The organism is Pontimicrobium sp. MEBiC06410, from assembly GCF_053601615.1.
Map to the genome: position 1 here is coordinate 57672 of NZ_JBSHNT010000154.1, position 46064 is coordinate 103735.

General features: G+C 31.5%; 45 protein-coding genes and 1 tRNA gene. 25 read left to right on the forward strand and 21 right to left on the reverse strand.

All coding sequences use genetic code 11. From position 1 onward, the window contains the following. Positions 1–112 precede the first annotated feature (112 nt). Positions 113–2071 carry a DNA primase gene (gene dnaG, locus ACVC08_RS10845; protein ID WP_452602050.1) on the forward strand — a complete coding sequence of 653 codons (1959 nt, stop codon included), beginning with the start codon at positions 113–115 and terminating at the stop codon, positions 2069–2071. Here dnaG and ACVC08_RS10850 read toward each other — a convergent pair. After that, positions 2054–2692, reverse strand: coding sequence for a response regulator (locus ACVC08_RS10850; protein ID WP_452597224.1), 639 nt, complete (start codon positions 2690–2692; stop codon positions 2054–2056). The genes dnaG and ACVC08_RS10850 overlap by 18 nt on opposite strands. Before the next feature lie 100 nt (positions 2693–2792). Further along, positions 2793–3581: an NAD(+) synthase gene (gene nadE, locus ACVC08_RS10855; RefSeq protein WP_452597225.1), complete on the reverse strand. Its 789-nt coding sequence runs from the start codon at positions 3579–3581 to the stop codon at positions 2793–2795. A gap of 62 nt (positions 3582–3643) precedes the next feature. On the opposite strand from nadE, the gene gldB reads away from it, so the two are divergent. Both gldB and gldC read left to right on the forward strand, forming a co-directional pair. Next, positions 3644–4606 (forward strand): gliding motility lipoprotein GldB, encoded by a 963-nt coding sequence (gene gldB / locus ACVC08_RS10860; protein WP_452602051.1) that lies wholly within the window; start codon positions 3644–3646, stop codon positions 4604–4606. After that, a complete protein-coding gene (gene gldC, locus ACVC08_RS10865) occupies positions 4606–4938 on the forward strand; it encodes a gliding motility protein GldC (protein WP_452597227.1) in 333 nt (110 codons plus the stop codon). Before gldB ends, gldC begins: the two co-directional genes overlap by 1 nt. Positions 4939–4942: 4 nt before the next feature. Here the strand turns inward: gldC and ACVC08_RS10870 are convergent, their stop codons facing one another. The 8 genes from ACVC08_RS10870 to purH form a co-directional block, all read right to left on the reverse strand. Beyond that, entirely contained in the window at positions 4943–5551 is a 609-nt protein-coding gene (locus ACVC08_RS10870) for a hypothetical protein (RefSeq protein WP_452602052.1), read from the reverse strand. A 96-nt stretch (positions 5552–5647) separates the two neighbouring features. Then, positions 5648–6391 carry an alpha/beta hydrolase gene (locus ACVC08_RS10875; protein ID WP_452602053.1) on the reverse strand — a complete coding sequence of 248 codons (744 nt, stop codon included), beginning with the start codon at positions 6389–6391 and terminating at the stop codon, positions 5648–5650. Between the two features lie 26 nt (positions 6392–6417). Beyond that, positions 6418–7689: a rod shape-determining protein RodA gene (gene rodA / locus ACVC08_RS10880; protein ID WP_452602054.1), complete on the reverse strand. Its 1272-nt coding sequence runs from the start codon at positions 7687–7689 to the stop codon at positions 6418–6420. Next, on the reverse strand, positions 7673–9577 hold the full coding sequence (mrdA, locus tag ACVC08_RS10885) for a penicillin-binding protein 2 (protein ID WP_452597231.1): 1905 nt from the start codon (positions 9575–9577) through the stop codon (positions 7673–7675). Before mrdA ends, rodA begins: the two co-directional genes overlap by 17 nt. Further along, positions 9574–10086, reverse strand: coding sequence for a rod shape-determining protein MreD (gene mreD / locus ACVC08_RS10890; protein WP_452602055.1), 513 nt, complete (start codon positions 10084–10086; stop codon positions 9574–9576). Before mreD ends, mrdA begins: the two co-directional genes overlap by 4 nt. Further along, positions 10079–10900 carry a rod shape-determining protein MreC gene (mreC, locus tag ACVC08_RS10895; RefSeq protein WP_452602056.1) on the reverse strand — a complete coding sequence of 274 codons (822 nt, stop codon included), beginning with the start codon at positions 10898–10900 and terminating at the stop codon, positions 10079–10081. Before mreC ends, mreD begins: the two co-directional genes overlap by 8 nt. 14 nt (positions 10901–10914) lie before the next feature. Beyond that, entirely contained in the window at positions 10915–11943 is a 1029-nt protein-coding gene (locus ACVC08_RS10900) for a rod shape-determining protein (protein ID WP_452597234.1), read from the reverse strand. A 338-nt stretch (positions 11944–12281) separates the two neighbouring features. Then, a complete protein-coding gene (purH, locus tag ACVC08_RS10905) occupies positions 12282–13814 on the reverse strand; it encodes a bifunctional phosphoribosylaminoimidazolecarboxamide formyltransferase/IMP cyclohydrolase (protein ID WP_452602057.1) in 1533 nt (510 codons plus the stop codon). A 131-nt stretch (positions 13815–13945) separates the two neighbouring features. Here purH and ACVC08_RS10910 point away from each other — a divergent pair, with 131 nt between their 5' ends. After that, positions 13946–14203 carry a hypothetical protein gene (locus ACVC08_RS10910; RefSeq protein WP_452602058.1) on the forward strand — a complete coding sequence of 86 codons (258 nt, stop codon included), beginning with the start codon at positions 13946–13948 and terminating at the stop codon, positions 14201–14203. 154 nt (positions 14204–14357) lie between these two features. Here the strand turns inward: ACVC08_RS10910 and ACVC08_RS10915 are convergent, their stop codons facing one another. Further along, positions 14358–14816: a GAF domain-containing protein gene (locus tag ACVC08_RS10915; RefSeq protein WP_452602059.1), complete on the reverse strand. Its 459-nt coding sequence runs from the start codon at positions 14814–14816 to the stop codon at positions 14358–14360. A 91-nt stretch (positions 14817–14907) separates the two neighbouring features. On the opposite strand from ACVC08_RS10915, the gene xrtF reads away from it, so the two are divergent. From xrtF to ACVC08_RS10945, 6 genes are all read left to right on the forward strand, one after another. Continuing rightward, a complete protein-coding gene (xrtF, locus tag ACVC08_RS10920; RefSeq protein ID WP_452597238.1) occupies positions 14908–15459 on the forward strand; it encodes an exosortase family protein XrtF in 552 nt (183 codons plus the stop codon). Beyond that, on the forward strand, positions 15452–15880 hold the full coding sequence (locus tag ACVC08_RS10925) for an exosortase F system-associated membrane protein (RefSeq protein ID WP_452597239.1): 429 nt from the start codon (positions 15452–15454) through the stop codon (positions 15878–15880). Before xrtF ends, ACVC08_RS10925 begins: the two co-directional genes overlap by 8 nt. A 72-nt stretch (positions 15881–15952) precedes the next feature. After that, positions 15953–16366 (forward strand): HYC_CC_PP family protein, encoded by a 414-nt coding sequence (locus tag ACVC08_RS10930; protein WP_452597248.1) that lies wholly within the window; start codon positions 15953–15955, stop codon positions 16364–16366. A 79-nt stretch (positions 16367–16445) separates the two neighbouring features. Beyond that, the gene (locus tag ACVC08_RS10935; RefSeq protein ID WP_452602060.1) at positions 16446–17174 is read left to right on the forward strand and encodes a heavy-metal-associated domain-containing protein; all 729 of its coding nucleotides are present in this window, start codon (positions 16446–16448) and stop codon (positions 17172–17174) included. A gap of 67 nt (positions 17175–17241) precedes the next feature. After that, positions 17242–19482, forward strand: a complete 2241-nt coding sequence (locus tag ACVC08_RS10940; protein ID WP_452602061.1) for a TonB-dependent receptor — start codon at positions 17242–17244, stop codon at positions 19480–19482. A 97-nt stretch (positions 19483–19579) separates the two neighbouring features. After that, positions 19580–19948, forward strand: a complete 369-nt coding sequence (locus ACVC08_RS10945) for a heavy-metal-associated domain-containing protein (protein ID WP_452597242.1) — start codon at positions 19580–19582, stop codon at positions 19946–19948. Between the two features lie 119 nt (positions 19949–20067). Here ACVC08_RS10945 and ACVC08_RS10950 read toward each other — a convergent pair whose 3' ends face one another. From ACVC08_RS10950 to miaB, 9 genes are all read right to left on the reverse strand, one after another. Beyond that, positions 20068–21057 carry a hypothetical protein gene (locus ACVC08_RS10950; protein WP_452602062.1) on the reverse strand — a complete coding sequence of 330 codons (990 nt, stop codon included), beginning with the start codon at positions 21055–21057 and terminating at the stop codon, positions 20068–20070. Positions 21058–21162: 105 nt separating this feature from the next. Beyond that, positions 21163–22800, reverse strand: coding sequence for a chaperonin GroEL (gene groL / locus ACVC08_RS10955; protein WP_452602063.1), 1638 nt, complete (start codon positions 22798–22800; stop codon positions 21163–21165). 107 nt (positions 22801–22907) lie between these two features. Further along, the gene (locus ACVC08_RS10960; protein ID WP_452597245.1) at positions 22908–23186 is read right to left on the reverse strand and encodes a co-chaperone GroES; all 279 of its coding nucleotides are present in this window, start codon (positions 23184–23186) and stop codon (positions 22908–22910) included. Positions 23187–23368: 182 nt separating this feature from the next. After that, on the reverse strand, positions 23369–23719 hold the full coding sequence (secG, locus tag ACVC08_RS10965) for a preprotein translocase subunit SecG (RefSeq protein ID WP_452597246.1): 351 nt from the start codon (positions 23717–23719) through the stop codon (positions 23369–23371). After that, complete coding sequence (locus ACVC08_RS10970; RefSeq protein ID WP_452602064.1) at positions 23719–24675, reverse strand: hypothetical protein; 957 nt, start codon at positions 24673–24675, stop codon at positions 23719–23721. The genes secG and ACVC08_RS10970 overlap by 1 nt, the downstream gene beginning before the upstream one ends. After that, complete coding sequence (locus ACVC08_RS10975) at positions 24675–25178, reverse strand: LptE family protein (RefSeq protein ID WP_452602065.1); 504 nt, start codon at positions 25176–25178, stop codon at positions 24675–24677. Before ACVC08_RS10975 ends, ACVC08_RS10970 begins: the two co-directional genes overlap by 1 nt. A 94-nt stretch (positions 25179–25272) precedes the next feature. Continuing rightward, a complete protein-coding gene (locus tag ACVC08_RS10980) occupies positions 25273–26538 on the reverse strand; it encodes a sigma-54 interaction domain-containing protein (RefSeq protein ID WP_452597198.1) in 1266 nt (421 codons plus the stop codon). A 32-nt stretch (positions 26539–26570) separates the two neighbouring features. Continuing rightward, complete coding sequence (locus ACVC08_RS10985) at positions 26571–27527, reverse strand: hypothetical protein (protein ID WP_452602066.1); 957 nt, start codon at positions 27525–27527, stop codon at positions 26571–26573. A gap of 12 nt (positions 27528–27539) precedes the next feature. Next, on the reverse strand, positions 27540–28985 hold the full coding sequence (gene miaB / locus ACVC08_RS10990) for a tRNA (N6-isopentenyl adenosine(37)-C2)-methylthiotransferase MiaB (protein ID WP_452597196.1): 1446 nt from the start codon (positions 28983–28985) through the stop codon (positions 27540–27542). Positions 28986–29123: 138 nt separating this feature from the next. Here miaB and ACVC08_RS10995 point away from each other — a divergent pair, with 138 nt between their 5' ends. From ACVC08_RS10995 to ACVC08_RS11040, 10 genes are all read left to right on the forward strand, one after another. Next, positions 29124–29888 (forward strand): hypothetical protein, encoded by a 765-nt coding sequence (locus tag ACVC08_RS10995; protein WP_452602067.1) that lies wholly within the window; start codon positions 29124–29126, stop codon positions 29886–29888. 28 nt (positions 29889–29916) lie between these two features. Further along, entirely contained in the window at positions 29917–30690 is a 774-nt protein-coding gene (locus ACVC08_RS11000; RefSeq protein ID WP_452602068.1) for a hypothetical protein, read from the forward strand. Positions 30691–30699: 9 nt separating this feature from the next. Then, the gene (locus ACVC08_RS11005) at positions 30700–31611 is read left to right on the forward strand and encodes a lipid A-modifier LpxR family protein (RefSeq protein ID WP_452602069.1); all 912 of its coding nucleotides are present in this window, start codon (positions 30700–30702) and stop codon (positions 31609–31611) included. A gap of 116 nt (positions 31612–31727) precedes the next feature. Beyond that, positions 31728–34235 (forward strand): type I DNA topoisomerase, encoded by a 2508-nt coding sequence (gene topA, locus ACVC08_RS11010; RefSeq protein WP_452602070.1) that lies wholly within the window; start codon positions 31728–31730, stop codon positions 34233–34235. A gap of 3 nt (positions 34236–34238) precedes the next feature. Further along, on the forward strand, positions 34239–35405 hold the full coding sequence (locus tag ACVC08_RS11015; protein ID WP_452597939.1) for a formimidoylglutamase: 1167 nt from the start codon (positions 34239–34241) through the stop codon (positions 35403–35405). Positions 35406–35576: 171 nt separating this feature from the next. Continuing rightward, a complete protein-coding gene (gene porK, locus ACVC08_RS11020) occupies positions 35577–36941 on the forward strand; it encodes a type IX secretion system lipoprotein PorK/GldK (RefSeq protein WP_452602071.1) in 1365 nt (454 codons plus the stop codon). 67 nt (positions 36942–37008) lie between these two features. Next, on the forward strand, positions 37009–37641 hold the full coding sequence (gene porL, locus ACVC08_RS11025; protein WP_452598475.1) for a type IX secretion system motor protein PorL/GldL: 633 nt from the start codon (positions 37009–37011) through the stop codon (positions 37639–37641). 46 nt (positions 37642–37687) lie between these two features. Next, complete coding sequence (gene porM, locus ACVC08_RS11030; protein WP_452598474.1) at positions 37688–39253, forward strand: type IX secretion system motor protein PorM/GldM; 1566 nt, start codon at positions 37688–37690, stop codon at positions 39251–39253. 35 nt (positions 39254–39288) lie between these two features. Beyond that, complete coding sequence (porN, locus tag ACVC08_RS11035; RefSeq protein WP_452598473.1) at positions 39289–40188, forward strand: type IX secretion system ring protein PorN/GldN; 900 nt, start codon at positions 39289–39291, stop codon at positions 40186–40188. A gap of 100 nt (positions 40189–40288) precedes the next feature. Next, the gene (locus tag ACVC08_RS11040) at positions 40289–41347 is read left to right on the forward strand and encodes an NAD(P)/FAD-dependent oxidoreductase (protein ID WP_452602072.1); all 1059 of its coding nucleotides are present in this window, start codon (positions 40289–40291) and stop codon (positions 41345–41347) included. 9 nt (positions 41348–41356) lie between these two features. Here the strand turns inward: ACVC08_RS11040 and ACVC08_RS11045 are convergent, their stop codons facing one another. Continuing rightward, positions 41357–41737 (reverse strand): DUF983 domain-containing protein, encoded by a 381-nt coding sequence (locus ACVC08_RS11045; RefSeq protein ID WP_452598471.1) that lies wholly within the window; start codon positions 41735–41737, stop codon positions 41357–41359. Between the two features lie 132 nt (positions 41738–41869). Here ACVC08_RS11045 and ACVC08_RS11050 point away from each other — a divergent pair, with 132 nt between their 5' ends. From ACVC08_RS11050 to ACVC08_RS11070, 5 genes are all read left to right on the forward strand, one after another. Next, positions 41870–43777: an ATP-binding cassette domain-containing protein gene (locus ACVC08_RS11050; protein ID WP_452598470.1), complete on the forward strand. Its 1908-nt coding sequence runs from the start codon at positions 41870–41872 to the stop codon at positions 43775–43777. Positions 43778–43985: 208 nt separating this feature from the next. Continuing rightward, positions 43986–44804: a leucine-rich repeat domain-containing protein gene (locus ACVC08_RS11055; RefSeq protein WP_452602073.1), complete on the forward strand. Its 819-nt coding sequence runs from the start codon at positions 43986–43988 to the stop codon at positions 44802–44804. 105 nt (positions 44805–44909) lie between these two features. Continuing rightward, positions 44910–45050, forward strand: a complete 141-nt coding sequence (locus ACVC08_RS11060; RefSeq protein ID WP_452602075.1) for a CPXCG motif-containing cysteine-rich protein — start codon at positions 44910–44912, stop codon at positions 45048–45050. 118 nt (positions 45051–45168) lie between these two features. Then, positions 45169–45241, forward strand: a tRNA-Met gene (locus ACVC08_RS11065). A gap of 126 nt (positions 45242–45367) precedes the next feature. Further along, the gene (locus ACVC08_RS11070; protein WP_452602074.1) at positions 45368–45871 is read left to right on the forward strand and encodes a JAB domain-containing protein; all 504 of its coding nucleotides are present in this window, start codon (positions 45368–45370) and stop codon (positions 45869–45871) included. Positions 45872–46064 lie beyond the last annotated feature (193 nt).

Below are 46064 nucleotides of genomic sequence, written 5' to 3' on the forward strand. Positions count from 1 at the left end.
AGATAGAGGTTTTTTTAAGATTTTTAAGAGATATTTAATTGTAGTATTTTTACACCACTGTATAATATACTCATCTTTAATACTAATTGTTGTACATTAAATTTTTTAAATATTGATATCAAAATCCACCATAGACCAAGTATTTGAAACCTCTCGTTTAGAAGAAGTTATAGGAGATTTTGTGCAATTAAAAAAATCAGGAAGTAGCTTTAAAGGGTTAAGTCCTTTTAGTGAAGAGCGTACACCTAGTTTTATGGTATCTCCTGTAAAACAAATATGGAAAGATTTTTCAACGGGTAAAGGCGGTAATGTTATTGCTTTTTTAATGGAACATGAACACTTTACTTATCCAGAAGCAATAAAATATCTAGCTAAAAAGTATAATATTGAGATTGAAGAAACAGAACAATCTAACGAGCAAAAAGAAGCTGCAGACAAACGTGAGAGTTTATACTTAGTTAGTGAATATGCAAACACATACTTTCAAAATGTAATGCATAAAACAGATCAAGGTAAATCTATAGGATTAAGCTATTTTAAAGAACGTGGCTTTACAGAAGAAACAATAAAGAAATTTGATTTAGGGTACTCTCTAGATGAATGGACAGCCTTTACAGATGAAGCTTTAAAAAAAGGATATAAATTAGACTATTTAGAAGGAACTGGCCTAACTATTGTAAAAGGAGAAAAACATTTTGACCGCTTTAAAGGTCGTGTAATGTTTCCTATAAAAAGTATGAGTGGCCGTGTGTTAGGTTTTGGAGGGCGTATTTTAACTAACGATAAAAAAGCTGCAAAATATTTAAACTCTCCTGAAAGCGAAATTTACTATAAAAGTAAAGTACTTTATGGAATTTATCATGCTAAGCAAAGCATAGCAAAAGACGATAATTGTTTTTTAGTAGAAGGTTATACAGACGTTATTCAGTTTCATCAAACAGGGGTTCACAATGTTGTATCTTCATCAGGAACAGCCTTAACGAGCGATCAGATTCGTTTAATTAATAGGTTGACTAAAAACATTACAGTACTTTTTGATGGCGATGCAGCAGGAATGAGAGCGTCTTTAAGAGGAATAGATTTAATTCTGGAACAAGGAATGAATGTTAAAGTTTGTACTTTCCCAGAAGGCGAAGACCCCGATAGTTTTGCAAAACAAAATACATTAGAAGAGTTAAAAGTTTATTTAGAACAAAACTCTAAAGATTTTATTCAGTTTAAAGCTTCTGTTTTATACGAAGAGTCTAAAAATGATCCCATAAAAAAAGCAGATACCATTAGAGATATTATAAATAGTATCTCAAAAATTCCAGATCGTATAAAAAAGGAAATATACATTCAGGAATGTGCACGAATAATGGATATAAGTGAAGCTGTATTATTCACTACTATGGCGCAGATAAATAAAAAAGAAACTGCAGAAACTGCTAAAGAAACTCAAAAACAACAAAAAGCTTTTGAGGTTATAAAGCATCAAGAACCTGTTGCCAAGGTAGATATCCAGTATGTGTTAGAACGAAAAATAATAGAAGTTCTGCTATTATATGGAAACCAAACACAAGATTTTGAAGACCTTGTGTTAAAAGAAAATGATGATGGAGAATTGGTATTAGAACCCGTAATTCATCAAGCTAAAGTTTTCGAGAAAGTATTCTTAGATCTTCAGGATGATGAAATGGAATTTTCCAACCCTAAATTTAAGAATATCTACTATAAAATAATAGATATTCTTAATCAAAATCCAGATTTTAAATTAGACAACCTAATCAACGTTATAGATCAAGATATGGCACACGAAGTCACTTCCATATTAATGGACGATGAACGTTATAGCTTATCTGATTGGGAACGAAAAAACATTTTTCCTAAAGCAAAACAAGAAACTATAGCACAATTAGTAAGCGAAACCATTTTAAGTTTAAGATGCCATCTTATAGACCAAAAGGTAATTGGTTTTAAAGAACAAACCTTAGAACGAAAAAATGAGGTTAATAGAACTATTCTAGAAGAAGTAATTGATTATAATAAACTTAAAAATTTACTTTCTAGAAAATTAAAGCGCGTCCTGTAATTCTAATTGATTTGCTTGATTTACTAAATCAACTAAATTAGTAACATTTAGTTTTTTCATTAAACGAGCTCTATAAGTGCTTACTGTTTTCTCATTAATGTTTAATTCTTCAGCAATTTCCTTATTACGTTTACCCGAAGATAATAGCTTTAATACTTCAACTTCTCTTGTAGATAATCTTTTATAAAACGGGCTCGTTTTATTTGCTTTATTTCTTAAGGCTAAACGTTGAGTTAATTCGTGGCTTAAGTAAACATCTCCATTTGTAACTTTAACAATGGCATCTTTTAAGGTTAAAATATCGGCAGTTTTTGGTACAAAACCAGCAGCACCTGCTTTAATAGCACTCACAGCGTAAACATATTCTGGCTGTCCGCTGTAGATAATAACTTTTGTTCTTGGAAATTCTTTTTTTAATCGTCTTAATGCAGTAATACCGTTAAGTTTTGGAAGGTCAATTTCTGTTACGATGACATCTACTGGGGTCTTTTTTATAAAGTCGAAAATGGCTTCTCCATCGCTTACACTTCCCATAAATTTTATGTCTTGCGATACATCAAATACCAATTCTAACCCCTTCCTAACAATGGGATGTTCATCAACTACTAATAGTTTGATCATAATTAATAAGTTTTTTAAGATATGCCTGCTTCAATACAGCCATAAATAGATAAATTAAATAGCTTTGTAAAGTTAGCAAATTTGGCAATATATTCAACTATTACTTATAATCTTTAGGAATCTCGCAAATTGGTATTGGAATCATCTTATGCTTATTTGAGTTATTGTAGCGTTTAAATATTTTAAAAACCTCTTTCTTTCTGTCTGAAAAATCTGTTTCTACATGCCCTTTTTCATCCATTTGCATAGCCCATTCTAATTCTGGGTACGAGGCTCCAATTTGGTCCTCATCACTTCTTGCATCTCCAAACAAACCATCACTTGGAGCGGCTTGCATAATGGAGTTAGGGACATTTAAATGCTTCCCAATGGCATAAACTTCAGATTTTAGTAAATCTGCAATAGGGCTTAAATCTACACCTCCATCTCCATATTTAGTATAAAACCCTACACCAAAATCTTCAACTTTATTTCCAGTTCCTGCTACTAGTAAACCTTTTAAGCCTGCATAATAATATAAAGTAGTCATGCGTAAACGCGCTCTGGTATTTGCTAGCGCCATATCTACAACAGCTTGTTTACCCTCTAAGGATACTTCTGTTTTAAATTCTTCAAAAACAGGAGTAAGGTCTGTTCTTGTATCTGTAACATTATTAAAGCGGTCTTTTAATTGCTTTATGTGCTCATGTGCTCTAGATACATGACTTTCAGCTTGGTGAATAGGCATTTCTATACATAAAACATCTAGTCCAGTTTTTGCACACAATGTTGAGGTCACAGCAGAATCAATTCCTCCAGAGATTCCAACAACAAAACCATTAACTTTTGCGTTAATAGCGTAATCTTTTAACCAATTTACAATATGATTGATAACTTTTTCTGTTTGCATTTTATAAAGAATTTAACACAAAGAATAGTACCTTTGCTTAACAAAAATAATAAATATAGTAGATGAAGTCTTACATTATTTACATTTTAATAGCGCTTACAATTTTCTCATGTAAAGATGAAGATAAAGTTGAAGCTGAAATTGCCAAGTTAGATGTTAATGTAACTATAGAGCGGTTTGATAAAGCTTTTGTAGAAACACCAATTAGCGAATTGCCAAAATTGAAAAAAGCATTTCCTTTTATGTTTCCTAAAAAATATAAAGACACATTTTGGATTGTACAAAAACAGGATACTTTACAAATAGAACTGCATAAAGAAACAAACAAGGCATTTAACACGCTAGCTAAAGAGACGTTAGAAATAGAAGCCCTTTTTAAGCACTTAAAGTACTATTTTAAGGGGTTTAAAGAACCAAGAGTAGTGACAACAACCTCTTCTGTAGATTACATAAATAAAGTTATAGTTACAGATACCATTACACTAATTTCTTTAGATACCTACTTAGGAGAAAAACATCATTTTTATGAAGGCATTCAAAGCTACATTAGAGCTAATATGAAACCGGATCAAATTGTTGTGGATTTGGCAGAAAAGTATGCGAAAAAATACATATATCAAGCAAAACGAAAAACGTTATTAGACGAGTTTATTTATGCAGGGAAGATTTTGTATTTTAAAGATAAAATGATTCCGTTTAAAACCGATGCAGAAAAAATTGGTTATACAGAGGCGCAATTAGACTGGGCAAGAGTTAATGAAGAGTATATATGGCGTTATTTTGTAGATAGAGAATTACTATATAGTACAGACTCTAAATTACCAAACAGATTTATAAACCCTGCACCGTTTTCTAAATTTTATTTAGAAGAAATAGACGGTGAATCTCCTGGTAGGATAGGACAATATATAGGTTGGCAAATTGTAAGGGCATTTATGAAAAATAATGATGTAACATTACAAGAAATGCTAAATGAAACCCCTGAAAATATTTTTAATAAAGCAAAGTTTAAACCAAGAAGGTAATGCAAAATATAAAATCTAAAATAGTACTTGATATAGAATTAGACGAAAACAGAGTGCCCGAAAAACTAGCTTGGACAGCTAAAGATGGTGGCATTGAAAATGAAGAAGCAAAAGCAATGTTACTTTCTGTATGGGACTCCAAGAAGCAAGAATCTCTTAGAATAGATTTATGGACTAAGGATATGCCTGTAGATGAAATGAAAGTGTTTTTTCATCAAACCTTGGTTGCTATGAGTGATACCTTTAATAGAGCAACACAAGATGAAAGAATGACAGCAACAATGAAGGATTTCTGTGATTATTTTGCAGAAAAACTGGAGCTTAAAAAATAGACATCTATTTCTCTGCAATTAAAATGTTAATGTGCTCAATTGTAGCTTCATACTCTTTTATTAAGTTATACTGGCTGCCAAAATAATCTTGCATTATTTGCCACATTAACGTTTTAACTTCTTCGTTAGTAGACCCAGTATCTGCAAAAGTGATTCTTTGTGAGAACTTGTAGTGCTGGTCTTCTATGTTATATTGGAGGTTATAAGCTTTTGTAATCTGTTTAAGCAATTCAATTTCAAAACTTGAAAGAATGTTACTGTATTTTGTTGCTTCAAACATAGCATCATCTAGTTTAGCTCTACCAAGCTCAGGAAATTTTGGGAACTTTTCAATATCACCAACGTAAGATTGTTTTAAAAATGTACTATCAGCATTCCAAAGAGCACTTAAACTGTCTAGGGATTTAAAAAAAGGTTCAATGTCTTTAGATTTTCTAGACTTAAGATAGTTTACATTACTCTGTATTTCAGTTTTTAAACCGTTTAAAAGATTTAATTTGTTTTGATTAAAGTTGTTTTCACTATTCCAATCTGAAGCTAACATGCCTAAAAACACGCCTAAAATAACCATAACCAGCTGTAAAAAATAATCGATACGTTTTTCTTTATTCATAATTTAAATAAAATAAGCAGAAGTTTTATAAAAAACATTTAGCGAAAAATAGTGTTATATACTATTATAAAAATAGAACAATTTTTATTTATGTGGCTATAATGTTTTTTTAAACCATTTTAAAATTTCTGATTGTATATTGGGGTTTTCTCTAAGAATAAAAGAACCATGTTTATCTCCATCTGCAATTATTATTTTTTTATGCCCAGAAGTTTTAGAAAATAATTCGTTTGCCCATTTGGCGCGCATTCCATCTTGTTCTTTTTTTGAAGCAATATAAAAGGCGTTTTTAAGCATTAGTACTTCTTTAGAGCCACTTAAGTTTTTTGCAGCTTTAGTTTTAGCAGATAAAGCAACTATAGATTTTATGTTATAATCATTTGAAGCAGCCGCAACACATGCTAAATTAGCTCCTATGGAAGCTCCAATAATACCAATTTGGTTAGTATCTATTTGGTTTTCATTTTTCAAAAAATTAATAGCAGCTAAAAGATCTAAAGGTGCACGATTTGGGTTGTTAAATAAGTCGTAGATATCACCATTGTCTTTTCCAGAAGTACCATGAATTCTAATATCGTATGCTAAAATAGCGTAGCCCTCAGCCAATAAGTCATTCCAAAGCGATAATGCTTGCCATTCCTTTCTTGTAGAGCCGCCTTGGTGAATTAAAATTAAAGCAGGGCCTTTTTTACTGGTTACTTTGGGGGTAGCAAAAGTAGCATTAATAGTTATGCTATCTTTTGTTAAAAATGAGACTTCTTTAGAAGTAGTTTTATTTTGAGCATTGCCAATTTTTGGTAAAATTAAAAGACATAGAAAAAGACCTATTAGTGTTTTCATAATTATTTATTTTTTAAGTAATAAAATTACCATTCATTAATTCTATTAGAATCTAATTTTATAAAAATAAATAATAAAATAGTAAAACCCCAAAGGCCAGAACCACCATAACTAAAAAAGGGTAAAGGAATCCCTATGGTAGGAATTAGCCCCATAACCATACCAATATTAATCATAAAGTGTAAAAAGAATATTGAGGCAACAGAATAGCCATAAACTCGACTAAATTGAGATTTTTGAAGTTCTGCCAAATGTAATACACGAAGTATAAGTGCAATAAAAACGATTACAACCATAAAGCTACCTAAAAAGCCCCATTCCTCTCCAACAGTACTAAAAATATAATCAGTATGTTGCTCTGGAACAAATTTACCAGTAGTTCTAGTGCCTTCTAAAAACCCTTTTCCTTTTAACCCTCCGGCGCTAATTGCTTTTTCAGATTCATTAAGGTTATAAGCCGCTCGTTTTTTCATGCGTTCTAACTTAATAGGGTCTTTTTCAAGACTTAACCATATAGTAATACGCTCTTTTTGGTGAGAAGGTAAGTGGTTAAACGTATACTTTACTCCAAAAGAAATAATTAAAACTGTAATAAAAATTAGAACAGGTTGTAAAAAAGAGGGTTTTTTACGTTTAGTAAAGTGATGTATTGGTATTGCAATTAAAGCCACAATGCCTGTTACTAAAACACCAAATTTAAGAGATACTATAGATATTAAAAGAATTAGAAAACCAATAATTAAATATATTTTTGGAAGCCCTTCTCTATACAATACAAAGAAAAAAGACGCATATACTAAAGTACTTCCAGCATCTTTTTGTAATAAAATTAAAAGTGCAGGAATGGTAATAATAACAAATAATTTTATCTGGTCTTCAAAACGTTTAATATCAGTTTGTAAATCGCTTATATATTTTGCAACAGCTAAAGCAGTTGCAGCTTTTGCAAATTCGCTAGGTTGTATAGTCATAGGGCCTATAGCATACCATGAGGTAGCTCCATTAATATTTTTTCCAAAAAGAAATAAACCTACAAGAGATAGTAGGGAGGCTAAATACATTATACTAGAAAAGCGTTCATAAAATTTAGAATCTATAGAAAGTATTAGTACAATTAAAAAAAGGGTTAAACCTATAAAAATTAGTTGCTTACTGTATGGATCAGAAAATCCAAAGTAATTTATAGTTTCTCCTGTTTGTGAGGCCGATAGTATATTTAGCCACCCAAAAATGACTAAGGCGAAAAATAATAAAATGGTAACCCAATCGAATTTAAAGTGTCTATCTGTCTGTCTCATCTGCCGGCATTGGTATAACTTGTAACTCTGTCTCTCCGTTTATTTTAAAAGGTTGTCCCGAATAGGGTTTTGCATATTCATTTTCTAAACTGTGAGTGAGAAGCCAACGCTCTAAGTCTGTTCTGCTAATAGTACCTTTTATATACTTTTCTATCATTAAACTTGCTACTTTTCCAGCAAATCGATTTCCCCAATAGCCATTTTCAACAAATACTGCGATAGCAATTTTAGGGTTGTCTTTAGGTGCGAATGCTACAAATATTGAGTGGTCTGTTAGTTGTGTGCGTACGCTATCTATTTTTATAAAGTTTTCTACGGTTCCAGTTTTTCCAACAATATCAATACCTTCAACTTGTAATGACTTAGCTGTACCTTTTTTATAAACATCTAACATACCGTTAATTACTGGTTCAAAGTGTTTTTTGTCTATAGTGGTATGTTTTGGAGTAGTAAACTTTTCAGGTAATGTTTCTCCTTCTATAGATTTAATAATATGCGGTGTGTAGTAGTAGCCTCTATTAGCAATTGCAGCAATCATGTTAGCTAATTGTATAGGTGTTGTTGCTACTTCTCCTTGACCAATTGCATTAGAAATAGTATAGGTAGAATAAAAACGTTTGGGATAAAGCCTCTTATAATATTCTCTATCTGGAATTCTACCTGGCTGACCTACTGATAAATCATTATCTAAATAATCCCCTAAGCCAAAACTTTTGGCATGTTTACTCCAATTATTTATACCATCTGTAGCCGATCCTGTTTTATCTAAAATACGTCTATATACTGTTGCAAAATAGGCATTACAAGATTTTTCAATACCTCGAGACATATCGTTTTTGGAGCCAGGAACACAATGGCATTTCATAAATCTGTTCCCATATTTATAACCAGCATAACATGTAATTTTTTCTGAAGTGTTGATTACATTTTCTTGCAAACCAATTAAAGCATTCATTAGTTTAAAAGGGGAGCCTGGTTCGTACACACCTTGAATACTTCTATTAAAAAGAGGTTTAGCGATTGAGTCATTAAATAATTTTGAGAAGTTTTTTGAGCGCTTTCTTCCTACTAAATCATTTGGGTTATATGTTGGCGCTGCAACCATAGCTAAAATTTCTCCACTACTAGGTTCTATTGCTATAACACCACCACGTTTATTTTGCATTAATTTTTCGCCATAAGCTTGTAGTTGCGCATCTATAGTAATTTTTATGTCCTTTCCGGCTTTAGGTAATGTATCGTAATCTCCATTTTTATAAGGGCCAATATCACGGTTAAACCTATCTTTTTGAATAAATTTAATCCCTTTTCTCCCTCTTAATGTTTTCTCATAGGAAACTTCTACCCCTTGTTTACCTATTAAGTCACCTATTTTATAATAGGCATCTCTTTTTAAATCTTTATTATTAACCTCTCCAATATCTCCTAAAACATTTGCGCCAATAGTGGTTTCATATTGTCGTAATGAACGCTTCTGAATATAAAAACCATCATATTTTCTCATTTTTTCCTGTAATACAGCATAGTCTTCTTTAGATAGATGAGAAACAAAAACATAAGGCAATCTAGGCGAATAGTGTTTAGCTTTTTTATACTTTTCTATAAACTGATCTTTAGTAATTTTTAAAAGAGAACAAAACTCTAAGGTATCTAGGGGTTCAACTTCTCTAGGAATTACCATGACATCGTATGATGGTTGGTTGGCAACTAAAAGTTTATCGTTTCTATCGTAAACAAAACCGCGTTTAGGATAGGTATATACTTTTCTAATGGCATTATCATCGAATATGCTTTCTATTCTATTAGAAAAAACTTGTAAGTAGAGTAGTCTTGCAGTAAATGCTAAACCTACAAATATAACACAAAGGAATAATAATATTTTTCTCATTTTTTATTATTGGTACTACTAAAAATTATAGAAACTAAAACACATAATAGTATAGTGAATATGCTAGAGAATAACGTGTTTTTAAGGATTAAAAGTATTTTAGAAAAGTTAAAAATATCTAGCGAGAATAAAATAAAATGATGAATAACAGTTAGAATAGTAATATACGTTAGTCGCTGTCCAAAATCTATAGCTCCAAACTTTATTGTTTGGTGATCATATACAGAACCAAAGCTAAATTTTAAAGCTACTGGTCTTATATAAGCAATAGTAAGCGAAGCCGCTGCATGCATTCCTCCAGAATCTAAAAACATGTCTACAGACAAGCCTAATAAAAATGCAAGAAAAATAAATAACATTCTATTGTTTTTTATAGGATACAGAAGGATAAATAATAAGTATAAATAGGGGTTTATATAACCTAAAAAATTAATATGGCTTAATAATAAAACCTGAATTAGTACTAAGATTATAAACCTAACGGTATGTATAGAAAAAAGACTATTCATTGGCTCTTTCTATAAGTTTTTTAATTGTTTTAGCGTCTTTATTTTCAATGATGTAAACATGTTCAATATTAGTCATGTCATTAAATAAGGTCACCTCTATATCGTAGTAATTCTCAGATTCATCTAATTTAAAATCTTTAACAATACCAATAGGAATCCCCTTAGGGAAAATGTCTGATCTTCCAGAAGTTATTATAGTATCTCCTTTAGCTACTGGAGCCACTTCGGGAATTTCTGTAAGTTGGATGTTTTTTTCAGAGACTCCATTCCAGTGTAAGCTACCAAAATGGTTTGTTTTTTTTAATTGGGCACTAATACTACTAGTTGTGTTTAAAATAGATAAAACTGTAGCGTAATCTGCACTTGTATTATCTATTATACCTAGAAGCCCTTTAGAGGTAATAACTCCTAAATCTAAATGGATACTATCGTTAGTTCCTTTATTTATAGTTAGCACATTGTTCTTTTGAGAATAACTATTTTTAATAACTTGTGCTGTACTAAACTTATATTTTCCATTGAAAGAAATACTATCTATGTAGGTAGAATCTAGTCCTTTTTCTGTATTAAAAAGAATAGATTTAAGCCTATTGTTTTCTTCCTGTAAAATTTTGTTTTGTTCTTTTAAATCAAAATAATCGCTAATACTATTTGAAGCATTATAAACACCTCCACTTAAAAAATTAGCAGAATTTATAAACTTACTTTTATGGTAAGTGTGCGATTGAATAGTAAAACCAATAGAAACAGAAAATAGTAATAGAAACAATAGGAATACTTTGTTTCGTATAATGAAGTTTACTATTTGTTGCATATTATTTTAGGGTGCTACTTTATCAATACACTTTTGTATTTAGGAATATTTTTTAGTGTAATACCTGTACCACGAACAACAGCACGTAAAGGGTCTTCTGCAATATATACAGGTAAATCTGTTTTTTGCGATAGACGTTTGTCTAGACCTCGTAACATAGATCCTCCACCAGCAAGATAAATCCCCGTATTATAAATATCGGCAGCTAATTCTGGAGGCGTCTGCGATAAGGTTTCCATAACAGCATCTTCAATTCTAAGAATAGATTTATCTAACGCTTTAGCAATCTCTCTATAAGAGATTTGTACTTGCTTAGGTTTTCCTGTTAATAGATCACGACCTTGAACGCTCATATCTTCTGGAGGAAGATCTAAATCCTCAGTTGCGGCACCTATCTGTATTTTAATTTTTTCTGCAGTACGCTCACCAACATATAAGTTGTGTTGCGTTCTCATATAATAAATAATATCGTTTGTAAATACATCTCCAGCAATTTTTACAGATTTATCACAAACAATACCTCCTAAAGCAATCACAGCAATTTCTGTAGTACCACCACCTATATCTACAATCATGTTTCCTTTAGGCTGCATAATATCTACACCAATACCAATGGCAGCAGCCATAGGTTCGTGTATTAAGTATACCTCTTTACCATTAACACGCTCGGCACTCTCTTTTACCGCACGCATCTCTACTTCTGTAATTCCAGATGGGATACAAATAACCATACGTAAAGAAGGGGTAAATAATTTCTTTTTTAACGCAGGAATATTTTTAATAAATAAACTTATCATTTGCTCAGAAGCATCAAAATCTGCAATTACACCATCTTTAAGAGGTCTAATTGTTTTAATGTTTTCATGCGTTTTTCCTTGCATCATATTGGCTTCTTGACCAACAGCGGTTATTTTACCAGAAATGCGGTCTCTGGCAACTATAGAAGGTGCATCTACTACAACTTTATCATTGTGAATAATAAGTGTATTCGCCGTACCTAAATCGATTGCGATTTCTTCGGTTAGGAAGTCAAAAAATCCCATATTTGTGTGTAATTATAGAGAGTTATTAATAAGAGTGTGTAAAAATAATAAATCTAACGAAAAAAAAGGAGTTAATTGCATTTAGTTATAGTATAATTTTTTAGTGCTGAATTATTTACGGTTTTTAACCCTATTTTGGATGTTTTTATTGAAAATTAGGCATAAAAAAAGCTTCAGAATGTAAACTGAAGCTTTTAAGATTTTTAGAATGATATTTTAACTTTTTAAAAGACCCGTTAGGTTTTTAAAACCTGACGAGTCTGAGCTAATAAATATGATGGACTAATATTATATAATTCTAATCATAGTATGAGATTCCTGCCTACTCAGGAATATGTTTAATGTTTAAAGTGACGCGTACCTGTAAATACCATTGCTACACCATTATCATTACAGTAATCAATGCTTAATTGGTCTTTAATAGAACCTCCTGGTTGAATTACCGCCGAAACACCTGCTTTATTTGCAATTTCAACACAATCTGGGAAAGGGAAAAAAGCGTCGCTAGCCATTACACTTCCTTTTAAATCGAAATTAAAAGAACCAGCTTTATGTATAGCTTGGTTTAAAGCATCTACACGACTTGTTTGTCCTGTACCGCTAGCACATAATTGCTTGCCTTTTACCAAAACTATAGTGTTAGATTTTGTATGCTTACAAATTTTTGAAGCAAAGATTAAATCATCTAACTCAGCATCTGTAGGGGCTGTTTTTGTTGCATTAGTTACAGCATCTTTACTGTCTGTTATATTGTTTCTATCTTGTACTAAAACACCATTTAAACAGGTTCTAACGATAGTTTGCGCTAATTCTACATCGTTTAAAACTAAAAGAATTCTGTTTTTCTTTCCTTTTAAAACGTTTAAAGCGTCATCTGAAAAAGAAGGAGCAATAACAACTTCACAGAATAATTTGTGTATTTCGTTAGCGGTTTCTAAATCAATTTCTGTATTAGAAATTAAAACGCCACCAAAAGCAGAAACTGGGTCTCCAGCTAATGCATCTACATAGGCTTGGTGTAATGTATCGCGTTGTGCTAAGCCACAAGCGTTATTATGTTTTAAAATAGCAAATGTTGGTGCGTCGTTTTTAAACTCATCCATTAAATTTACAGCAGCATCAACATCTAATAAGTTATTATAACTTAAATCTTTACCATGTAGTTTTGTGAAGATTTCATCAAAATTTCCAAAGAAAAATCCTTTTTGATGTGGATTTTCACCATAACGTAAAACTTTTCCATTAGTTTCAGAAACCTTTAAAGCAGCAATGTTATTGTCTTGGTTAAAGTAATTAAAGATAGCAGAATCGTAATGAGACGATACATTAAATGCTTTAGCTGCAAACGCTTTTCTATCTTCTTCAGATAAGTTTCCTTTTTTCTCTGTTATTAATTCTAAAAACTCTGCATAATCGTTTACAGATGATACACAAATAACATCTGCATAATTTTTTGCAGCTGCACGAATTAAAGAAATACCACCAATGTCAATTTTTTCAATAATATCTTGGTTAGGAGCACCAGAAGCTACTGTTTTTTCAAAAGGATATAAATCGACAATAACGACATCTATTTGCGGAATGTCGTATTCTGACATTTCTGCAACATCTCCATCATGATTTTGTCTGTTTAAAATACCACCAAATACTTTTGGGTGTAATGTTTTTACACGCCCACCTAAAATAGAAGGGTAAGAGGTTACATCCTCTACAGGAACGACATCTATATCTAAGTCTTTAATGAATTTTTCGGTTCCACCAGTAGAATAAATAGTGACACCCTGCGCGTTTAATTCTTGTACAATTGGTTCTAAACCATCTTTACTAAATACAGAAATTAATGCAGATTTAATTGTTTTGTTGTTGCTCATTAGTAGTTGTTTTAATAAGCCATCAAATGTAATAAATTGCTGAATTTTTATTAGCTAATTCATAGTCATTTTTTCAACTAAATTTTAGAGTTATCAACAATAACGCTGTAGTGGTTTTGTATATTAGCAGAATGAAGACAAAATTAAGTTTTTGGAAGTTATATATAATAACAGCAATCGTGTTAATTATTACGTTTATTATATACTTTTTAACGACAGATAAAACTTATGGAGTAAATAAAACTGTAGGCTGGGCTTGGGATATTACTAATATTCAGTTTTGGAAAGGGTTAATTCCACCAACGGTTATTATATTAATAATTATTATGCTCATTACTATTATTGTTAGGTTTATACTTTCAGTTTTTAAAAGAGAGCAAAACAATTAAATGTAGAAAAGAGTATTATTTTTATTCGAAACCTTTCAGGTTTTAAAACCTGAAAGGTCTTTATATATTAATTGTTTTCTTTTAAAATAGATATAAATAGTTAGTTTTTAAAAACCTGAAAGGTCTAAATTACATACTATTTCTCATAGAGAATTTAAACTAATAACCCAGCAACCTTTTCGCAAACAAACTCTAAAAAACGCTCATCTGCTTCTGTAAAAGGGTCAGGCGTATTAGAATCGATATCTATTTGCCCCATATTTTCACCATTAACAAAAATAGGAATTACAATTTCTGCCTTTACAGTAATACTGCAAGCAATGTAATTATCTTGTGCTGCTACATCTGGTACTACAAAATTTTCATTACTTACTGCTACTTGTCCGCAAATACCTTTTCCAAAAGGGATAATAGTATGGTCTGTAGGTTCACCAACGTAAGGCCCTAACTTTAATTCATTTTTATCACCATTTTTAAAATAAAACCCTACCCAATTATAGTATTCAATGTTAGCTTCAAGTAATTCGCATATTTGTAATAAGCTGTCATCTAGAGTATTATTGGCATTGGAAATGATAGTTTCTATTTGCGGTTTTAATGTTTCAAAAATCATAGGTATAAAAATTTTGGCAAAAGTATTTAAAAAGACGTAATTTCAACGTTTTAATTTGTATAAATTTAACACCAATAAGTTAAAATTAATATTGAAAGCACTTCTTATAAAATATAAGTCTGTAATAAAGTTTATCCTTACATTTTTATTGGTGTATGGTGTATTGTCTTTTGGGTATAAATTATATTTAGATGCCTCTAAAGATTTTAATTATTATCCTGATTATATAACTAATCTTGTTGCAGACCAAACACAAGCTATATTAAACACTATAGGCTATGCTTCTAAAGTTGTACCACACCCAGATGAGCCTTCAATGAAGTTAATTGTTAGAGAAAAATACTTAGCAAGGGTAATAGAGGGTTGTAATTCGGTTAGTATAATTATACTTTTTATTTCATTTGTTATTGCATTTTCTGGAAAACGAAAAACAACAATTCTATTTGTATTAATTGGAGCTATAGCTATTTATATTGTTAATTTATTTCGAATTGTTATTTTGTCCATAGGGTTATACCATTATCCTTGGCGAAGCGAAGTTTTACATTCAGTTGTTTTTCCTGCTATTATATACGGTATGGTATTTTTACTATGGATGTTATGGGTAAACAAATTTTCTAATATTGGAAAAAACAATGGATAAATACAAAAAATACATTTGGCTGTTTATACTATTTGGAATATTAGCTTTAATTCGCTTATTTGAAAATGAGCTGTTTTACGACCCTTATTTAACCTTTTTTCAAAGTGATTATTTGTATCTAGATTCTCCTCGTCAAGAAACATTTAAACTAACGCTATTTACTAGCTTACGGTATCTTTTAAATACAGTCGTTTCATTAGCGATACTCTTTGTTTTTTTTAAAGATATTAGTATCGTTAAGTTTTCGTTATTACTATATATTGTTGCTTACTGTATTTTAATTGCATGCTTTCTATATTTTGTAACTAACCCTAAACAAGAGGAGTATTATCTGTTTTTTAATATTCGACGTTTTTTAATACAACCTTTACTCTTATTACTTTTATTACCAGCATTTTATTATCACAGAAAAGGAGTGTGATGTAAAAAATAATAACAGTGTTAATCCTGTTTTAAACTTAATATTATAACTTCAAATTTTGTAAGTTTGTATGTGGTTAAACAAATTGCATATAAATTATTTTCTTTAAGTTTAGCGCTACTGGTGTTACTTTCAACGGTATCTTTAAAAGTTGAAAAGCATTATTGTGGTAATAAACTAATAGACATATCTATTTTTGATGTAGTACAGAAGTGCGGCATGGAAACCTCTAACCTGCAACAAGAAGTTATTACAACAAAAAAATGTTGTAAAGATGTTGTTGAAGTTGTTGAAGGGCAAGACGAATTAAGAATTAACGATTTTGATGATGTAGAGAAGTCTTTACAAGGCTTTGCTGCTATACTTACTTATTCTTTTGAGTCTATATATACAAAGCTTCCCAAGAAAATAATACCACATGAGCATTATGCTCCACCCAATTTGGTCTACAATATTCAACTATTAGACAGCGTATTTTTAATTTGATTTATTGCTTTTTTATGCTCTACTATTTATATAATATAGTAAGTATGACTAAATAGTTAATAACTCAAATTAAAAGCAAATGAAATATACATATACAGTTACAGGAATGACCTGTAATGGCTGTAGAAATTCTGTAGAAACAAAATTAAGCGCATTAGAATATGTAAATAATGTCTCTGTAAATTTAAGACAAGAGGAAGCCGTTTTAGAATCTTCCAAGCATATTTCGCTTAAAGTACTTCAAGACGCTCTGCCAGAAAAATTTCTGATTTCTAAGAAATATGATAATAATGCAAATAGTGAAGAAAAGCATACTCCAATTCATGAAAGTGAATTAAAACAGTTAAAGCCTTTATTTTTAATTTTCACATATATTTTATTAATAGCAATAGGGTTGCATTATAAAAATTGGGATTGGTCTGGTTTTATGCTCGATTTTATGGGGATATTTTATATCGTCTTTAGCTTTTTTAAATTATTAGATTTAAAAGGGTTTCCAGAATCTTTTAAAATGTACGACCCTTTAGCTAAAGCGATTCCAAGTTATGCTGTTGTTTATCCTTTTATAGAAATAGCACTAGGTGTCTTGTTTTTATTTCGTATTCAAATTTCATTGGCATTAATCCTTACTATAATTATTTTAGGAATAACTACAATTGGTGTAACACAGTCTTTACTAAGCAAAAGAGCGATAAAATGTGCTTGTTTGGGCACTGCTTTGAAATTACCAATGACTAAGGCAACTTTTATTGAAAATACAATAATGATAGTTATGGCAGTTATTATGTTAATTAAACAGTTTTTGTAGTAGAACAGACATTGTTAAAGCAAACAAATTAATTAAAAATACGCTCACATAAAATGATACAAAACAAGTGAAATATATATTATATATAATAATACTATTCCCTTTACTATTATGGTCTCAAGAAACTGCTAATGGTACAATATGGGAAGCAAATACAAATAATGAAAAACTAGGATTACCAGGTGCTAATGTGTATTGGTTAAATACTAAAGTAGGTACGGTTACAGATTTTGAAGGGAATTTTAATTTACCTTATAAAAAAGAGTACAAACAATTAGTAGTTAGTTATGTTGGTTTTAAAACAGATACTATAACCGTTACCAGTCCTAAAAATATAACACATTGGTTGCAATCTACAAGTACCTTAAAGGAAGTAACAGTAACAGCAAGAAAACAAGCAACTGCTAAATCCTATTTAAAGTCGCAAAACATTATAACCGTTAGTAGCGATGAGTTATTAAAAGCTGCATGTTGTAATCTGTCTGAAAGCTTTGAAACCAACCCATCTATAGACGTTAATTTTTCTGATGCTGTAACAGGAACACGCCAAATTAAAATGTTAGGCTTAACGAGTCCTTATATTTTAATAGCAACAGAAAATATTCCATCTATTCGTGGTGCTTCTCAGGCTTTTGGATTAAGTTTTATTCCAGGAACATGGGTGCAAAGTATACAAATAACTAAAGGAGCTGGTAGTGTTGTTAATGGCTACGAAAGCATTGCGGGGCAAATTAATGCAGAACTAGTAAAACCTACAACAGATAACAAGTTTTTTGTAAATGCATATGGAGCCGTAAATGGGAGACTAGAACTAAACACGCATGTAAACACAAGGGTTAATGATAAATGGAGTACAGGAGTCTATTTACATGGTAACTCTAGAAGTGAAACGTTCGATAAAAATAATGATACCTTTCTAGACTTGCCATTAGCTAAGCAAGTAAATTTAATGAACCGTTGGCAATATACTAATCCAGAAAAAGGATTTGTAAGCTTTATTAATTTAAAGTATTTAAACGACGAAAAACAAGCGGGACAAGTAAACTTTAATCCAGATACAGATAAGTTTACAACTAATGCTTGGGGGAGTGAGATAGATACAAGGCGCTATGAAGTCTCTGCAAAATTAGGATATGTAAATCCAGAAATACCATACCAGAGTATAGGCGTTCAAGGGGCGTATAGTAACCATAAACAAGACTCTTATTTTGGGTTTAATGTGTATAATATTTTGCACAATAGTGCATACGCTAATGTTATGTATAATTCTATAATTAGCGATTCTAGGCATAAAGTAAAAACAGGCATAAGCTATACTTACGATAATTATAAAGAAGATGTAAATACATTAAATATTGAAAGAACAGAAAGTGGTGTTGGTGCTTTTTTTGAATATAATTATGACGATTTAGGAAAGTTGAATTTAACGGCAGGTTTACGTGTAGATACGCATAGTGCATTAGGTACTTTTGTAACGCCAAGACTACATTTACGTTATACTCCTTGGGAGAAATCTGCATTAAGATTCTCTGTAGGAGGAGGCAAACGAGCTGCTAATATTTTTGCAGAAAACCAGAAATTATTTTCAACCTCTAGAGTTATTAATATAGAAAATAATGAAGGTGAAATTTATGGGTTGAAGCCAGAAATAGCATGGAATTATGGAGTGTCTTTTCTACAAGGGTTTAATTTATTTGGTAGAAAGGCAGACATTACTTTAGATTTTTATAAAACTGATTTTCAAGACCAAGTTGTTGTAGATTATGAAAACCCTAATGAGGTACGTTTTTACAACTTAAAAGGGGCGAGTTATGCAAATAGCTTTCAGTTTGAATTTAACTATAATGTCTTTGAGCATTTTAATTTACGTACGGCGTATAAATACTACGATATAAAAACACAATATAACTCAGGAAAACTAGATAAGCCATTAACTCCAAAACATAGAATATTTGCAAATGCTTCCTATGAAACAGCTGTTAGTGAGGGTGATGCATCGCAATGGAAATTTGATGTAACATATAATTGGCTAGGAGAACAGCGTTTTTCGTCTACGTTAAGTAATTTACCTCAATACCAATTACCAACACATTCACCAAGTGTAGAAACACTAAATGCACAAATAACCAGAGTATTTTCCTCTAAGTTAGAAGTCTATTTAGGAGGAGAAAACATAACCAATACAAGGCAGAAAACTCCAATTTTAGGGGCTGATGCTCCTTTTGGTTCAAATTTTGATACTACTTTTGTATATGGCCCTATATTTGGGAGTAGTTATTATGTAGGTTTACGTTATAAAATAAATTAAAAACGATTATAAAATAAACTATAACAAATTTTAATACCAACAGAACTATTTAATAGTGAATTGTAGTTAACTAATAAAAACAATAAAATTTAAACAAATGAAACAGTATATTATAATGATTGCCTTTTTAGTAAGCACAGTAACTTTTGCACAAAATAAAAATGCAAGAGCTTCCATAGAGGTTGATGGTGTGTGTATGATGTGTAAGCAACGTATTGAAAAAGCAAGTTTAAAAACAAAGGGTGTGAAATCTGCAGTTTGGAATGTTAAAACACACGAGCTAAAATTAATTTTCGATGAACGAAAAACAGATTTAGAAACTATTCAAAAGAAAATAGCATCTGTGGGTCACGATACTAAAACCATAAAAGCAACAGACGAAGCCTATGCTTCTGTTCATCCTTGTTGTAAATATAGAGATGAAGAAGTAATAGATGACCATAAGGACGAAAAAAAGGAAAATTAAGTAGGGCGAACTTTACTTAATATATAATGTTAGGTTGAGTATAGTTAATTTCTGTTAGGAGATTAGTTGTATTTAATCTAACATTTTTTTAATATGTAATTAAGAACATTGTTTAAAGATTAAGCTATGGTATATGTGAAGATTGGTGCGGGTTCAAGAACATACTTTAAAGTAATTTTTTTTGGCTTTGTTTCTCTTGTATCAAATAAAAAGTGAGGGATAGTTAAACCGCTTTCATTGTAGCTAATATTAATATTATCTACAACTTCAATTTTTGTTAAGATTGCTAAAGTAGAGTAGTCTTTATCGTTATTTTCTTGGAGTACTATGTTTTTTTCTAACGAATAATCAGTTGCACAATTATTTTTTAAATAGTTATAGACGTGAGATTGGTTAAAATTTAAAATAGAAGCAATTGTTTTATATTGTTTTTCAACACCTTTTAAATCGAAATCAACTTTACGTTTTACGTAGCCTAATGTTAATTCTATATTTTTAGGGATAATTATAGTGTTTTTATCTACTTGAGAAATAAGGTTAAGCATAATAGGAACCTGTTGCTCTTTAAGAAGACTATTTTGCATTGTTTCGCTCAATATAATATCTGGCTGCTCTTTAATTTTATATTTAGTAGCATCTGTACAGGCAATACTTTTTACATAATTTTTTAATTCAAAATAGTTTATAACACTTCTAAGGTTTTTAATACTCTTAGGGTTAATATCTAATAGTGTAACCTGTATTTGTTCTGGATTGTATTGTGATAAAATGGGTAGTATTAAAGTTGCAAAAGGACCAGTACCAGCATATAATATACGTATTGTTTCTTTTTTAGTTTTTTTTATGTCTTCTATGCTGTGTTGTATACCTTTTATAAACTGTTTTGTTCTTACAAAATCATCTATACAAGCTGCTGCCCATGTTGTGCCTATGGCAATACCATTGTGAGAGTGAATGTCTTGTTTATGCTCTTCGGATTCTAAATCTATATCTGTAGCTTTTAATAAAAGTGCTTTATAGGATTTTAAAGTTTCTACCAATTGTAATGGCGTAGTGTCTTGATTAACAATTGTATTAAAAATCGTTTTTAATTGAGTTGTTGGTAGCATTTAGTAGGGATTAAAAGCTAAAAATATATAATTTTGATGTTATAAAAAAAGCCTACTTCTTAAATGAATAAGAAATAGGCTTGTTTTGTTGTTTATATAATGATATTACATCATACCTGGCATTCCACCACCCATTGGAGGCATTCCACCACCAGCAGGCGCATCTTCTTTAATATCTATTAAAGCACACTCTGTAGTTAAAATCATTCCAGAAACAGATGCTGCATTTTCTAATGCAATACGTGTTACTTTTTTAGGATCGATAATTCCAGCTTTAAGCATGTCTACATAAGCTTCAGATTTAGCATCGTAACCAAAATCTTTTTTACCTTCAATTATTTTAGACACTACAACACTTCCTTCTCCTCCTGCATTTTCTACAATAGTACGAATAGGTGCTTCTATAGCACGAGCTACAATTTGTATTCCTGTAGTTTCGTCTAGGTTTTCTGTTGTAATTTTTTCTAAAACAGATTTTGCTCTTATTAAGGCTACACCACCTCCTGCAACAATACCTTCTTCTACAGCTGCACGCGTAGCATGTAAGGCATCATCCACACGGTCTTTTTTCTCTTTCATTTCTACTTCACTAGCAGCACCTACATAAAGTACAGCAACACCTCCAGCTAATTTAGCTAAACGTTCTTGTAGTTTTTCTTTATCGTAATCACTAGTAGTCGCTTCTATTTGAGATTTAATTTGATTAACTCTATTTTTAATCATATCCTTATCTCCAGAGCCATTTACAACAGTTGTATTATCCTTGTCTATAGTAATACGTTCTGCAGTACCTAACATTTCTAGTGTAGCATTTTCTAAAGTAAATCCTCTTTCTTCAGAAATAACAGTACCTCCTGTTAAAATTGCAATATCTTCTAGCATTGCTTTACGTCTGTCTCCAAAACCTGGTGCTTTTACAGCTGCTATTTTTAAAGAACCACGTAATTTATTTACTACTAAAGTTGCTAATGCTTCACCATCAACATCTTCTGCTATAATTAATAATGGTTTTCCTGTTTGTGCAACTGGCTCTAAAACTGGAAGTAAATCTTTCATTGTAGATACTTTTTTATCGTACAATAAAACATAAGGGTTTTCTAAATCTGTAATCATTTTTTCGCTATCGGTAACAAAATATGGAGATAGGTAACCTCTGTCAAACTGCATACCTTCTACAACATCTACATAAGTATCTGTTCCTTTAGCTTCTTCTACTGTTATAACGCCCTCTTTTCCTACTTTTCCAAAAGCATTAGCGATTAAATCTCCAATAATTTCATCATTATTTGCAGAGATTGAAGCAACTTGCTTTATTTTTTCTGAAGAACTTCCTACTTCTTTAGCTTGCTTTCCTAAATCTTCTACTATTGCAGAAACAGCTTTGTCTATACCGCGTTTTAAATCCATTGGATTTGCACCTGCAGCAACATTTTTTAAACCTTCTTTTACAATTGCTTGCGCAAGTACTGTTGCAGTTGTGGTACCATCTCCTGCTAAATCATTAGTTTTAGAAGCAACTTCTTTTACCATTTGAGCGCCCATGTTTTCTAATGGGTTTTCTAACTCTACTTCTTTTGCTACAGAAACACCATCTTTTGTTACTTGTGGTGCTCCAAACGAGCGACTAATAATTACATTACGTCCTTTAGGTCCTAATGTTACTTTTACTGCATTTGCTAAAGCGTCTACACCACGTTTTAATCCGTCACGTGCTTCTATATCGAATTTTATATCTTTTGCCATTTTTTTACTTAATTTTTAGCTATTTGCCATTGGCTTTTAGCTAGAGTATATTATTTAGTTTTTATTATGTTTTGCTAAAGGCAAATTGCCAGAAGCCAAAAGCTATTTTAGATAATTGCAAGAATATCTTCTTCTCTCATCATTAAATAATCATTACCATCTAATTTTAATTCTGAACCAGAATATTTACCGTATAGTACTGTATCTCCAATTTTTACGGTTAATGGTTCGTCTTTTTTACCTGTTCCTATTGCTACAACAGTTCCTTTATGTTGTTTTTCTTGTGCAGAATCTGGAATGTATAAGCCCGATGCTGTTTTAGTTTCTGCTGGTAAAGGCTCTACAAGAACACGATCTGCTAGTGGTTTAATGTTTACTTTACTCATTTTAAATGTATGTTTTAATTAATTAAATTTTTATTTACGTGTTAAGCTAAGCTAAAAATGTGCCAATAGGAGGGTACTGACAAAGTTTCAGATGTCTTACTGTTTCTATGAAAAGAACAAGATTAATAAACAAAAAAAGCCAACTGTAAAGTTGGCTTAAATATATTGTATATGTAATATTATTAGTTCGTTGAGTCTGCAGCTTTTGTTGCTGTTTCATCTATTACAGGTGTTTGCACAGGCTCTACTTGTTGAATATTATCTGGGTCTAAAGCTTTAGAGTCTTGAATTCTAGAACCATTATCTATTGCTAAATTAGAAGCAAGAATTAATGCTATTAAGATAGTTGCTAATATCCAAGTACTTTTGTCTAAGAAATCGGTAGTTTTCTTTACACCTCCTAATTGCTGTGTTCCACCACCTCCAAAAGAAGAAGATAAACCTCCACCTTTAGGGTTTTGCACCATAATTACTACAACTAGTAGAAATGCTACTACTACCATTAGTGCTAAAAATATTGTAAACGTACTCATTATTTTGTGTTATTTTGTTCTTGTAATTGTTTAACTGCCTTAATTTGGTCTGCAAAGAAACCACTTTTTTCTGGATATTTCAAACTTAAAATTTTATAAGATTGAATTGCCTTTTTATAGTTCTTTTGTTCTACATATATCCTTGCTAAAGTTTCTGTCATTAATGCTTCGGGTTGAATCATCTGAGCTTTAGCTATATTGTGGTGTGAGCTTCCTTTTTTAGGCGCTTCTAGTTTTGGGTTTTTACTTATAAACTGCTCTATAAGTTCAAACTTTTTATGCCGTGTTAATGTGGTGTTTTCTGTTTTATTGTCTTCTACTGCCTCTTTATCGTTTTTACTTTCTTTTACATTTTCTCTTTTAATAGGTTTTAAACTTGTTAGGTTTAACCATTCGTTAAAAGAGTGTGTTTCTGTTTTATTAAACTCTAGAGGTTTTCCTAAATTTAATATTTCGCTAGGTGTAGGAGTTTCTGTTTTTAAACGCTTTTCTTCAGCTTTTATAATCGAGGTAGTTTCAAGAGTTGAATCTTGATTTTCTTCTGTTTTAGGTTGAAATAAACTTGGGTCGAAGATAATATCTTTAGTGTCTTCAAACTGTTGTTTTAAATCGCTGTCTAGTGTTATTGTGTTATTTACAGAAATATCTTGTACTGTAACATCTATATCTTTTAAATGCGATGTGTTTTGTTTTATAAATTGCGATATTTCATTTTGTTTAAAAGCATCTGAAGTAATAAAGTCGAATAAGATACTTCTATCTGTAGTGTAAGCAGCTGTTATTTTTAATGTTTGATTATATTTAAAGCTTTCTGAATTTTTTAAGCCTTTTAAATAAACGGCACGGGCAGATTGAAAATATGGAAAACTATTAATTATAGTTTTTAAATCTTCGGTTTGTGTTTTTGTAACCGTTTGCGGTTGTTGCAATATGTTAGTAAGCTCTGCTTGATTCATTACCAATCTGCTAAAGAAGCATTAAAAATATCTTGTGTTAAACGCTCAAAAATCTCATCGAATGCGGTTGCTTTTGTATTTCCAGAAAGCTGTGCGCTACCTGCAAAATCATAAAAGAAAGAAAAGCTTTTGTCAAAATTATTTTCTTCTTTTGTTTTATTTACAAAACTTACTTTAACCGTTATTGTTAATCTGTTTTGTGCTGCTGTATTATTTGCTGTAGCTGTTGTTGGCGCTATTCTATAATCTGTAATTTCACCTTCGTAAACTAAATCTCCGTTAGAGGTAACTAACTCTAAGTTAGTTTGGTTTAATATTAAGTCCTGTAATGCAAGAGTAAAATCTCTATCTAACCCAGGCTCTACTAAAATAGCATTATTTTGAAAGTAGTTAACTTGATATGTTTTTGCTTCCCCTGTGTTTGCTCCAGATAATGAATAGAAACCACAACTAATACATAGTATTGCAGTTAAAAATAAGATGATATGTTTTGTTATTTTCATGTTTTTTATTGTGAAAATAGAACTATTTTCTTTCTAGTTTTTTATTTTAAGAACGGTTTAACTTAACATAATATTATTTCTGCTAAAATTCACCTTATAAGTCGAATTGTTTTATTTTTCGATATAATGTTCTTTCGCTTATACCTAACTCTTCTGCGGCTAATTTGCGTTTTCCGTTATGGCGTTCTAAAGATTTTTTAATGAGTTCTAATTCTTTATCATGTAAAGACAGTGTTTCTTCTTCTTCAATTTCTTCGGCAAAATCATAATTGTCACTAACAGTATTATAATTTTCGCTAGTTTTAGCTGTTTGGGGTATAGAAAGTACTTGTAAGTTGTCGGAACTTTCCTCGTAACTAGAGGTTTCGTTATCGTTACCGTAGATTTTCTGAATTAAACTTTCGTTGTCTTTTTGGACATCTTTAGAGTTTCCAGTTTTCATAAGTTCCATTGTAAGCTTCTTTAAATCATTTAAATCTGCTTTCATGTCAAATAAAACCTTATACAATATTTCGCGCTCACTACTAAAATCGCCTTCTGCTTTCGATGTTTTAATTACTGCGGGTAAATTATCTCCAGTACTAGGTAAATAACTACGTAATGCATCTGCCGAAATAGTTCTGTTTTGCTCTAAAACAGAAATTTGTTCTGCAACATTTCGTAATTGTCTAATGTTTCCGCTCCAACGAAATTTTAATAATATATTTATAGCATCTTCACTTAACTTTATAGTAGGCATTTTGTACTTTAAAGCAAAGTCGCTCGCAAATTTTCTAAATAATAAATGGATGTCTTCTTGACGTTCTCTTAAAGGTGGTAGGTTAATGTCTACAGTACTTAACCTATAATATAAATCTTCTCTAAACTTTTCTTTTTTAATAGCCTCAAACATATGTACGTTTGTGGCTGCTACTATCCTTACATTGGTTTTTTGAACCTTACTAGAGCCTACTTTTATAAACTCTCCATTTTCTAATACACGTAATAACCTTACTTGCGTCGTTAGTGGTAACTCTCCCACTTCATCTAAGAAAATAGTACCGCCATCTGCAACTTCAAAGTAACCACTTCTTGTTTGTGTGGCTCCTGTAAAAGCTCCTTTCTCATGTCCAAATAATTCACTGTCTATTGTACCTTCGGGTATTGCACCACAGTTAACAGCAATATATTTACCATGTTTTCTGTGAGATAGAGAGTGGATTATTTTAGGAATACTTTCTTTACCAACACCACTTTCTCCAGTAACTAATACAGAAATATCTGTTGGTGCTACTTGAATCGCTTTTTCTATAGCACGATTAAGTCCTGCACTATTTCCAATAATTCCGAAACGTTGTTTTGTAGCTTGAATGGATTCCATTAATTTATAAGAAAAATATTAAATGTTATTGTTTAGTTTACGTAGTTGAAAACTTCTGAGAATTCAAAAGATAAATCGCTTCCAAAATTGTATGCAATTGTTCTACTAGAAATTCTGTTTGCCGAATTATATTGTAAATTGAAATTATAAGCTGTTCCGTCTATATTTACACCATTCCAGTTTTTAGAAGAATGAAAATGTGCTAAAACAGATCCGATTTCGTCTTCGTATTCGTCTCCAAAAAATGATAAAAGATACTGCTCATCATAAACCACTTTTAATGGGCTGTTATTACTGTCGTAGGTATAAGTAGAGTTGGTGTTAGTTTCTCCTGCTCTTACACTGCTAGAGCAGTTGCCATCTGCATTGTAAGTTACTGTCTCTACTTGAATAGATGTTGTACCGTCAAAAGATTCTTTTTTTATTAATCTATTGCTAGCATCTGTTGTGAAAACTGTAGAAATATTAGAGCCTACTTCGGTTCTTGTTGCAGTATTTCCGCTGTATGTAAAATTGTAAACAAAATCATCATCGTCATCTTCAAAATAATCATAAGTTATTTGAGAAATTTTTCCATCTGTATAGGTTATAATATATTCGTTAGTTGTTACTCCGTCTGAGTTAACCGAAATATCACTAATAATTTGTCCTTCGCTATTTCTTGTATAAGTTTGCGTTTCTGTTTCTGCTGGAGCAGGTGGGACAGATACTTCAACAGTACTACTAGTTAAAATATTGTTTGCAATATTTAAATCAGATCGTGTAATGGTTTGTATAGGTGTGCCAAATAAACTAAATGTTACGTCTGTGTCTAGTTCGTAAAGGGATAGCGTTAAATCGCCACTTTCTGAGCCTCCGCCACCTCCGGTACCACCACCTGTGCCACCTCCGCCGATTGGATCAGCCTCAAAAAAGCCGCCATCTAAAGGTTCATTTTCACATGCTGTAAATAAAGATAGCGAAACGAATAATAAGAGTATTTTTTTCATAGTTATTATTGATTAATTGTTTTTTGATAACCCAATAGCTTCACCAATTAGTGTAGCTTTTGTGCAATCTGTTACTTTTACATTTACAAAATCGCCAATATTATAGTTTCCTTTTGGGAAAACAGCGACTATATTTTGGGCGCTTCTACCAGACCAATGCTCGCTAGATTTTTTTGAAGCACGTTCTATTAAAACTTCTACCGTTGTATTTAAATATTGTTTAGTCCTAAATTCACTATGTTTAAGTTGAAGTGCAATAATTTCGCTAAGTCTTCTACTTTTAACCGTTTCAGGAACATCATCTTCTAATTTACGTTCTGCTAATGTACCTGGTCTTTCTGAATAAGTAAACATGTAGCCGAAGTTATATTTTACATACTCTAATAAAGATAAGGTGTCTTTATGGTCTTCTTCTGTTTCTGTTGGAAAACCAGCAATAATATCTTGACTTATAGCGCAATTAGGTATAATTTTACGAATATTATCTATAAGTTCAAAATATTCTTCTCTAGTATGTAAACGATTCATGGCTTTTAAAATACGATTACTTCCACTTTGCACAGGTAAATGTATATGGTTACATATATTATCGTATTTAGCCATAGTTTTAATAACATCTAAAGACATGTCTTGTGGGTTAGATGTCGAAAAACGAATACGCATTTTTGGTTGTGCTTCTGCACAAATAGATAATAGTTTAGCAAAGTCTATAGCTGTAGCCTTTTGCATTTCTGTAGCTTTTGCAAAATCTTTTTTTAAGCCGCCACCATACCAAAGGTAGCTATCTACGTTTTGCCCCAAAAGGGTTATTTCTTTATAGCCTTTATTCCATAAGTCGTTTACTTCTTCTATAATGCTTTGTGGATCTCTACTGCGTTCTCTACCTCTAGTAAAAGGCACTACACAAAAGGTACACATATTATCACAACCTCTGGTAATAGAAACTAATGCAGTTACACCATTAGTGTTTATACGTACAGGTGAAATATCTCCATAAGTTTCATCTTTAGATAAAACAACGTTTATAGCGTCTCTACCATCTTCAACTTCTGCTAAAAGGTTGGGCAAATCTTTATAAGCATCTGGCCCTACAACAAGGTCTACTATTTTTTCTTCTTCTAAAAATTTACTCTTTAAACGTTCTGCCATACAACCTAATACGCCCACTTTCATTTTTGGGTTAGTACGTTTTACAGCATTGTACTTTTCTAAACGCTTTCTTACCGTTTGTTCAGCTTTATCTCTAATAGAGCAGGTGTTAACTAATACTAAATCTGCATCATCAAGACTTTTTGTAGTATTAAAACCTTCATTTTGTAATATGGAAGCAACAATTTCACTGTCGCTAAAATTCATAGCACAGCCATAGCTTTCTATAAAAAGCTTTTTAGTGTTTCCTTCCTTTTGTTTTAAAACAAGAGCGTCTCCTTGTTTGTTTTCGTCTATAATTTTTTCCATACTAAGTACCGATGCTACTATCAGTCAATAAGTGTGCAAAGATATAACTATTTTAAACATTATGACAAAGTGACATAGTGGTATATATGTTAAAAAGAATAATTACATTTGAAATACTAACTATTTAACAGATATAAAATGACATTTGAACAATTGCGCTCAAAAATACAGAATGCTCAACCTTTAGATTTTGGAACTATCTTCGATAGTTCAATAAACCTATACAAACAATTATGGTTACAGGGGTTTTTAACCATATTAATAGGTGCGTTAATAACACTACCAATAGCCTTTATGTACAGTTTGTTTTTAGGAATGTTTGGTTTGGATGTTGTTAATCCTATAGAAGTGGGAGATTTCAAGATAGATGGGTTGTTTAATTTTTATAGTGCAAGTGCTATATATAATATTCCAGTTACAATAATTTCGACAACTATAACTTTAGCGCTAACTTCAGCCTTTTACAGAATTTGTTTACAAAAAGAACAAGGCGAATCTGTGTCTGAGGACTATTTTTATTTTTTTAAAGGAGGACATTTAAGTAAAATACTAATACTTGCATTGGCCTATTCAGTAATAGCGGTAATTGCTCAGGCTTTATGTTTTATCCCCTATATATATGTATGTGTCCCTCTAATGTTTTTTTCTGTGATATTCGCATTTAATTCGGAGAAAAGCGTAGAAGAAATTGTAAAACTAAGTTTTGATATAGGAAACAAAAAGTGGTTAATATCTTTTGGGCTTCTAATAGTTACTGGTATTATTGCCTGTTTAGGTCTTTTAGCATGTATTATTGGTATGCTTTTTACGTTGCCATTGGTTTACTTTCCAGCATATTTTATTTATAAAGAAGTTGTTGGATTTAATGATAACGATGATATTATGAAAATAGGTCAAGAATAAAAACTAATAATGTAAATACTAATCAATAATGTTTTCAGAAATACAACTTAAAATACAAAATGCTAAAGAATTAGATTTTGGAGCCATTTTTAACCAATCTATAGAATTGTTTAAGAAAATATGGGTACAAGGTTTGGTTACTGAGTTGTTAAAATATGTTTTAATGATTCCTTTGATGTTTGTACTTTATATTCCTTTAATTTTATTCGGAATTATTGGAGGAGAAATGATGGATCCACAATCTATAGAGGAGGGCTTGCAAGCAGAGGGGATTGCTTTTATAGTGTTCTTTTATATAATGATGCTTGTAATTATGTTTTTTGCCGTTATTATTGTTTTTGGTATGCAAGCTAGTTTTTATAGAATGTCTAAAGCTAAAGATTATAATGAGGTAATTGGGGATGATTACTTCTATTTTTTTAAAAAACCTTATTTAGGTAAAACGATAAAGATAGGGGCCGCAGGAGCGGGGATTTATGTGTTAGCAATGTTGCTTTGCGTTTTCCCTGTGTTTTATGTTATGGTTCCTGTGGCATTAATAAGCGTGATTTATGCATTTAATCCAGAACTAACCGTGTCTAATATTATTAAACTAGCATTTGATTTAGGCAATAAAAAATGGTTAATTACTTTTGGTTTAATAATCGTATCTTCTTTGTTAGCTCAAATAGTAGGGATGTTTATGTGCTTTGTAGGAGTTTATGTAACTATCTCATTCGCTTACCTACCACAGTACTTTATTTATAAAGAAATTGTTGGTTTTGATGATAAAGACGACATATTAAAAATAGGAAACGAATAATATTTATTTTTGAAAATAACCATACTCTCTTTTTTAACCTTAATTAGTGTTTGCTTTTCGTATACTCAAGATGTTAATGAAGCTTTAGGTTTTGTTGTAGAAAATGATAAAATGGTTTTGTTAGACCGCTATTATACTAGTGGCCTATTTGTAAATTATAAAAGAAATCTTGAAAATAATTTTTTATTTAAAAAAGATTCAAGTAATACACTACAGCTAAATGTAACAATAGGAAATGAAACCTACACCCCTAAAAATTTGCGTAGTTTTAATACACAATTATTTGATCGTCCGTATGCAGGATGGTTATTTTTAAAAACAGAACTAGTTAAAGTAAAACGAGCTAATATGCTGTCTTTAGGAGTAGAAATGGGTATTACAGGAGAAGAGTCTTTAGCCGGAAAGCTACAGACTTGGTTTCATGAGTTTTTAAACATAAACGATAACCCAACTTGGCATCAAGAAATAGAATTTAAGTTTTTACTAAACCTTAATGCAAAATATATTTTAAATACACAGATAAGTAATAAACAAAGCTTACAATATATAGGAAGCGCAAGCATAGGAACTAAGGATATATATATGGAGTATGGTGTAGATTATTTTGTAGGTAAATTTAATGCGTTACAAAATACGTCACGCCTAGAACTAATAGATAAAACTAAACAAAACGAATTTTTTGGATATTTAGGGTTAGCGTATAGATATGTCGCACACAATACTTTAATACAAGGAAGTTTAGATTATGAGGATGCACTTTTTACCTCAAGAATAAAACATCACTTGTTAAAATTTAAAGTAGGCACAGTTTTGAAAATAAGGAACAGTACTTTTAAATTGGGGTACAATTTTAATACAAGAGAAACACCAAAAGCAGCAACCCATGCATATGGGACATTAAGTTTTTATCAGAGTTTTTAATATAAAAATGGGCAAATGAAATAAAATAAAATGTATTAAAAATGAAGCTTTAAGAACTTTTAATTAGGTTCGTATATTTTTTTTCACATACATTTGTACATTCAAAAAAATGAAGAATGGCGAAGAATTTAGTTATAGTTGAGTCACCTGCTAAAGCAAAAACTATAGAGAAGTTTTTAGGAAAAGACTTTAAAGTAGAATCTAGTTACGGACATATATCCGACTTACCCTCAAAAGAACTAGGTGTTGACGTAGATGGCGATTTTAATCCAAAATATGAAGTATCATCAGATAAAAAATCTGTTGTAAAAAAACTTAAAGAATTAGCAAAAAAAGCAGAAACGGTTTGGTTAGCTAGTGATGAAGATCGAGAAGGAGAAGCTATTGCATGGCATTTAGCAGAATCTTTAAAATTAGATAAAGAAAAAACAAAGCGAATTGTATTTCATGAAATTACAAAATCTGCAATCCAAAAAGCGGTAGAAAATCCAAGAAGTATAGATTACGATTTAGTAGATGCACAGCAAGCACGTCGTGTATTAGATAGAATAGTAGGTTACGAGTTATCACCTGTGCTTTGGCGAAAAGTAAAAGGAGGGCTATCTGCAGGAAGAGTGCAATCTGTATCTGTAAGATTAATTGTAGAAAGAGAACGAGAAATTCAAGACTTTAAAACGGAAGCCTCTTATAGAGTAGATGCTGAGTTTTCTAACGAAGCTGGACAATCTTTTAAAGCAAAGCTACCTAAGGCTATTAAAACAAAAGAAGAAGCAATAGCTTTTTTAGAAGCAAACACAAATACGATATTTAAAGTAGAAGGGTTAGAGAAAAAACCCGCTAAAAAAGCACCTGCGGCACCATTTACAACATCTACCTTACAACAAGAAGCCTCTAGGAAATTATACTTTTCAGTAAGTAAAACTATGACTATGGCGCAACGGTTATACGAAGCCGGTTTAATTACTTATATGAGAACAGATAGTGTTAATCTATCTGATGAGGCAAGAAAAGGCGCGCAAGAAGAAATAGTAAAAGCTTACGGGAAAGAATATAGTAAAGAAAGAAACTATAAAGGGAAAGCAAAAGGAGCGCAAGAAGCTCACGAAGCTATACGTCCAACAAATTTTGCAGCACATTCTGCAGGTTTGGATTATGACCAAACACGTTTGTATGAGTTAATATGGAAACGTGCCATTGCATCGCAAATGAGTGAAGCACAATTAGAGAGAACTAATGTTAAAATTAGTGCAGCTTCTCATAATGATACATTTACAGCAAATGGAGAAGTTATTAAGTTTGATGGATTCTTAAAAGTATATTTAGAAGGAACCGATGATGATGATACAGAACAAGATGGAATGTTACCAGCATTAAAGGTAAACGAAACATTACTTAATAATCATATAACGGCAACACAACGTTTTACAAGACCGCCATATCGCTTTACAGAAGCATCGCTTGTTAAAAAATTAGAAGAGCTTGGTATAGGGCGTCCATCTACATACGCACCAACCATTTCAACAATACAAAATAGAAAATATGTTGAAAAAGGTACAGTTGAAGGTGTAGAGCGCGATTACACGCAATTAGTAATGAAAAATAATGCTGTTAATGAAAAATTATTGACAGAAAAAGTAGGGTCAGACAAGGGTAAACTTGTTCCTACTGATATTGGAATGATTGTAACCGATTTTTTAGTAAATCATTTTGAGACTATTTTAGATTACAGTTTTACAGCAAATGTAGAAGACCAATTTGATGATATTGCAGAAGGTAAAGCAGATTGGAAAAAAGTAATGAAATCTTTTTATAAAGATTTTCATCCTAAAGTAGTAGATGTTCAGGAAAATGCAGAAAGAGAATCAGGCGAGCGAATATTAGGAGAAGACCCTAAAACAGGAAAACGAGTAAGCGTACGTTTAGGTAAGTTTGGGCCAATGGTGCAAATGGGAACTGTAGATGATGAAGATAAACCAACTTTTGCTAGTTTAGGGCCAGACCAACAATTAGGGAGCATTACCTTTGAAGAAGCTATGGATTTATTTCAGCTTCCAAAAAAACTAGGAACCTATGAAGATGAGGAAGTTGTGGTCAACAATGGGCGCTTTGGTCCTTATGTAAAACATGGCAAAGCTTATATTTCTTTACCTAAAGGAAAAGATCCTTTAACAGTAGAATTAGATGAAGCTATTGTATTAATAAAAGAGAAGCAAAAAGCAGACGCTCCTATTTATATATATAAAGAGTTGCCTGTTCAAAAAGGAAAAGGACGTTTTGGACCATTTATTAAATGGAACAACATGTTTATTAATGTAAATAAAAAGTACGATTGGGATAACCTTTCAGAAAAAGACATTATTGAATTAATAGAAACAAAGATCCAAAAGGAAATTGATAAAGTTGTTCATAATTGGGAAGAAGAAGGTATTAGAGTAGAGAAGGCAAGATGGGGAAGGCATAATATCATTCAAGGTAAAGTAAAGATTGAGCTGCCTAAAACAGTAGAAGCAGCAAAACTTACTTTAACAGAGGTAAAAGCAATAATAGAGAAAAACGCTCCCAAGAAAAAAACAACAGCTAAAAGAAAAACGGCAACAAAGAAGAAAACAGCAAAGAAAAAATAGTAAATGAATTTTAATTTTTTATCTCCTGTATCAGATATAGTATTAGCTCATAACGAGCTTTTATCTATGCAAGCTATTGGAAGAAAATTAAGAGTACATTCACAGCAAGATGGAATTCCAGATTTAGAAAACGTTTCAATAGCCATACTAGGAGTTTTAGAAAATAGAAACGATGTAAACTATATAGGAGAATCATTTGAGTTAAACGAAGTAAGAAAATCGTTTTACGCATTATTTCCAGGAAGTTGGAATACGCATATTGCAGATTTAGGAAATATTAATGCTGGTGAATCTGTAGAAGATACCTACTTTGCATTAAAAACGACAGTAAGTATACTAATACAAAAAAATATTATTCCAGTTATATTGGGTGGGAGTCAAGACTTAACTTATGCAGTATATCGCGCATACGATAATCTAGTTCCAATGGTAAATATTGTAAATGTTGATTCTAAGTTTGATCTAGGAGACTCAGCTAAGCCAATAAAAAATACAAGTTTTGTTGGGAAGATTATTTTAGATCAGCCATATAATCTATTTAATTATGCAACATTAGGATATCAAACCTATTTTAATTCGCAAGAAGAAATAGATCTTATGGAAGCTCTATATTTTGAATCCTATAGATTAGGAGAAGTTTCAAACGATATAACAATCGTAGAGCCTGTAATGCGAGATGCAAATGTTGTTAGTATAGATTTAGGATCTGTTAAAGCCTCAGAAGTAAGCTTAAAGCAAAGACTATCCCCTAATGGATTAAATGGAAAAGAAATATGTGCGGTTGCGCGTTATGCAGGAATAAGTAATAAGGTAACAGCATTTGGTATATATGAGTATAAACCATCTTATGACGATGAAGTAACAGCAATGCTTATAGCACAAATGTTATGGTATTTTATTGAAGGTGTTAACTATAGAGTGAAAGATGATGATTTTGTAAGTGGAAATAATCATCAAAAATTCATTACATTAGCAGACTCTCAGGAATTAGTGTTTTATAAAAGCACAAAAACTGGGAGATGGTGGATAGAAATACCTTTTTTATCAAATGTTAATAATAAATTAAAAAAGCATACGTTATTACCATGTACACATCAAGATTATATAGATGCGTGTAATGGCAAGATACCAGATAGATGGTATAAGGCGTATCAAAAAAATAGCGTTTAAGTAAAAAAGTTAAATGTTAAAGAAATTAAGACAACTATCGTTAAAGAGTTTGTTTTTAACGATTAAATGTATTTTTTTTTACAAAAAAAGTTGTTTTTTAAAAAATATATAAATATGTTTACGCTCTTAAAAAATTAAGAGTAATTAATTAACCTCGAGTTTTCTATGAATATGAAGAAGTTTGTATTATTAACGGCAGTTTTGGCACTTTTAGCAAGTTGCGGCTCTAAAGATAAGGGTCAGTTAGTAGGTGTTAAAGGAAAAAAATGGCATCCAGAAAAACCCTACGGGATGACTTTAGTGCCTGGAGGGGCATTTATAATGGGTAAGGCTGATGATGATTTAGCTGGTATTCAAGATGCGCCGGCTAAGACGGTTACTGTTGCCTCATTCTACATGGATGAAACAGAAATAACTAATAGCGAGTACCGTCAGTTCGTAGAGTGGGTTAGAGATTCTACTATTAGAACAAAATTAGCAATATTAGCAGATGAAGTTGGTGAGACAGATCCAGACTCAGATGGTATTGGGCAATTTGCATTTAAAGATGCAGATACAACAGATATGACTCCTTATGAAAAGTATATGATAGACAACTATAGTGGTCTAGGAGAAACAGGTTACGAAGGAAGAAAGTTAAACCATGATGTGGATTTAATTTTTGATACTGCTGAATATCCAGACGAATACTATGTTGAAGTAATGGATACTATGTATATTCCTTTAGAAGAATCATATAATGGTCAACGTACTTGGGATGTTACTAAATTTAAGTTTCAATACACTTATATGGATATTCAAAAAGCGGCTAACGACAGAAGTCTAAGACGTAAAGATGTTATCATAAAAGAAGAAGTTGAAATTTATCCAGACACAACAGCTTGGATTAGAGATTTTGCATACTCATATAACGAACCGATGCATAATGATTACTTCTGGCATGATGCCTACAGTGATTACCCTGTAGTAGGAGTAACTTGGAAACAAGCTAAAGCATTTTGCGAGTGGAGAACATTATATCACAATGCATACAGAAAACAAAAGAAAATACATAATGTAAGCCGTTACAGGTTACCTTCAGAAGCACAATGGGAATATGCTGCTAGAGGAGGTCTGCAAGCTGCTACTTTCCCATGGGGAGGGCCTTATGCTAAAAACGATAGAGGTTGCTTTATGGCAAACTTTAAACCATTACGTGGAGATTATGCAGCAGATCAAGCATTATATACAGTAGAAGCAGATGCATACGAGCCAAACGATTTTAACCTATACAACATGGCTGGTAACGTTGCAGAATGGGTGGACTCTTCTTACGATCCATCATCATACGAATTCGCATCTACTATAAATCCAAGTGTTAACGATAAAAACAACCACCGTAAAGTTGTAAGAGGCGGATCGTGGAAAGACGTTGCATACTTCTTACAAGTAAGTTCAAGAGATTACGAATACGCTGATTCAGCCAGAAGTTACATCGGATTTAGAACAATTCAAGATTACATGGGAACAGATGTAACAGCTAATGCTAGACGATAATACATTGTAAATATATTACCTACTTAAATAACAAAAATTAAAATTAACTACTTAAAAATTAGAAATTATGGCACAAAAAGGGAAAATCTCGTCAATGAATATGGTCTATGGACTAGGAGCGGCAATCGTTATTATCGGAGCACTTTTTAAAATCCAACACTGGCCTTATGGATCACTTATCTTAACGATAGGGATGATTGTTGAAGCAGTCGTATTTACAATATCTGCATTCGAAAGACAAGCAGGAGATTTAGATTGGTCTTTAGTTTACCCAGAATTAGCTGGAGGCGTTGCAACTAAAAAAGGAAAAAAAGAAGAGCCTAAAGATGCAGAAGGTTTATTATCTAAAAAATTAGACAACTTATTAAAAGAAGCAAAAATAGATGGAGAATTAATGGCTAGCTTGGGAACTAGTATTAAAAACTTCGAAGGAGCTGCAAAAGGAATATCTCCTACTGTAGACTCTATCGCTGCAACTAAAAAATATGGTGAAGAAATGTCTTTAGCTGCTGCACAAATGGAATCTTTAAACAGTTTATATAAAGTACAAATGGAAAGCGCTAATCGTCAAGCGGCTATTAATGAAGAAGCAGTAGAAAATGCAGCTAAATTAAAAGAGCAAATGCAATCATTAGCATCTAACCTATCATCTTTAAATGGTGTTTACGGAGGAATGTTATCTGCAATGAACAAAAACTAATTAGAAGTTAGTATAAATTATTAATAACTAAAAAAACTAATTAGAAATGGCAGGAGGAAAACAGTCCGCAAGGCAGAAAATGATTAACCTGATGTACTTGGTATTCATTGCAATGATTGCAATGACAATGTCAAAAGAAGTATTATCTGCATTCGGGTTAATGAACGCTAAATTTGGCACAGCTAATGAATTAGCTGCAGCTACAAATAATGGAATCCTTGAACAATTAAAAGGAAAAGCAGAAGAAAAACCACAAGAATTTGCAGTAGTAGCTAGTAAAGCACAGCAAATAAGTAAAGTATCTGATGATTTTTATAAGTTTTTAGAAACTGTAAAAGAAGAAGATATTATTAAAAAAGGTGGTTACGAAAGAGACGAGAAAGGTGTTTTACCATACGAGTCTATGGATAAAGGTGATAAACTTAACGAGTTATGGTTTACTGGAGATCGTTTAACAAAACGAGGAGAAGAAATCATGGCTGCTATTAATAAGTATAAAGCCGATATTAAAGGTATTGTTGGTGAAGACGTTAAATGGACTAAAGTAATAGAAAGCTTTGAAAATCGTTTTGATTTAAGTGATGTTACTGATGGTGAGGGAGTAAAGAAAAAATGGTTAGATTATCATTTCCAAGGATTCCCAGCTATTGCTTCTTACACGAAATTAACAGCAATGCAAAACGATATTAAAGCTACAGAAACTAACATGTATAATGGATTCTTAGGAAACCTTGTTACAGAAGCTGTATCTTTAAAGAACTATAAAGCAATTATTTTAGCTGATAAATCTGCATTCTTTGCTGGAGAAAAATTCCAAGGTAGAGTTGTATTAGGTAAATATGCTAATGTAACACCAACTAAATTAATGGTTCAAGGAAAAGAAATTGACTTAGCTACAGCTATCGATTCTACAGGAGCAGCTACATTAGATTTTAATGTAGGTAATGTTGGAGAGCATGATGTTGAAGGTAAATTTACATTCTTAGAAGACGGTAAACCATTAGATATTCCTATTGTTGGAAACTATGTTGTAGTACCAAGACCTAATTCTGCTACAATATCTGCAGATAAAATGAATGTTGTATATCGTGGTGTAAATAACCCAATGACTATTTCTTTCGCTGGAGTACCAGATAATAAAGTATCTGCAAGTGCTTCTGGATTAAAAAGAGCAGGAAAAGCAGGACAATATGTAATGGTTCCAACTTCAGGTAGAGAAGTTACTATTAATGTTAGTGCTACTTTAGATGACGGATCTAAAGCTTCAGATAAAAAGACTTTTAGAATTAAAGATATTCCAGTACCAAGCGGAGTAATAGCAGGACAACACGGATCTTTCAAATTACCAAGAAACAATGTTGAAATAGGTAAAGTAGAAGCTAAACTTTTAGATTTCGATTTCGATTTACCATTAAGAGTAACATCTTTCAAATTTAAAGTGCCTGGTCAACCAAGTGTTACAGTACAAGGAAACAGATTAAACGGACAAGCTAAAGGCGCTTTACGTAAAGCTAAGCGTGGATCTACAGTTCAGATTTTCGATATTAAATCTAAATCTTCTGGACCAAAAATCAAGCCAGCAAATCCAATTATTATAGAGTTATCAAACTAAACTTTATAATTGTTAAAAATTAAAATTATTTTAGAATGAATTGTAAATCATTATTATCAGTTGTTTTTGGATTATGCTTAGCCTCTGGCGCATTTGCACAAGCTAACATATTAAATGCTAAAAGTCCTGATGAAATAGGAGTAAAGACAGAAGCGCAAAAGGCTATAGATAACGATAACCCGTTAGAATATGGTTATGTTGGTGATAGAGATATTATGTTCGCTAAAATGACTTGGGAGAAAATAGTTCTTGATGAGCGTGTTAATTTTCCTTTGTACTATCCTGTAGATACTAATAATATTGGATCTAACAGACGCTCTCTATACGATGTTTTAACAAAAGCAATTAGAGATGGTAAAATAGAAAAAGTGTATAACGATTCTTATTTTACTGGATTACGTACTAAAGAAGAATTAAGAGACATTACCACTAAGATTGATACATTACCTGTAGGTTACGATCAATTTAATGCAGATGGTCGTGTAGATCCTGAGTATATTACAAAAAGAACAATTGCATCATATGATGTTAGTGCTTATTTAATTAAAGGACTATGGTATTTTGATAAGCGTCAAGGAGAGTTAAAGTATAGATTATTAGGGATAGCACCAGCTGCTCCAGATGTTAACTTTATTGATTCTAACGACGAAGCAAACAAAGAGCCAAATCCATTATTTTGGGTGTTTTTCCCAGATGCTAGAGATGTACTGCACCAAGCGAAATCATTTAACTCTAAAAATAGTGCTGTACCATTTTCTTTCGATCACATTTTAAACGCTAGACGCTTTAATAGTGTAATTTTCAAAGAAGAAAATGTATATGGAGATAGAGAAGTAAATGAATACATTGCAGAAAACGCATTAATGCAATTGTTAGAATCTGATAGAATTAAAGACAAAATCAGAAACTTCGAATTAGACATGTGGTCTTACTAATCACATTTGCTATATAATTTAAAAGCGCTCACTGAAAAGTGAGCGCTTTTTGTTTTATTTAATTTGACCTTTAATAGCTATAATCCATTATCTTCGTAGTATGGAAGACCAAAAAGAGTTAGATTATATCATTGTAGGATGCGGTTTAGGAGGGATAAATTTTTGCGAAAAATTAATCGAAGCAAATAAAACATTTGTTGTTTACGATAACGAATCTCAAAAATCATCGGCAGTAGCAGGTGGTTTATATAATCCAGTAATTTTAAAGCGATTTACCAGTGTATGGAAAAGTAAGGAGCAACTCGATTTGGCACTACCTGTTTATAAAAATATTGAAAAACGCCTTAATACTAAACTAGACTATAAAGTTCCTGTATATAGAAAATTCGCCTCAATAGAAGAACAAAACAACTGGTATGCTGCATCAGATAAGCCAAACCTTAGAAGCCTATTATCTACAGTTATTCATGAAAATAAAAATGAATATATAGAAGCCGCATTTGGTATGGCAGAAGTGTTGGGTACAGGAAGAATAAATACTAAATTACTAGTTAAAAACTATAGAGAGTTCCTAAAAAAGTCACAACAATTAGTTATAAGTGACTTTAATTATGAACTACTAGAAATAAAGGATAATGAAATAAGTTATAAAAAAAACAAAGCAAAATGTATTGTTTTTGCTGAAGGTTTTGGTTTAAAACAAAACCCATTTTTTAAAGAGTTGCCTTTAACGGGGGTAAAAGGTGAATTATTAACAATACATGCACCAGATTTAAAATTAGATTTTGTTTTAAAATCTAGCGTATTTATAATACCCATTGGAGAAGATTTATACAGAATAGGCTCTACGTACGATTGGAAAGATAAAACCAATACAATTACTAAAAAAGCCAAAGACGAACTATTAGAGAAGCTAAAAACGCTAATTAAATGTGATTACGAAGTAGTTGACCAAGTCGCAGCAATTAGGCCCACAACAAAAGATAGAAGACCATTAGTAGGAGAGCATAAAAACCATAAAAATGTTTATGTCCTTAATGGCTTAGGAACAAGAGGCGTAATGATTGGCCCATACATAGCTGACGAATTGTATAATTATATAGAAAATAATAAGGCGCTGAATTCCGAAATAGATATAAAACGCTTTGAAACAAAGTAGTTACAAATACTATTTAATATTAGACTTATCGTAACTCATAAAAAGGTTAATCCATATATTCCTTGAAACCCTCATAATTATTGGCATAAAAGCAATTAATGTTATAACTATAGCCCCAAAAGCAACTTTTAAGCTAGTTTCTAGAAGCAAATAACTAACAACAAAAGCAGCTACAGCAAAAGCTATACCTACGCCATAACTAATATACATAGAACCGTAAAAAAACGAAGGTTCAATCTTATATTTTGTGTTGCAATGACTACAGCGCTCATGCATATCTAAAGCTTCGCGTAAAACATACGGGTTTGTATTTGTATACATAGATTCGTTATGGCACTTTGGGCAAACCCCCTTTATGATGCCATATAATTTAGTTCCTTTTTTAAACATATAAATTAATGTACTTTTGCAATCTCGTTAAAGAAAAAATAATTGATTTTAATAAGACTCTTAACTGTTTAGCGTTATATGTACAAAGTTAAGTTTTATCTATTTAAAATTTTATAACAAGAGACACATTCTATGCTTAATATTCATAATTTATCAATCTCCTTTCAAGGAGAATATCTATTCGAAGACATTACCTTTAAATTAGGAAATGGAGATAGAGTTGGACTTATAGGTAAAAACGGAGCAGGAAAATCTACAATGCTAAAAATATTGGCAAAGGAATTAGAACCAGATTCTGGACAAATTGCAGCCGATAAAACACTTAAAATAGGCTTCTTAAAACAAGATATTGATTTTGTTTTTGGTAGAACAGTATTAGAAGAGTCGTACGAAGCTTTTACAGAAATAAAAACTTTAGAAGCTCAAATGGAAGATATTAATAATCAACTAGCCGAGCGAACAGATTATGAGAGTGAAGCCTACAGTCAATTAATGATAGACCTTAATGAAATACAACACCAGTATGAAATTTTAGGGGGGTATAACTATCAAGGAGAAACAGAAAAAATACTACAAGGACTAGGTTTTAAACGAGAAGATTTTAATAAGTTAACCGATACGTTTTCTGGTGGGTGGAGAATGCGCATAGAGTTAGCGAAGCTATTATTACAAAGTAACGACATATTATTACTGGATGAGCCAACCAACCACCTAGATATAGAATCTATTATTTGGCTAGAAGGATTTTTAAAAAACTATTTTGGAGCAGTAGCAATTGTCTCTCACGATAAAATGTTTTTAGATAATGTTACTAATAGAACAATAGAAATTTCACTTGGTCGTATATACGATTATCCAAAACCGTATTCAAAATATTTAGTACTAAGAGAAGAAATAAGAACACAACAATTAGCCTCTCAAAAAAATCAACAAAAACAGATAGAGCAAACAGAGAAGCTTATTGAAAAGTTTAGAGCAAAAGCATCTAAGGCAACAATGGCACAATCGCTTATAAAAAAACTAGATAAAATTGAGCGTATAGAAGTAGATGAAGACGATAATAGTGTGATGACCTTAAATTTCCCTGTGTCTATAGTGCCAGGAAAAGTTGTTGTAGATGCCAATGCAATTTCCAAAAATTATGGAGATAATCAAGTATTGTCTAATATAGATATCATGATAGAACGTGATATAAAAACAGCTTTTGTTGGGCAAAATGGTCAAGGGAAATCTACACTAGCAAAAATTTTAGTGGGAGACATACAGCATGATGGAGATTTAAAACTAGGTCATAATGTACAAATAGGTTACTTCGCACAAAATCAAGCAGAATACCTAGACGGGAGCAAGACCGTATTAGATACTATGATAGATGCAGCTAACGAAACTAATAGAAGTAAAGTTAGAGACATTTTAGGCTCATTTTTATTTCGTGGTGAAGAAGTAGAAAAGTATGTTAGAGTATTGTCAGGAGGAGAACGCAACCGCTTAGCACTGGCAAAATTAATGTTACAGCCGTTTAATGTGCTAATAATGGATGAGCCTACAAACCATTTAGACATAAAATCTAAAAACGTTTTAAAAGAAGCACTACAACGTTTTGAAGGTACATTAATATTAGTATCTCACGATAGGGATTTCTTACAAGGACTTACCAGTACGGTATACGAATTTAAAGACCAGAAGGTAAAAGAGTATTTAGGAGATATAGATTATTATTTAGAGCAGCGTAAAGTTGAAAACTTAAGAGAAGTAGAAAAACGAACAGTAGTTAAAGCAACGCCCAAAGAAAGTAATAAACAATCCTACGAAGCGCAGAAAAAACTAAAATCACTTAATAATAAATTAAGTAATGTAGAAGCAAAAATCAATCAGCTAGAAAAAGAAATAAAAGAAATAGATGTTGAGTTAGCTACTAACTATGATGAAGTGGTGGCAGACCCTAAATTCTTTGATAATTACCAAGCAAAAAAGGATAATTTATCTAAACTAATGGAAGACTGGGAAGTAGTAACTATGCAAATTGAAGACTTTTCTTAACTTTTTTAACGATAGTAAAATAAGCTACTTTGGAGTCTTAGACCAATTACAGGAATGTTTATATGTTGTTCTTTAGTTTAATTTGTCGGTATTCTAGCGTTTTTTGTCGGATTCAAATATTATATATGTGTATTTAATCGTTAAAAATTGGTTTTAAGCGTTTTTTTAACTAAATTTGATAATAAGTGATTTTAAATCAATTTGTTAAATGAAATCGATACAACTAACTATAATTTGCCTTTTTTCATCAATATTAGCATTTGCTAATGTGCCTGCAAGTGAGCAAGAAGCTTTGTTAGCATTATATAATGCTACACAAGGAGAAAAATGGAATGTAACTTGGGATTTAACAAAAACAGCAGATCATTGGCATGGAGTTACAATTAAAAATGATAAAGTTGTGGCTTTAGATTTATCCTTTAACAATCTTCAAGGAACAATACCAAACGAAATAGGAAATTTAACGAATCTTAAAAATATAAATCTAAGCTTTAACAAATTAGAAGGTGAAATACCAACTAGCATTACAAAATTAAAAAACTTAGAGACATTAGAATTATTTTTAAATAAACTAGAAGGTGAAATTCCTTCAGAACTAGGAACTTTAAGTCAGTTAAAAGTATTAACACTATACAGTAACAAATTAGAAGGAAATATTCCTGTAACTATTACAAACTTAGTTAACTTAGAAGTATTACAATTAGGAAGTAATTTTTTAACTGGAGTAATACCAACACAAATAAAGGAGTTAACCAAGTTGAAAAAGTTAAGCTTGATAGATAATAAACTAGAAGGATATATTCCAGTAGAGTTAGGAGAATTATATCAGCTAGAAGAGCTTATTTTAGCAGAAAACAACTTAATTGGGCATTTGCCATTGCAATTAGGACGCCTTAAACATTTAAATACTTTAATGGTAAGCGATAATAAGTTAGCCGAAAATTATGTAAGTGTAGTAGATGATAAAGCTAGCATTTCTAAAAGTTTACTAACAACGACTAAAACGTATGTTGTAGAAAGAGATTAAATCTAGAAATTATAATAATATAAAATAGAGACAGCTAACTTTACCGTTAGCTGTTTTTTTGCTTATGATAGAACATTTTTTCAATGCCCGTATTGTTGGGAAGAGATCTCGATGCTATTAGATAATAGTGTTTCTAAACAAACTTATGTAGAAGATTGTGAGGTTTGTTGTAATCCAATACAAATAACACCGCAATTTACAACTATGGAACTTGTTGGCTTTGAGGCGATAAATATTGAACAATAATTTTTTTTAAAATAATGCTTGTTATATCTAAAAAGGATTGTATATTTGCAGTCCGAAACAATTTGATCGGCATTATGAACCGAAAGTTAAAAGCTAAGTAAATTGTTAAAGATTAAATCGCGGGATAGAGCAGTAGGTAGCTCGTCGGGCTCATAACCCGAAGGTCACTGGTTCGAGTCCAGTTCCCGCTACTAGTAAAGACAAGGCTTCACACAAATGTGAGGCCTTTTTTTATACCCCCACCTAAAACATACCTAAAACATTTTTAATTTTTATGTGCGTATTTTTTATTTTGATGATGCAGCATAGTGTTTTCTATGACGCACACTCTCAAAACCAATATTAGCCAAATTACCCTTTCTTATAAAAATAAGGTCAAGGCGAAAGATCGACCTAAAATCTCATCATCACATGATGCGCATCAATTGTTTCGTGAGAATTGGAATGATTTAACAATTCAACTTTATGAAGAATTTAAAATTCTCCTTGTTGATAATAGCAATCGATGTCTCGGCATTGTTCAAATTTCACAAGGCGGAACAACAGGCACATTCGTTGACCCAAAACTTGTTTTTGCCACCGCGTTAAAATCCCGCGCGCGCGGGATTATTCTCGGCCATAATCATCCTTCAAGCCAGTTAAAATCAAGTCTAGCGGATAGAAGTCTAACTGAAAAACTTGTGATAGCAGGGCAATATCTTGATATTGCTGTTTTAGACCATATTATTTTAACCGAAGAGGGCTATTATTCTTTTGCCGATGATAGTTTGATTGACACCTATTCAAATAAGGCTACACGGCAATTAAAGGCATCAATGTAAATCTTTTTTTTCTAAAAGATCTTCGGGGTCTAAAATATCCTCAATGGATAAAACTGGACATGCTATATTTGACAGGACAGTAAGAAGCGAGTTTATATATTTATAAACTTTAATAAAATAACAATGTCAAAACCACGAAATTTTTACACCAAAGAATTTAAACATAAAGCTGTAGAGCTTAGTTATGCAAAAG

Excerpts from the sequence above, each read along its gene's own strand:
- ACVC08_RS10910 (WP_452602058.1), top strand. The coding sequence starts at position 13,946 with ATGAAGACAAAATTAAGTTTTTGGAAGTTATATATAATAACAGCAATC.
- ACVC08_RS10975 (WP_452602065.1), bottom strand. The coding sequence starts at position 25,178 with ATGAAAATAACAAAACATATCATCTTATTTTTAACTGCAATACTATGT.
- mreC (WP_452602056.1), bottom strand. The coding sequence starts at position 10,900 with ATGCAACAAATAGTAAACTTCATTATACGAAACAAAGTATTCCTATTG.
- secG (WP_452597246.1), bottom strand. The coding sequence starts at position 23,719 with ATGAGTACGTTTACAATATTTTTAGCACTAATGGTAGTAGTAGCATTT.
- ACVC08_RS10935 (WP_452602060.1), top strand. The coding sequence starts at position 16,446 with ATGAAATATACATATACAGTTACAGGAATGACCTGTAATGGCTGTAGA.
- topA (WP_452602070.1), top strand. The coding sequence starts at position 31,728 with ATGGCGAAGAATTTAGTTATAGTTGAGTCACCTGCTAAAGCAAAAACT.
- purH (WP_452602057.1), bottom strand. The coding sequence starts at position 13,814 with ATGAGCAACAACAAAACAATTAAATCTGCATTAATTTCTGTATTTAGT.
- mrdA (WP_452597231.1), bottom strand. The coding sequence starts at position 9,577 with ATGAGAAAAATATTATTATTCCTTTGTGTTATATTTGTAGGTTTAGCA.
- gldB (WP_452602051.1), top strand. The coding sequence starts at position 3,644 with ATGAAGTCTTACATTATTTACATTTTAATAGCGCTTACAATTTTCTCA.
- ACVC08_RS11015 (WP_452597939.1), top strand. The coding sequence starts at position 34,239 with ATGAATTTTAATTTTTTATCTCCTGTATCAGATATAGTATTAGCTCAT.
- ACVC08_RS10985 (WP_452602066.1), bottom strand. The coding sequence starts at position 27,527 with ATGAAAAAAATACTCTTATTATTCGTTTCGCTATCTTTATTTACAGCA.
- porK (WP_452602071.1), top strand. The coding sequence starts at position 35,577 with ATGAAGAAGTTTGTATTATTAACGGCAGTTTTGGCACTTTTAGCAAGT.
- ACVC08_RS10875 (WP_452602053.1), bottom strand. The coding sequence starts at position 6,391 with ATGAAAACACTAATAGGTCTTTTTCTATGTCTTTTAATTTTACCAAAA.
- ACVC08_RS10925 (WP_452597239.1), top strand. The coding sequence starts at position 15,452 with ATGGATAAATACAAAAAATACATTTGGCTGTTTATACTATTTGGAATA.
- ACVC08_RS10960 (WP_452597245.1), bottom strand. The coding sequence starts at position 23,186 with ATGAGTAAAGTAAACATTAAACCACTAGCAGATCGTGTTCTTGTAGAG.
- mreD (WP_452602055.1), bottom strand. The coding sequence starts at position 10,086 with ATGAATAGTCTTTTTTCTATACATACCGTTAGGTTTATAATCTTAGTA.
- ACVC08_RS10900 (WP_452597234.1), bottom strand. The coding sequence starts at position 11,943 with ATGGGATTTTTTGACTTCCTAACCGAAGAAATCGCAATCGATTTAGGT.
- ACVC08_RS10850 (WP_452597224.1), bottom strand. The coding sequence starts at position 2,692 with ATGATCAAACTATTAGTAGTTGATGAACATCCCATTGTTAGGAAGGGG.
- ACVC08_RS11055 (WP_452602073.1), top strand. The coding sequence starts at position 43,986 with ATGAAATCGATACAACTAACTATAATTTGCCTTTTTTCATCAATATTA.
- ACVC08_RS10945 (WP_452597242.1), top strand. The coding sequence starts at position 19,580 with ATGAAACAGTATATTATAATGATTGCCTTTTTAGTAAGCACAGTAACT.
- ACVC08_RS10995 (WP_452602067.1), top strand. The coding sequence starts at position 29,124 with ATGACATTTGAACAATTGCGCTCAAAAATACAGAATGCTCAACCTTTA.
- ACVC08_RS11050 (WP_452598470.1), top strand. The coding sequence starts at position 41,870 with ATGCTTAATATTCATAATTTATCAATCTCCTTTCAAGGAGAATATCTA.
- porL (WP_452598475.1), top strand. The coding sequence starts at position 37,009 with ATGGCACAAAAAGGGAAAATCTCGTCAATGAATATGGTCTATGGACTA.
- ACVC08_RS11045 (WP_452598471.1), bottom strand. The coding sequence starts at position 41,737 with ATGTTTAAAAAAGGAACTAAATTATATGGCATCATAAAGGGGGTTTGC.
- ACVC08_RS10950 (WP_452602062.1), bottom strand. The coding sequence starts at position 21,057 with ATGCTACCAACAACTCAATTAAAAACGATTTTTAATACAATTGTTAAT.
- ACVC08_RS11040 (WP_452602072.1), top strand. The coding sequence starts at position 40,289 with ATGGAAGACCAAAAAGAGTTAGATTATATCATTGTAGGATGCGGTTTA.
- miaB (WP_452597196.1), bottom strand. The coding sequence starts at position 28,985 with ATGGAAAAAATTATAGACGAAAACAAACAAGGAGACGCTCTTGTTTTA.
- nadE (WP_452597225.1), bottom strand. The coding sequence starts at position 3,581 with ATGCAAACAGAAAAAGTTATCAATCATATTGTAAATTGGTTAAAAGAT.
- groL (WP_452602063.1), bottom strand. The coding sequence starts at position 22,800 with ATGGCAAAAGATATAAAATTCGATATAGAAGCACGTGACGGATTAAAA.
- rodA (WP_452602054.1), bottom strand. The coding sequence starts at position 7,689 with ATGAGACAGACAGATAGACACTTTAAATTCGATTGGGTTACCATTTTA.
- gldC (WP_452597227.1), top strand. The coding sequence starts at position 4,606 with ATGCAAAATATAAAATCTAAAATAGTACTTGATATAGAATTAGACGAA.
- ACVC08_RS11000 (WP_452602068.1), top strand. The coding sequence starts at position 29,917 with ATGTTTTCAGAAATACAACTTAAAATACAAAATGCTAAAGAATTAGAT.
- ACVC08_RS10980 (WP_452597198.1), bottom strand. The coding sequence starts at position 26,538 with ATGGAATCCATTCAAGCTACAAAACAACGTTTCGGAATTATTGGAAAT.
- ACVC08_RS11070 (WP_452602074.1), top strand. The coding sequence starts at position 45,368 with ATGACGCACACTCTCAAAACCAATATTAGCCAAATTACCCTTTCTTAT.
- porN (WP_452598473.1), top strand. The coding sequence starts at position 39,289 with ATGAATTGTAAATCATTATTATCAGTTGTTTTTGGATTATGCTTAGCC.
- ACVC08_RS10870 (WP_452602052.1), bottom strand. The coding sequence starts at position 5,551 with ATGAATAAAGAAAAACGTATCGATTATTTTTTACAGCTGGTTATGGTT.
- ACVC08_RS10915 (WP_452602059.1), bottom strand. The coding sequence starts at position 14,816 with ATGATTTTTGAAACATTAAAACCGCAAATAGAAACTATCATTTCCAAT.
- ACVC08_RS10970 (WP_452602064.1), bottom strand. The coding sequence starts at position 24,675 with ATGAATCAAGCAGAGCTTACTAACATATTGCAACAACCGCAAACGGTT.
- porM (WP_452598474.1), top strand. The coding sequence starts at position 37,688 with ATGGCAGGAGGAAAACAGTCCGCAAGGCAGAAAATGATTAACCTGATG.